This window comes from Sphingomonas hankyongi (assembly GCF_023516575.1).
In the GTDB taxonomy this organism is placed as follows: domain Bacteria; phylum Pseudomonadota; class Alphaproteobacteria; order Sphingomonadales; family Sphingomonadaceae; genus Sphingomicrobium; species Sphingomicrobium hankyongi.
In genome coordinates, this window is sequence record NZ_JAMGBE010000003.1 from 173015 (window position 1) to 228605 (window position 55591).

At 62.0% G+C, this 55591-nt stretch carries 59 protein-coding genes and 2 tRNA genes (2 of these 61 cut by a window edge); 36 read left to right on the forward strand and 25 right to left on the reverse strand.

The genetic code is table 11. The annotated features are described in order from the left end of the window. The 6 genes in view from LZ538_RS09285 to LZ538_RS09310 are tightly spaced (each overlapping or abutting the next) and all read left to right on the forward strand, a layout consistent with a single transcriptional unit that may run on beyond the window. Positions 1–304, forward strand: partial view of a nitrate reductase subunit alpha gene (locus LZ538_RS09285; RefSeq protein WP_283937749.1) — the end only. Its footprint begins 3497 nt before the window's first position; only the last 304 of its 3801 coding nucleotides appear in the window; its start codon lies beyond the left edge, outside the window; the stop codon is at positions 302–304. Beyond that, complete coding sequence (gene narH / locus LZ538_RS09290; RefSeq protein WP_249831743.1) at positions 301–1836, forward strand: nitrate reductase subunit beta; 1536 nt, start codon at positions 301–303, stop codon at positions 1834–1836. Before LZ538_RS09285 ends, narH begins: the two co-directional genes overlap by 4 nt. Then, positions 1833–2531 (forward strand): nitrate reductase molybdenum cofactor assembly chaperone, encoded by a 699-nt coding sequence (gene narJ, locus LZ538_RS09295; protein WP_249831744.1) that lies wholly within the window; start codon positions 1833–1835, stop codon positions 2529–2531. The genes narH and narJ overlap by 4 nt, the downstream gene beginning before the upstream one ends. Then, positions 2528–3322 (forward strand): respiratory nitrate reductase subunit gamma, encoded by a 795-nt coding sequence (gene narI, locus LZ538_RS09300; RefSeq protein WP_249831745.1) that lies wholly within the window; start codon positions 2528–2530, stop codon positions 3320–3322. The genes narJ and narI overlap by 4 nt, the downstream gene beginning before the upstream one ends. Further along, complete coding sequence (locus LZ538_RS09305) at positions 3319–4227, forward strand: peptidylprolyl isomerase (RefSeq protein ID WP_249831746.1); 909 nt, start codon at positions 3319–3321, stop codon at positions 4225–4227. Before narI ends, LZ538_RS09305 begins: the two co-directional genes overlap by 4 nt. Beyond that, positions 4227–4571: a hypothetical protein gene (locus LZ538_RS09310; protein WP_249831747.1), complete on the forward strand. Its 345-nt coding sequence runs from the start codon at positions 4227–4229 to the stop codon at positions 4569–4571. The genes LZ538_RS09305 and LZ538_RS09310 overlap by 1 nt, the downstream gene beginning before the upstream one ends. A 198-nt stretch (positions 4572–4769) precedes the next feature. On the opposite strand, the gene LZ538_RS09315 is transcribed toward LZ538_RS09310, so the two are convergent. Next, positions 4770–5225 carry a hypothetical protein gene (locus LZ538_RS09315; protein ID WP_249831748.1) on the reverse strand — a complete coding sequence of 152 codons (456 nt, stop codon included), beginning with the start codon at positions 5223–5225 and terminating at the stop codon, positions 4770–4772. 116 nt (positions 5226–5341) lie between these two features. Here LZ538_RS09315 and LZ538_RS09320 point away from each other — a divergent pair, with 116 nt between their 5' ends. After that, positions 5342–6091, forward strand: a complete 750-nt coding sequence (locus tag LZ538_RS09320; RefSeq protein ID WP_249831749.1) for a Crp/Fnr family transcriptional regulator — start codon at positions 5342–5344, stop codon at positions 6089–6091. 7 nt (positions 6092–6098) lie between these two features. Here the strand turns inward: LZ538_RS09320 and LZ538_RS09325 are convergent, their stop codons facing one another. Continuing rightward, the gene (locus tag LZ538_RS09325) at positions 6099–7340 is read right to left on the reverse strand and encodes an alginate export family protein (RefSeq protein ID WP_249831750.1); all 1242 of its coding nucleotides are present in this window, start codon (positions 7338–7340) and stop codon (positions 6099–6101) included. 108 nt (positions 7341–7448) lie between these two features. Here LZ538_RS09325 and LZ538_RS09330 point away from each other — a divergent pair, with 108 nt between their 5' ends. Then, on the forward strand, positions 7449–8189 hold the full coding sequence (locus tag LZ538_RS09330; protein WP_249831751.1) for a sulfite exporter TauE/SafE family protein: 741 nt from the start codon (positions 7449–7451) through the stop codon (positions 8187–8189). Further along, on the forward strand, positions 8186–8767 hold the full coding sequence (gene mobA / locus LZ538_RS09335) for a molybdenum cofactor guanylyltransferase (protein ID WP_249831752.1): 582 nt from the start codon (positions 8186–8188) through the stop codon (positions 8765–8767). Before LZ538_RS09330 ends, mobA begins: the two co-directional genes overlap by 4 nt. Here mobA and LZ538_RS09340 read toward each other — a convergent pair. The 7 genes from LZ538_RS09340 to LZ538_RS09370 form a co-directional block, all read right to left on the reverse strand. Beyond that, positions 8764–9951, reverse strand: a complete 1188-nt coding sequence (locus LZ538_RS09340; protein WP_249831753.1) for a molybdopterin molybdotransferase MoeA — start codon at positions 9949–9951, stop codon at positions 8764–8766. The two genes, mobA and LZ538_RS09340, sit on opposite strands and share 4 nt — an antisense overlap. Beyond that, on the reverse strand, positions 9948–10433 hold the full coding sequence (gene moaC / locus LZ538_RS09345) for a cyclic pyranopterin monophosphate synthase MoaC (RefSeq protein ID WP_249831754.1): 486 nt from the start codon (positions 10431–10433) through the stop codon (positions 9948–9950). Before moaC ends, LZ538_RS09340 begins: the two co-directional genes overlap by 4 nt. Beyond that, a complete protein-coding gene (gene moaB, locus LZ538_RS09350) occupies positions 10430–10966 on the reverse strand; it encodes a molybdenum cofactor biosynthesis protein B (RefSeq protein WP_249831755.1) in 537 nt (178 codons plus the stop codon). The genes moaC and moaB overlap by 4 nt, the downstream gene beginning before the upstream one ends. 3 nt (positions 10967–10969) lie before the next feature. Then, complete coding sequence (locus tag LZ538_RS09355) at positions 10970–11428, reverse strand: molybdenum cofactor biosynthesis protein MoaE (RefSeq protein WP_249831756.1); 459 nt, start codon at positions 11426–11428, stop codon at positions 10970–10972. After that, complete coding sequence (locus tag LZ538_RS09360; RefSeq protein ID WP_347402761.1) at positions 11428–11670, reverse strand: MoaD/ThiS family protein; 243 nt, start codon at positions 11668–11670, stop codon at positions 11428–11430. The genes LZ538_RS09355 and LZ538_RS09360 overlap by 1 nt, the downstream gene beginning before the upstream one ends. A gap of 421 nt (positions 11671–12091) precedes the next feature. Continuing rightward, positions 12092–14062, reverse strand: coding sequence for a S9 family peptidase (locus LZ538_RS09365; protein WP_249831758.1), 1971 nt, complete (start codon positions 14060–14062; stop codon positions 12092–12094). Positions 14063–14330: 268 nt separating this feature from the next. Then, positions 14331–15602 carry a SulP family inorganic anion transporter gene (locus LZ538_RS09370; protein ID WP_249831759.1) on the reverse strand — a complete coding sequence of 424 codons (1272 nt, stop codon included), beginning with the start codon at positions 15600–15602 and terminating at the stop codon, positions 14331–14333. A 134-nt stretch (positions 15603–15736) separates the two neighbouring features. Between LZ538_RS09370 and LZ538_RS09375 the strand changes: the two genes are divergently transcribed. Beyond that, entirely contained in the window at positions 15737–16597 is an 861-nt protein-coding gene (locus LZ538_RS09375) for a hypothetical protein (protein ID WP_249831760.1), read from the forward strand. Positions 16598–16674: 77 nt separating this feature from the next. Here LZ538_RS09375 and LZ538_RS13435 read toward each other — a convergent pair whose 3' ends face one another. Together LZ538_RS13435 and LZ538_RS09380 are read right to left on the reverse strand one after the other, a co-directional pair. Further along, positions 16675–16923 (reverse strand): PilZ domain-containing protein, encoded by a 249-nt coding sequence (locus LZ538_RS13435; RefSeq protein WP_430741969.1) that lies wholly within the window; start codon positions 16921–16923, stop codon positions 16675–16677. A gap of 98 nt (positions 16924–17021) precedes the next feature. After that, the gene (locus tag LZ538_RS09380) at positions 17022–17429 is read right to left on the reverse strand and encodes a DUF3597 domain-containing protein (RefSeq protein WP_249831761.1); all 408 of its coding nucleotides are present in this window, start codon (positions 17427–17429) and stop codon (positions 17022–17024) included. Between the two features lie 257 nt (positions 17430–17686). Here LZ538_RS09380 and LZ538_RS09385 point away from each other — a divergent pair, with 257 nt between their 5' ends. Genes LZ538_RS09385 through LZ538_RS09395 form a run of 3 tightly spaced genes read left to right on the forward strand, consistent with a single transcriptional unit; the run spans position 17687 to position 19230 of the window. Beyond that, positions 17687–18205 carry a DUF4142 domain-containing protein gene (locus tag LZ538_RS09385; protein ID WP_249831762.1) on the forward strand — a complete coding sequence of 173 codons (519 nt, stop codon included), beginning with the start codon at positions 17687–17689 and terminating at the stop codon, positions 18203–18205. 3 nt (positions 18206–18208) lie between these two features. Further along, positions 18209–18532, forward strand: a complete 324-nt coding sequence (locus tag LZ538_RS09390; protein WP_249831763.1) for a cupredoxin domain-containing protein — start codon at positions 18209–18211, stop codon at positions 18530–18532. Continuing rightward, the gene (locus LZ538_RS09395; RefSeq protein ID WP_249831764.1) at positions 18529–19230 is read left to right on the forward strand and encodes an RNA polymerase sigma factor; all 702 of its coding nucleotides are present in this window, start codon (positions 18529–18531) and stop codon (positions 19228–19230) included. The genes LZ538_RS09390 and LZ538_RS09395 overlap by 4 nt, the downstream gene beginning before the upstream one ends. A 212-nt stretch (positions 19231–19442) precedes the next feature. Here the strand turns inward: LZ538_RS09395 and LZ538_RS09400 are convergent. From LZ538_RS09400 to LZ538_RS09425, 6 genes are all read right to left on the reverse strand, one after another. Further along, a tRNA-Lys gene (locus LZ538_RS09400) sits at positions 19443–19518 on the reverse strand. Between the two features lie 100 nt (positions 19519–19618). Next, positions 19619–20731 carry a rod shape-determining protein RodA gene (gene rodA / locus LZ538_RS09405; RefSeq protein ID WP_249831765.1) on the reverse strand — a complete coding sequence of 371 codons (1113 nt, stop codon included), beginning with the start codon at positions 20729–20731 and terminating at the stop codon, positions 19619–19621. Further along, positions 20728–22620, reverse strand: coding sequence for a penicillin-binding protein 2 (mrdA, locus tag LZ538_RS09410; RefSeq protein ID WP_249831766.1), 1893 nt, complete (start codon positions 22618–22620; stop codon positions 20728–20730). Before mrdA ends, rodA begins: the two co-directional genes overlap by 4 nt. Next, a complete protein-coding gene (locus tag LZ538_RS09415) occupies positions 22617–23135 on the reverse strand; it encodes a rod shape-determining protein MreD (RefSeq protein ID WP_249831767.1) in 519 nt (172 codons plus the stop codon). The genes mrdA and LZ538_RS09415 overlap by 4 nt, the downstream gene beginning before the upstream one ends. Then, the gene (locus tag LZ538_RS09420) at positions 23135–24010 is read right to left on the reverse strand and encodes a rod shape-determining protein MreC (protein WP_249831768.1); all 876 of its coding nucleotides are present in this window, start codon (positions 24008–24010) and stop codon (positions 23135–23137) included. Before LZ538_RS09420 ends, LZ538_RS09415 begins: the two co-directional genes overlap by 1 nt. 14 nt (positions 24011–24024) lie before the next feature. Further along, on the reverse strand, positions 24025–25068 hold the full coding sequence (locus tag LZ538_RS09425) for a rod shape-determining protein (protein ID WP_249831769.1): 1044 nt from the start codon (positions 25066–25068) through the stop codon (positions 24025–24027). A gap of 127 nt (positions 25069–25195) precedes the next feature. Here LZ538_RS09425 and mutL point away from each other — a divergent pair, with 127 nt between their 5' ends. From mutL to LZ538_RS09445, 4 genes are read left to right on the forward strand one after another with little or no spacing between them, the layout of a single operon-like run. Continuing rightward, a complete protein-coding gene (gene mutL / locus LZ538_RS09430) occupies positions 25196–26959 on the forward strand; it encodes a DNA mismatch repair endonuclease MutL (RefSeq protein ID WP_249831770.1) in 1764 nt (587 codons plus the stop codon). A 10-nt stretch (positions 26960–26969) separates the two neighbouring features. After that, complete coding sequence (gene crcB, locus LZ538_RS09435; protein WP_249831771.1) at positions 26970–27353, forward strand: fluoride efflux transporter CrcB; 384 nt, start codon at positions 26970–26972, stop codon at positions 27351–27353. Continuing rightward, positions 27350–27895 (forward strand): inorganic diphosphatase, encoded by a 546-nt coding sequence (gene ppa / locus LZ538_RS09440; RefSeq protein WP_249831772.1) that lies wholly within the window; start codon positions 27350–27352, stop codon positions 27893–27895. Before crcB ends, ppa begins: the two co-directional genes overlap by 4 nt. A gap of 53 nt (positions 27896–27948) precedes the next feature. Next, positions 27949–28122: a hypothetical protein gene (locus LZ538_RS09445; RefSeq protein ID WP_249831773.1), complete on the forward strand. Its 174-nt coding sequence runs from the start codon at positions 27949–27951 to the stop codon at positions 28120–28122. Here the strand turns inward: LZ538_RS09445 and ilvC are convergent. Then, on the reverse strand, positions 28119–29087 hold the full coding sequence (ilvC, locus tag LZ538_RS09450; RefSeq protein ID WP_249831774.1) for a ketol-acid reductoisomerase: 969 nt from the start codon (positions 29085–29087) through the stop codon (positions 28119–28121). The genes LZ538_RS09445 and ilvC overlap by 4 nt on opposite strands. A 16-nt stretch (positions 29088–29103) precedes the next feature. Next, positions 29104–30036 carry a tRNA (adenosine(37)-N6)-dimethylallyltransferase MiaA gene (miaA, locus tag LZ538_RS09455; protein ID WP_249831775.1) on the reverse strand — a complete coding sequence of 311 codons (933 nt, stop codon included), beginning with the start codon at positions 30034–30036 and terminating at the stop codon, positions 29104–29106. Here miaA and serB point away from each other — a divergent pair. Next, entirely contained in the window at positions 30020–30913 is an 894-nt protein-coding gene (gene serB, locus LZ538_RS09460; protein ID WP_347402762.1) for a phosphoserine phosphatase SerB, read from the forward strand. The two genes, miaA and serB, sit on opposite strands and share 17 nt — an antisense overlap. 4 nt (positions 30914–30917) lie before the next feature. Here serB and LZ538_RS09465 read toward each other — a convergent pair whose 3' ends face one another. After that, positions 30918–31829 (reverse strand): SPOR domain-containing protein, encoded by a 912-nt coding sequence (locus tag LZ538_RS09465; protein ID WP_249831776.1) that lies wholly within the window; start codon positions 31827–31829, stop codon positions 30918–30920. A 136-nt stretch (positions 31830–31965) separates the two neighbouring features. Here LZ538_RS09465 and LZ538_RS09470 point away from each other — a divergent pair, with 136 nt between their 5' ends. From LZ538_RS09470 to LZ538_RS09480, 3 genes are read left to right on the forward strand one after another with little or no spacing between them, the layout of a single operon-like run. Continuing rightward, entirely contained in the window at positions 31966–32688 is a 723-nt protein-coding gene (locus LZ538_RS09470; RefSeq protein ID WP_249831777.1) for a ParA family protein, read from the forward strand. A gap of 11 nt (positions 32689–32699) precedes the next feature. Continuing rightward, positions 32700–33344, forward strand: a complete 645-nt coding sequence (locus tag LZ538_RS09475; protein WP_249831778.1) for a hypothetical protein — start codon at positions 32700–32702, stop codon at positions 33342–33344. Positions 33345–33348: 4 nt separating this feature from the next. Then, positions 33349–34710, forward strand: coding sequence for an SPOR domain-containing protein (locus LZ538_RS09480; protein WP_249831779.1), 1362 nt, complete (start codon positions 33349–33351; stop codon positions 34708–34710). Here the strand turns inward: LZ538_RS09480 and LZ538_RS09485 are convergent. Genes LZ538_RS09485 through LZ538_RS09495 form a run of 3 tightly spaced genes read right to left on the reverse strand, consistent with a single transcriptional unit; the run spans position 34707 to position 37164 of the window. Then, positions 34707–35582: an aspartate carbamoyltransferase catalytic subunit gene (locus LZ538_RS09485; RefSeq protein ID WP_249831780.1), complete on the reverse strand. Its 876-nt coding sequence runs from the start codon at positions 35580–35582 to the stop codon at positions 34707–34709. The two genes, LZ538_RS09480 and LZ538_RS09485, sit on opposite strands and share 4 nt — an antisense overlap. An 11-nt stretch (positions 35583–35593) precedes the next feature. Further along, entirely contained in the window at positions 35594–36064 is a 471-nt protein-coding gene (ruvX, locus tag LZ538_RS09490; RefSeq protein WP_249832199.1) for a Holliday junction resolvase RuvX, read from the reverse strand. Beyond that, positions 36061–37164, reverse strand: coding sequence for a DUF3089 domain-containing protein (locus LZ538_RS09495; protein ID WP_249831781.1), 1104 nt, complete (start codon positions 37162–37164; stop codon positions 36061–36063). Before LZ538_RS09495 ends, ruvX begins: the two co-directional genes overlap by 4 nt. Positions 37165–37316: 152 nt before the next feature. Between LZ538_RS09495 and LZ538_RS09500 the strand changes: the two genes are divergently transcribed. Then, the gene (locus LZ538_RS09500) at positions 37317–37574 is read left to right on the forward strand and encodes a GlsB/YeaQ/YmgE family stress response membrane protein (protein WP_249831782.1); all 258 of its coding nucleotides are present in this window, start codon (positions 37317–37319) and stop codon (positions 37572–37574) included. Here the strand turns inward: LZ538_RS09500 and LZ538_RS09505 are convergent. Continuing rightward, a complete protein-coding gene (locus LZ538_RS09505; RefSeq protein ID WP_249831783.1) occupies positions 37571–38128 on the reverse strand; it encodes a PilZ domain-containing protein in 558 nt (185 codons plus the stop codon). The genes LZ538_RS09500 and LZ538_RS09505 overlap by 4 nt on opposite strands. A 77-nt stretch (positions 38129–38205) precedes the next feature. After that, positions 38206–39141, reverse strand: a complete 936-nt coding sequence (locus tag LZ538_RS13380; protein ID WP_249831784.1) for a putative 2OG-Fe(II) oxygenase — start codon at positions 39139–39141, stop codon at positions 38206–38208. Between the two features lie 80 nt (positions 39142–39221). Between LZ538_RS13380 and gatC the strand changes: the two genes are divergently transcribed. The 14 genes from gatC to recA form a co-directional block, all read left to right on the forward strand. Next, a complete protein-coding gene (gatC, locus tag LZ538_RS09515) occupies positions 39222–39509 on the forward strand; it encodes an Asp-tRNA(Asn)/Glu-tRNA(Gln) amidotransferase subunit GatC (protein WP_249831785.1) in 288 nt (95 codons plus the stop codon). Then, a complete protein-coding gene (gene gatA / locus LZ538_RS09520) occupies positions 39506–40978 on the forward strand; it encodes an Asp-tRNA(Asn)/Glu-tRNA(Gln) amidotransferase subunit GatA (protein WP_249831786.1) in 1473 nt (490 codons plus the stop codon). Before gatC ends, gatA begins: the two co-directional genes overlap by 4 nt. Continuing rightward, positions 40978–42456 carry an Asp-tRNA(Asn)/Glu-tRNA(Gln) amidotransferase subunit GatB gene (gene gatB / locus LZ538_RS09525; protein WP_249831787.1) on the forward strand — a complete coding sequence of 493 codons (1479 nt, stop codon included), beginning with the start codon at positions 40978–40980 and terminating at the stop codon, positions 42454–42456. The genes gatA and gatB overlap by 1 nt, the downstream gene beginning before the upstream one ends. Positions 42457–42484: 28 nt before the next feature. Beyond that, positions 42485–44140, forward strand: a complete 1656-nt coding sequence (locus LZ538_RS09530; protein ID WP_249831788.1) for an alkaline phosphatase family protein — start codon at positions 42485–42487, stop codon at positions 44138–44140. A gap of 109 nt (positions 44141–44249) precedes the next feature. Further along, entirely contained in the window at positions 44250–45047 is a 798-nt protein-coding gene (locus tag LZ538_RS09535) for a hypothetical protein (protein WP_249831789.1), read from the forward strand. Next, the gene (locus LZ538_RS09540; protein WP_249831790.1) at positions 45047–46270 is read left to right on the forward strand and encodes a M48 family metalloprotease; all 1224 of its coding nucleotides are present in this window, start codon (positions 45047–45049) and stop codon (positions 46268–46270) included. The genes LZ538_RS09535 and LZ538_RS09540 overlap by 1 nt, the downstream gene beginning before the upstream one ends. A gap of 11 nt (positions 46271–46281) precedes the next feature. Further along, complete coding sequence (locus LZ538_RS09545) at positions 46282–46917, forward strand: hypothetical protein (protein ID WP_249831791.1); 636 nt, start codon at positions 46282–46284, stop codon at positions 46915–46917. 326 nt (positions 46918–47243) lie between these two features. Beyond that, a tRNA-Leu gene (locus tag LZ538_RS09550) sits at positions 47244–47328 on the forward strand. Positions 47329–47387: 59 nt separating this feature from the next. Beyond that, positions 47388–49034 carry a trigger factor gene (gene tig, locus LZ538_RS09555; RefSeq protein WP_249832200.1) on the forward strand — a complete coding sequence of 549 codons (1647 nt, stop codon included), beginning with the start codon at positions 47388–47390 and terminating at the stop codon, positions 49032–49034. A 100-nt stretch (positions 49035–49134) separates the two neighbouring features. Next, positions 49135–50079 (forward strand): glycosyltransferase family 2 protein, encoded by a 945-nt coding sequence (locus tag LZ538_RS09560; protein ID WP_249831792.1) that lies wholly within the window; start codon positions 49135–49137, stop codon positions 50077–50079. Between the two features lie 134 nt (positions 50080–50213). Then, on the forward strand, positions 50214–53147 hold the full coding sequence (locus tag LZ538_RS09565; protein WP_249831793.1) for a TonB-dependent receptor: 2934 nt from the start codon (positions 50214–50216) through the stop codon (positions 53145–53147). A gap of 127 nt (positions 53148–53274) precedes the next feature. Continuing rightward, positions 53275–53931 carry an ATP-dependent Clp endopeptidase proteolytic subunit ClpP gene (gene clpP, locus LZ538_RS09570; protein ID WP_249831794.1) on the forward strand — a complete coding sequence of 219 codons (657 nt, stop codon included), beginning with the start codon at positions 53275–53277 and terminating at the stop codon, positions 53929–53931. Between the two features lie 135 nt (positions 53932–54066). Continuing rightward, positions 54067–55224 carry a metal-dependent hydrolase family protein gene (locus LZ538_RS09575; RefSeq protein ID WP_347402770.1) on the forward strand — a complete coding sequence of 386 codons (1158 nt, stop codon included), beginning with the start codon at positions 54067–54069 and terminating at the stop codon, positions 55222–55224. A gap of 135 nt (positions 55225–55359) precedes the next feature. After that, positions 55360–55591: the start of a recombinase RecA gene (recA, locus tag LZ538_RS09580; RefSeq protein WP_249831795.1), read on the forward strand. The gene runs 851 nt beyond the window's last position; only the first 232 of its 1083 coding nucleotides appear in the window; it begins with the start codon at positions 55360–55362; its stop codon lies off the right edge, out of view.

Consider the following 55591-nt stretch of genomic DNA (forward strand, 5'->3'; position numbering starts at 1 on the left):
AAAGCTGGTGAACACGGTGGGGTCGGAGATCACCGGCCAGCGCGGCGGAATCCACAACAGCGTCACGCGCATCAACATGAAGCCGACGCACATGATCGGCGGCTACGTCCAGCTCGCCTACGGCTTCAATTACTACGGTACGGTCGGAGCCAACCGCGACGAGTTCGTGATCGTCCGCAAAATGAGCGAGGTGAACTGGTTCGATAAAGCGGCTGACGATTCCGCCAACGTCGAGGGCGGGACCGCCGACTGGGGAACAGGTGCTAGAAGCGACCTTGCCGCCCGAAAGGAGACGGCGCGATGAAGGTCCGTGCGCAGATCGCGATGGTCCTGAATCTCGACAAGTGCATCGGCTGTCACACCTGCTCGATCACCTGCAAGAACGTCTGGACCAACCGCGAAGGCGTTGAATACGCCTGGTTCAACAACGTCGAGACCAAGCCCGGCATCGGCTACCCGAAGGACTGGGAAAACCAGGATCGCTGGAAGGGCGGCTGGGTCCGCAGGAAAAACGGGAAGATCGTTCCTCGCCAGGGCGCCAAGTGGCGCATCCTGTCGAAGATCTTCGCCAACCCGCACCTGCCGGAGATCGACGACTTCTACGAGCCATACACGTTCGAATACGAATGGCTGCAAAGTGCGCCGGAACTGCAGGCGCAGCCGACGGCGCGGCCGCGATCGCTGATCACCGGCGAAAAGCTCAACAAGATCGAGTGGAGCGGCAACTGGGAGGACATGCTCGGCGGCGAGTTCGAGAAGCGCAGCCACGATTACAACTTCGACGGCGTCCAGAAGGAAATCTACGGCCAGTTCGAAAAGACGTTCATGATGTACCTGCCGAGGCTGTGCGAGCACTGCCTCAACCCAGCCTGCCTCGCCTCCTGCCCGTCCGGCGCGATCTACAAGCGGGCCGAGGACGGCATCGTCCTGATCGACCAGGAGAAGTGCCGCGGCTGGCGGATGTGCGTGTCCGGCTGCCCGTACAAGAAGATCTATTACAACTGGGCGACCGGGAAGTCGGAGAAGTGCATTTTCTGTTACCCGCGCATCGAGACGGGTCAGCCGACCGTCTGCTCGGAAACCTGTGTCGGCCGCATCCGCTATCTCGGCGTCGTCCTTTACGATGCGGACCGGATCGATTCCGCGGCTTCGGTCGAGGATCCTAAGGATCTCTATCCGGCGCAGCTCGACGTCTTCCTGGATCCTAACGACGTCACCGTGCAGGAAGCTGCGCGGGCCGAAGGGATCACCGATCAATGGCTCGAGGCGGCGATGCGCTCGCCGGTCTACAAGATGGCCGTCGAATGGAAGATCGCCTTTCCACTCCACCCCGAATACCGGACACTTCCGATGGTCTGGTACGTCCCGCCATTGTCGCCGATCCAGTCGGCGGCGGAGGCCGGCAAGATGTCGGTCCAGGACGGAATGCCGGACGTCCGGTCGCTCCGGATTCCGCTGCGCTACCTCGCCAATCTGCTCACTGCAGGCGACGAGGAACCGATCGCGGCGGCGCTCGAGCGGATGCTGGCTATGCGCGCCTACATGCGCGCGAAGAGCGTCGAAGGTCGTATCGACGAGTCCATCCCGGAACGCGTGGGACTGACCCGCGCCCGCATCGAGGAAATGTACCGGATCATGGCGCTCGCCGCTTATGAGGACCGCTACGTCATCCCGACTGCGCGCCGCGAGCTAGACGAAGACGCCTATGTCCTTCGCGGATCGTCCGGCTTCGGCTTCCGCGAAGGCACGCAGGGCAGGACCAAGGTCAATTTGTTCGGCGGCGGCGCGGACAAGGCCAGGGCAAAGCGCGAACCTCGATTGGACATCCCGTCATGAAGCTGACCCTGAGATCGCTCGCCGCTTTGCTTGGCTATCCTTCGGCAGAGCTGAAGGAGAACGCCGGCGAAATCCGCCATGTGCTTCGATCGGAGGCGGCATTGCCCGCCGCCGAATTGGCCCGGTTGGAGACTCTTCTAGCCGAGGTCGAGACGACGGAATTGCTCGACCTTCAGTCCGCCTACAGCGAGCTGTTCGACCGTTCCCGCTCGCTTTCGTTGCACTTGTTCGAGCATGTCCATGGCGACAGCCGCGAGCGGGGCCAGGCGATGATCGATCTTGGCGAGCAATATATGGAGAGCGGCTTCCTCCTCGAAGCCAGCGAGCTTCCGGACTTCGTGCCGGTGTTCCTCGAATATGCGTCCTGCCTCTCCGCTCGGGACGCTCACGAGATGCTCGGTCAGCCCGCGCATGTCTTCGCCGCCCTCGCCGAGCGCCTCGACAAGAGGGAGGCACCCTACGGCGCCGTCTTCCACGCGCTCGTCGCCCTGTCGAAGGTTCGCGTGGACGCCGACGCCCGCGCGCTGATCGACGAGAACACGCCCGCCGTGGATGCCGCGGATATCGATGCCGAATGGGAGGAGGCGCCCGTCTCGTTCAACCTCGGCGGAGCGCATGAAATGGGCGGCCCGACAGGGGTCGTCGCCAAGATCCGGGCCTCGAACCGCCCGGTGAATCAGGAGGCCGCACGATGACCGACTTCATCAACCAGCTCGCGTTCGGCTGGTATCCGTATCTTGCGGTTACGGTGCTGGTCGTCGGAAGCATCCTGCGTTTCGATTCCAACCAGTACAGCTGGCGATCACAGTCGAGCCAGTTCCTCCGCCGCCGCCAGATGGTGCTCGGCTCCAACCTCTTCCACATGGGTATTCTGGTGCTTCTGATGGGCCATTTCGTCGGCCTGCTGACCCCCATCAACGTCTTCGACGCGCTCGGCGTGAGCCATTCTTTCAAACAGACCACGGCGCTGGTGGTCGGCGGGATCGCCGGTTTCTTCGCCTACATCGGCTGCACCTTGCTGCTCCACCGGCGGCTGTTCGATACGCGGATCCGCAAGAGTTCGTCGGTCGGCGACATCCTCGTCCTGATCTTAATCTGGCTCCAGCTGACGCTCGGCTTGCTCACTACCTGGTGGACGTTGAAGCATCTCGACGGCAGCGAGATGGTGAAGTTCATGAGCTGGGCGAACGGAATGCTTCGGCTCGACCCCGCGGCACCGGAAATCCTCAAGGACGTGGCGCTTGTCTACAAGCTCCACATCATCCTTGGGCTTACGCTGTTCCTGATCACGCCGTTTACGCGCCTGGTGCACATCTGGAGCGCGCCGGTCTGGTTCCTGCTGCGGCCCGGATACCAGATCGTCCGGACCCGGCGCTCAAAGCACACCGCCGCGTCGCCGACCCGCGGACCGGCGGGCGGAGCGCCAAGCTACGGCGGTCCTACCGTGCTTCGGCAGATGGCCGAAAGCGGGCAGGAAGGCGCATGAGCCGCCGCCTCGACGTCATCAATCTCGGTGATCCGGCCCAGCGCCCGGATCCGCGGATGATGAGTTCCTGCGAGACCGGCGGATGCGGTGGCGGCGCGGAACCGCTGATCCCGCCGCCGCCGACGTTCGGGGAAGTCCGCATCAACGGCGTGGAGATTTCGCCGGAGGCCATCGCGGAGGAGATCCAGCACCATCCTGCTCCGGACGCCGAAACTGCATGGATTGAGGCTGCGCGGGCCTTGGCCGTTCGCGAGCTCCTGCTCCAAGAGGCGCGCCGGATGGGACTTTCAGCTGAGCCTTCGGCAGATGAGGCCGGCCGGTCCGAGGTGGCTGAAGACGCGCTCGTCCGGGCGTTGCTCGAGGAGGAAGTCGTGCCATCAAAGCCGACCGACCAGGAGTGCCTCCGTTATTATGAAGCGAACGTCGATCGCTTTCGCACGCCGGACCTTTTCGATGCGGCGCATATTCTTCTCGAGCCGGAGGGCACGGACGAAAAGGCCTGGTCTTCAGCCCTCGATAGCGCTCGCAACATAATCAGCAATATCGGCAATGGCGCAGATGCCTTTGCTGCAGCCGCACGCACCCGCTCAGCCTGTGCTTCGGCACAGCAGGATGGATCGCTTGGACAAATCCGGCGCGGAGAGCTGGTCCCAGAGGTTCAAGCAGGTCTAGAGGCGCTCGCCGAAGGGACGACCGCGCGCGAGCCTATTCGCTCCCGCTTTGGATGGCACATCCTCAGGCTTCATCGGCGGATAGCGGGACAGACCTTGCCATTCGAGGCCGTTTGCGACCGAATTTGCGACATGCTCGAGGCCCGCAGCTGGTCGATCGAGGCCACACGTTATGTCGCCAGTTTGGCCGCCAGCGGCACTGTTGAAGGCGTTCGCATTGAGGCGTCCGACTGATGCCTATGCTCGGCGACCTGATAGCGGCCGCGCGTTCGTCTTCGAACGATTTCCAGGCTTGGCTCGAGGGTTCCGATCCGGATTTTGCAAGGAATGTCGAGCGCGCAGCTGCGAGGCAGCGTACGACGCCGACCGGTTTCGTCCGCGCGGCAATGGCCGATTTCAGCCGCTTCGCGTCCGAGGAGGATTGGGCGACGCTTACGTCGAGCCTCAGGGACACCGACGATCCTGGGACGGTGTGCTTGCTGGCGATGGTGCATTGGCGGCTGACCGTTCGCGGTTGCTCTAAGCATTCTCAAAGGCCAAGCCATGCTGACCTGACAGAGGGACGGTACCATGAGTGAGCAATCCAGGGACGAGCCGCGGGACGCGCCGCTCAATCCGGCGCTGAAAAGTGAGACAGAGACTGTTTATCCAACGGGCGAGTCTTCACGTGCGCCCATTGAGACGACGTCTGCGAAGGAAAATGAGGGAGAGGGGTGGCCCGTCGCGTGGCTGCTCGTGACCCTTGTCGGCGTGGGGCTAGCTGTTTACTTCCTGCTTTAATTCTCGTCGCACGAGGGCAGATCACGAACGAAGCTCGCAGTTTCGAGCCTTAGGCCCAGACGTTCGAGACCCGATCGCGTGCGTGATGCACGTTCCACGCTTTTTCCGGCCACGGTGAAATTGAGCGAGGAGCATCCAAGCTCGACCGCAATTCTCTCAAGCTCACGGCACAGGGCCTCACGCACGCGATCGTCCCCCCGCAAGTCGAAAGCGACAATGACTTCAACATCCAGGCTTTGCTCATGCCGGAGATTGCGGCTGCGGCGATAGGCTGCCGCCCCGTGCACATAATTGTCGGCCGCCCTGATCGCGATCACGCCTCCGCCTTCTCGAAGAAGCTCCCAACCGAATTCCAGCCATCGTTCGAGACTGACACGAGTGGCCGAACGGATAAGCGGATAGACCTGCGCCAGCCGCTCATAATCAACAGACTGAACGGTCAAATCCGGCATCGATCCTCTTGCTGCACTGCTTCGCCAAGATTGAACGCTAAGACGGATCGGCTATTGCATTGTTGAGCCAGATCATTCGTTCGCATGGGCGTAGTGGCCCGCAAGGAATAATAGAGTTGCCCTACATACCGACCGGAAACCTGACGCCCCTTCCCGATGAGCATCCGTGCGCGACGTGCCCGGTACGTCCGATCACAATCTGCCGAGGTCTCGACGCACCGACACTCGCCGGGATGCGCTCTTTGGGAACGATGCAGCGGCTAAAGCCCGAGCAATCTGTGTTTCACGAGGGAGACCCGGCGAAACGGGTATTCATGGTCACTAATGGATCGCTCAAGCTCTACACCTTGCTAGCGGATGGCCGGCGGCAGATCACCGGCTTCATGTTCCCCGGCGATTTTCTCGGCGTCAGTATCGACGAGGAATATGCGTTCACGGTGGAAGCGCTCGAAGACACGGAATTATGGTGGTTCTCGCGGGAAGCCTTCGATCGTTTCATCAGTGAACATCCGCAAGTTGAGCGGGAGCTCTACCGGCTCGCCGCGCACGAGCTTGCTGAAGCGCAGCGGCAGATGGTCCTGCTTGGCCGGAAGGCCGCGGCAGAGAGACTGGCCAGCTTCTTCCTGTCGCTTCTGGAACGCAACGAACGTGCCAGCGGCGTGCAGGAGACGAACTTCGATCTGCCCATGAGCCGCATCGATATCGCAGATTATCTCGGTCTTACGAAGGAGACTGTCAGCCGCATGCTCGCTCATCTGCGGAACCGCGGCCTTATCCGGCTGCAGGCGCAGGACCGCGTCCAAATCCTCGATCGGATTGGCCTTCGTTCAATGGCTGAGGGTGAAAGCGCCGAAGTAGGCGAGTAGCCTCCAATCAAAAAACCCATTCGGCCTGAAACCAAAGCTTGCGGGTGTCGGCGCCGAAACCCTTCGAATCGTAATCGGCGTATTTCAGTAGCAGGCCGATCTTTCCTAATTTGAACCCCGCAGAAGCATCCCATTCGGTCCCATATTCGACATCGCCGACAGCACTGTCGAACTGATGGAACGCAAGATTTGCATTGAGCCCCGGAAGCAGCTTCACGCCGGTGAAGGACTTACCGATAGACACGTAGGCGTCCTTCAATCCTGCCGGTGGAGTCGTCAGGAATAGGTCCGCCCAGCCATTGAACTTGTGCAGTGTCGCCATCGGCGTCTGGAGGGCATGCTCATCGTCGCTTCCAAGCATCTCCCATCCCGCCGTGAGGTTGAACCCGGCCATGGCGCCGGTCCCTTCGAGCGACCAATAGTCAGCTGCATAATCGAAGGGGTTGTTTCCATAGTCCGATTGCCGCGCGTAGCTCCCGCGCAAGGATAGTTTGGCGCGGGGCCCCAGCGGAAACGTCCCGCTCAGAATGCCGCCATAGGTCTGGCTACTATTGGCGAGGAAGAAGGCTTTGTCATAGTGGAGCAAATAGGAAAAAAGCTTGCCCTGCACGGGGCCTAGCTTCGAGCTGACGCCTGCGAAGATGAAATGGCCGTCGAGGGAAGTCCGAGGTCCTGCGTCGGTGCCGAAAATCGTCCGCTGACTTAGCGCGTAGGTCAGATCGATGGCGACCGGGCCGAGCTTCGCTTCGCCGCGAACCGCGTCGAATGTCTGTTCATTCTGGCGCCAGCCCACCGATCCGACCCAGCGCTGGTCGTCGAGGTTAATCCGTTGGCGGCCCACGGTCGCGGTTACTTCGTGCGATTTGTATTGGAGCTGCAGTCGATTGAGTTCGACATTTTGAGGGTCCGCGATGACGGCAAATTCGGGACGCCTCTGCTCGTCGGCCAAAGGGAATGGAAACGCATTATAGTCGCTCAAGCCCGCGACAGTCCCTTCGCCCTCGGCGAGAAGCGCGAACTTATCCAATTTCGCCTCCGCGCCTGCGCGTACGCGCAGAGTGATCGCATCGGCTTCGAGCGAACCCTGGTCGACTGTCTCGTATCGCAATCGAGCATCGAGGATGGGCTTGAGCTGTATCGTGCTTGCGTCCGAGACCTTGCCATTAGTCTCGGCTGCCGCTGATGTCGGAAATGAAGCCAAGGCAAATGCGGCCGCTGCCGCCGCTGCTGTAGGAAGGTGGTTCGCCATCTGAATCCCGCTGCTTTGCAGTTAGCTACGGGCGGACTAATCCAATCCAATCGATACCAAGTGATCTAGCGCAAAGCTGCGCGAACTGGTCCCTCTAGCGAAGGGAATATGGACGGCACGACCCTCATCTGGATTGCGGCGCTAATGGCTCTCGCGGCGGCGCTTTATTCGAGCGTCGGTCATGGCGGAGCATCGGCCTATTTGGCGATCATGGCGCTGTTCTCTGTCGCGCCGGAAACAATGCGGCCGACTGCCCTGACCCTGAACCTGGTGGTCGCCACCTTCGCGGCGGCGCGTTTTGCCCTCAAAGGGCAGACGAACTGGAAGCTGCTTCTTGCGTTCGCTGTGACCGCAGTGCCTGCTGCTTTCCTTGGTGGAAGTATCGAGCTGCCTCCACACCTTTATAGGCCGCTCGTGGGCGTCGTTCTTCTGCTCGCGGCGGTACGACTTTTCTGGCAACCGGAACTGCTCGCGGCACGGCCTGTCCACACCCCGTCTCTGGCAGTGACATTGCCGGTCGGCGCCGCCCTGGGCTTGCTTGCTGGTCTGTCGGGCACGGGCGGCGGGATTTTCCTGAGCCCCCTCATCATCCTCTTTGGGTGGGAAGACGCGCGTAAGACTTCTGGTATTGCCTCTGCGTTCATCGTGCTCAACTCGGCCGCCGGGTTGCTGGGCAATCTTGCCAGCGTGCAACGGCTGCCACTGGAACTGCCAATCTTTCTCGCTTCGGTTTTTGCCGGAGCTCTCTTGGGCAGCTGGCTCGGAGTGTCGCGGCTTCCCCGTCACCGCTTGTTGCAGGCGCTCGCGGTCGTCCTGGTGATTGCCGGGTTGAAGCTCCTGTTCACGTGAACCTTGCGGTCATCATCCTCGCCGGCGGTGAGGGCCGTCGGATCGGTGGCGCAAAGCCGCTAAGGGTTCTGGCCGGCAAGACGCTTATTGACCACGCGGAACACCTTGCTCGTCAATGGTCGGACAAACTGGCAAGCGCCGTCCGCGACCCCTCGCAGGTCGGGGGCTCCAGCTTGCAATGTATTGCCGACCGACCGGGTATCGACGGGCCGCTTGCGGGCCTTGCAGCAGCGCTCGACTTTGCAGTTTCGATCAGGTGCGACGCGGTACTCACAATTCCCGCGGACATGCCATTCCTGCCCCGGGACCTCGACCGGCAGCTGACGCAGCGGCTTGGTGCGGAGCGGGCAGCGATCGCGAGCAGCGGCGGGCGGCTTCATCCCGTGTGCGGCATTTGGAGACTGTCCGCGCGTGACGAGCTGGCAGCCTATGCTGCGGCGGGCCGACGGTCGCTGAAGGGATTTGCGGAAGTCGTTGGCTTCAAGGCGGTGGAATGGTCCGACACACCTCTCGATCCGTTCTTCAACATCAACTCAGCGGAAGACCTAGAAACGGCCGAGCGACTCCTCGAAAGCTAGAAGTCGAGGATCTGGACCATTTCGCCTGCCGCGATTGCCGGCGAATTGGCACTCTGGCGAACAAGTACGTCGGCATCGGCGAGCACCTTTTGCGCGCTCGAGTCCTGGAAAGCGAACACGTCAACCTCCTCGCCGCTCTCCCGTGCCCGGTGGAAGGTCTCACGCTCGCCGCACGCGGGAAGTGGCGAAGTCAGCTTTGCCCTGCGCCATCGCAGCGCCTGTCGCGGATCGCGCCCACCGAGTCCCGCAAGCAATGGCATCATGAGCAGTCGCGCAGTCACGAGAGCAGACGTTGGATTGCCAGGCAGACCCATGACCAGAGTTTTGCCCGATCGTCCCAGCCAGACCGGTTTGCCCGGCTTGATCGACACCTTGGAGAAGATCATCTCGAGGCCGCCAGGTTCGAACATGGTCTTGGCAAAATCCTTCTCGCCCACGGACGCGCCGCCGGTTACAATCACCAGGTCTGTATCGGCCAGTGCGTGCCTCGCCGCCTCCTTCATTTCCTCGAGCTCGTCGCGGAGTCGCAAGCGGCCGGCCAGCTCGGCGCCGCCTTCGATAGCCATTGCTGCCACGCCGAATGAGACGCTCTCAGGGATCGCATCCGGCGTCTTCGAAGCAATACCGGGCTCGGCGAGCTCATCGCCCGTGCTGAGAATGAACACGCGCGGCCGGAAGAAGACTTCGACGGACGCGACATCAGCGCCCGCCGCGGCCACGACCGCGCGGTTATGAAGAAGGCGGCCGGTCGTCAGGAGTTCGTCTCCCTGGTCGAAATCGCCGCCCCGGCGGCGGATATGCCGCGGACCGTCCGGTCGCCTGAGAATCAGCGCGAGGTCGCCATCGCGGGACACGCATTCTTGTATTACGACCCGATCGGCGCCCGGAGGGACGGCGGCTCCGGTGAAGATCCTCACGCATTGGCCAGAGCCGACACTACCGCTCCACCCGGCGCCGGCGAAGGATTCGCCGACAATTCTGAGCCTGGTCTCACCGCAAGAAAGGTCGGCTTCCCGGACGGCATAGCCATCCATTGCCGACACATCGGACCGGGGCGAATCAATGCGGGCAATGACAGGCGCTGCGAGCACGCGCCCCATAGCTGCGCCAAGCGCGACTGGTTCAGTGCCCAACGGCAGCGCGGTCTGGCTAATGAGCTCGAGCGCTTCCTCAAAGCTGTTCATGGGGGGCCGGATCGTTTCCAGTCGCCCGACTTGCCGCCATTTTTCGACACGACTTCAATACCCCCGATGACCATCGATTGGTCGATTGCCTTCAGCATGTCGAACAAAGTCAGGCAGGCGACGGAGACCGCAGTTAGCGCCTCCATTTCGACGCCAGTTACACCATGGGTCCGGACCTCCGATTTGACGCGAAAGCCTGGCAGGGCATCGTCGAGTTCGATCCGGACCTCAGCCTTGGTCAGCGGGAGCGGATGACACAGCGGAATGAGATCCGCCGTTCGCTTAGCAGCCATGACCCCGGCCAGTTCGGCCGTGCCGATGACCGAGCCTTTGGGTGTGGTCCGGGCCCTTACCCTATCGAGGGTCTCGTAGCCGCACGAAAGGCTGCCTTCGGCTTTCGCTGTACGGGCGGTTGGCTCCTTGTCGGACACATCGACCATGCGCGCCCGTCCCTTGTCATCGAGATGCGTGAGGTCGCTCATGCGCAAAGATGCCTGAGGCGGGGAATTTGGCCCGCAAGCGAGCAGGGCCTGTAGCGACTGTCCAGCTCGTTGGAGAGGACGAGATCCCATCCGTCGCGGCAAGCGCCGGTCGAGCCTGGCAGGCAGAAGGCGAAAGTATCTTCGATCTGGCCGGCGAATGCCCGCGATTGAAGCGTGGAAAAACCGACGGTGCCGAAGCTCGCCTGGTGAAACAACACGGAGAAGCCGTCCATTTCGCGCCGAAACAGCGGCTGCACCGCTTCTGGCGTGACGTCGCGGGGCGCAAAGCCGGTCCCGCCAGTCGAGATGATCACGTCGACCGATTCGTCCTCGACCCAAAGGCGGATATGCTTGCGTATCGCGTCCACTTCATCCTTCACGATGACCTTGGCGGCGAGTTCATGACCGGCTGTCATTAAGCGCTCCGCCAATAATGCTCCGGACTTGTCGGACCGCTCATCGCGCGTATCCGAGATGGTCAGCACCGCAATCCTAAGCGGATAGAAAGTCAGCTTTTCGTCAATTCCAGCCAAATCTCACTCCCAACGCCCGCGATCGGCATAATCCGCCTCGGTCGGCTCGATCCAGCGAGAACCGCTCGGGCCTTCTTCGCGCTTCCAGAACACGGCCTCCGTCTTGAGCCGGTCCATCAAATAGTCGGCAGCTTCGAACGCAGCACGCCGATGCGGCGACGACGCAGCAGCGAACACTATCGGTTCTCCCGGCATCAGATCACCGCAGCGATGAACGACGCGCACGTGGCTGACGGCGAAGCGCTCAAGCGCATCGGAGGCAATATCCTCGAGCGATTTGGCCGTCAGACGAGGATGGTGCTCGAGGACAAGGGTCTTCACGGGTTCGCCGCTCTTCGTGGCATCTCGCGCTAGACCAATAAAACTAACAACGGCGCCATCGCCGGCCGCGTCGCGAGTTAGTTCCGCCAGTTCAGCGGCCGGATCGAATGGATCGGGATCAAGGCGCGCCCTGGCTGTCATCACCCTCCCGAGACTGGCGCGAGAAATTCGATCGATTCCCTTGGCGATACAATGTGGGTGTCCGGAACGATCGTATCGCCTACGCAGGCGAGCACCCGCTTATTCGCCAGCGGTTCACGAGCTTGCGGGCATTCCGCGGCGAGCCGGTCGCGCAGCTCCGCCACCGTGCAGGGCGCGTCCATGTGCAGATCCCTCTCGGTTCCGAGCAAGTCTGCTAGTTTGCCGTAGGATCGAACCTTCACATCGTCACCTTAGCCCTTACGACATTGTCCGCTGCGGCGATTTCTGCTTGCGCGCGCTTGGCGTCAATAACTGCGTGGAGAACGAAAGCCCCAGCCAAGGGGACACTCCGGGCTGGAGCTTTCGCACGCGCTGTCCGCCGGAAGTCTTTCGACGGTTGGAGAGAGTCCGGACGATGTGGGATGGGTCAGTGTCGTCCGAACTCCTCGTGCGCTTAGTCAACCGAAACTGGTCGTCGATCGATGATTCAAATCAATTCAGCCGCCGGCGGCGGATCTCGACAAAACAGGAGTGGCACTGTGCGCTTTGGAAGCGTCATGAGGCTCGAATTAGCTTTTCGTCCGGCATTCCTCGTCAGATCCCCGCGTAAGCTTGATGCCTCCCCATCACTGGCTGGGCGCCGCGATGAGGAGGCTCGAAAATTCAGCGGGCGATTACCGGACTCGCCGAGTTCTTGATTGGCTTCAGATAGCGGTCGAACCATTCGATCGTCCGCTTCAGCGCGTCGGTCTGGTGCTCCCGTTTTGTGAATCCGTGACCTTCATCCGGGTAAAAGATGGTTTCAACTACGTTGCCTTGACTCTGTAGCCGGCTTGCAACGATCTCCGCTTGGTTGCGAGGCACTCGCGGGTCATTCGCGCCTTGCAGGGACAGGAGTGGCGCCTTCGCCCGGTTGAGGTACGTCAGCGGCGACGAAGCCTTGTAGACATCCGCGTTGTTCACCGGGTCGCCCAACAATCCCTTCTGATATTGCTGCAGGAAGGGCTCGGATCCTTTCCAAAGCGCGAACCAGTCGTTGATTCCATAGGACTGAACCGCGGCGGCGAACTCTTCAGGAGTACGGCCGATAGCCATCAGGGCCATGAAGCCGCCGTAGGATTCACCTGTGATCCCGACACGATTCGGATCGACATAGCCGCTGTCGACTAGGAAGCGCTTTGCGGCGACGACGTCCTTCAGGTCGCCGCCTCCGAGATCCATTCGATTCGCATTCTGGAATGCGGACCCATATCCCGTCGAACCACGAAAGTTCGGAGCGATCGTGACGTATCCGCGACTGGCGAGTGCCGCCGCGTTGCGGTTAAAGCCGTCTTGCGCCTGCCCTGTGGGTCCTCCGTGCGGAAGCACGACGGCAGGATTGTTGCCGTCGCGCTTGAGATTGGCGGGCATGGTGACGATCGCGCTTACGAGGGTCCCGTCGAAGCTTCGGAACGTCACTACCTCCGATTTGGGAAGCGATGTTGCGTCGACGCTCGCCATGGCCAGATGGGTGATCTTTCTCGGCTCGGCATCGGTCTGGAGGTCGACGACATATAGTTCAGTTGGCGTGTCGGCACCGGCGTGGGTTGCGAGCATATGCCGCGAGTCCGGACTGAACGCCTTGGCACCGATTGTTCCATTGCGCCCCGGCGGAAGCGGCAGCGGACGTTCGGCACCCGACGCCATGTCGACTGCGCTCAGGGACGACCGGCCATCTTCGTTCGTGCGGACGATCATCGTCGTTCCATCAGGAGTGACGTCAGTTGCTGTCTGCTCCCAGGGCGTGCGCTTCAACCACCGCCATTTGCCTGTCGTCGCGTCAAGTAGGGCTGCGCGCGTCTGTCCCGACCCTTCGTTGGTGGACGCTGCGACGATCCGTCCGTCGGCAGAAGCGCCCGCAGCGCTGAACTGGACACCTTGCTTTTGGGCGACCGCAACGGCCCTTCCGCTCGCGACGTCGATTTTCCAAACACTGCTGTCCATCGTCTTCGCGCTCTCGCGAATGGCGATCAGCGACCGACCTGCCTCATTCCACGCTACCACGCCCCATCGAACGCCTTCTTCAGATTCGTGCGTGAGCTGGCGCACGGCCCCGCTTGCGACGTCGAGCAGTGCGATGTCCGAATATGGATCTTCCTCGCGCTTGGAAACGAAGGCGATTGAACGGCCGTTCGGAGAGACCACAGGAGACTGCTCATCGATGTTGTCCGTTTTCGTCAGGTTGCGTGGCTCGCCGCCGGAGGTCGGAACCGCTAAGAGGTCGTGTATCTCATCCCCGCCCTTGTCCTGCATGAAGTAAAGAGTCGCCCCGTCAGGGGAGACTGCGAGACCTTCCTGGACGTCATCGGATTGGGTGAGCTGGACTGGCCAGCTTCCTGACGCATCAATTCGCCAGATGTTGAAACGGCCGGTCAGGTTGGTGCTAATAAATATGCGCCGGCCATCCGCGCTGAACACGGCGTCACGGATTCCACGCGACACGGCGAGGTCGTCCAGCGGCACCGGACGCGCATTGGGATTGATTGGCGAGATTAGCGACCGCGGATCGGTGACTGGTCGATTGGGCGTTACAATTTGCGCTTCCACCGCCGACGTGGTGAGCAACAGGGCAGTGGCCATCGCGAGCTTCTTCATTTGGTGTTCCCCTTGGGATGTGTGGCTGGACGCTCAACCGGCTGGTTGGCGCGAACAGCCACTCAAGAGGTGTGCCAAAACATGGAAACGCACGTTTTCCGCTGTTTCTTCGCCCATGCACAGAGCAGGATAGCGAGGCTCCACGGGTGTTGTCGCCATTTCTTGGGGCAAGCTCTGGCGCAATCCGCTAACTGTCGGGCGAGAGCTAATGTTTCTAAAAGCTGATCCTGCCGATGGCAGCAATGGGTGGAAAACGGACATCAGTCTCTTAGAGCTGAGATCGGTCTGAAGGTGCCCATTCTTCAGGTTCGACATCCTTGCGGATGAGGCGAAGGGCCAAGCCGGCAACTGTTCCCACTGCAATGGCAATGGTCAGGTCAGTAACGACTGTCAGGATCATCGTCAGGAAAAGCAGGGTGCGATCCCCTGTTCGCAATCTAAACCGCTCCCCCCAGCGATGGGGTTCGCTCATGACCCATGAAGTCACGATGAGCAGGCCCGCCAAGGCTGGCATTGCAAGATAGCCGCAGAGCCAGCCTGCCCCGAGCGTGATGAGCAGGATGGCTAGCGCATGGATAATCCCGGCAATGGGTGTCTCGCCACCAGCCCGCACGTTGGTCGCCGTACGGGCGATGGCGCCGGTTGCAGGCAAGCCACCAAACAAGGGGGAGGCAATGTTTGCCGCGCCTTGCGCGAGCAGCTCGGCGTTCGAGCGATGACGTCCGCCAATCATGCGGTCCGCGACGATGGCCGAAAGGAGCGATTCGACGGCGGCCAAGAAGGCGATGACAAAGGCGGAAGGCAGCAAGGCACTGATCCTGGCGATGCTCACAGGCGGTAGCGAAGGTGCCGGCAAGCCGGCGGGTAGCAAGCCGAAGCGCGAGTAAATGGTGTCGACGGGCAAAGCGAACAGAGCGATCGCAGCGGACGCTGCGGCGATGACCAGGAGAGATCCCGGAAACCAAGGGGCGATGCGGCGCAGCAGGGCTATCCCGCCGACAGCGAACAGGCCGACAGCCAATGCTATGGGATTGACCGCATCTCGAGCGGCCCAGAGAGCAGGCAGCGCCTGCACCAAGTCGGCGGATACTTTCGTCGCTGGAAGCCCAAGCAAGTCCTTAAGCTGACTGACCGCGATGATGAGGGCAATGCCGACGGTAAAGCCTTCGATCACCGGCTCCGGCACCAAGGTTATGAAGCGGCCCGCCCGCAACACGCCACCGATGCCGAGGATGACGCCCGCCATGAGAGTTGCGAGAAGAAGACCGTCGAAACCATGTTGATCGATGATCCCGTATACGACGACAATGAACGCGCCCGTCGGGCCGCCGATCTGGACCCGGCTGCCACCCAGCAATGAGATCAGGAAGCCAGCGATAATCGCAGTTACAAGTCCGGCCTTCGGCTCGGCACCGGACGCAATTGCAATCGCGATGCTGAGAGGTAGAGCGACGAGGGCGACTGTGATCCCGGCGAAGGCATCGCCAAGGAACATCCGCCAGGAATAATTGCGGATTGTCGTTAGGAGCTTGGGTTTCACCCCACTGGGCTAACGGCCTCGTTATGACAGTTCAACGATACCGCCTAACGTCTGCTTTGGGTCGAAGGTGGACGTGCCGAGACCTTGTTGCGGCTCAAACCCGATCGGCGCATGATCGCCATGGGGGCAACGAGATGGCCGATCCGGAAGTCGTCCCAATCAGGCCAAATGGCGATCCACGGCATGTCCGCTGGCTCGAGCGAATTTCTGGTGCGGTCCGTGACCGCGACTGGTTGGGTATCGGGATCGAGGTCTCCGTCGTGACGATTGGTGTCCTATTGGCCTTCCAGATCGACCAATGGGGCCAGAATCGTCGCCAATCTCGCGACGAGCGGCAGTTTCTAGAGCGCATGTGGCGAGAGACCGCTGCTGGCATCCGCGAGAACGACTGGGTCATTCAAGTTCATGCGCGCAACCGAAGAGTTGCCTTCGAAGGCCTAAGCCAAGCAGGAGACCATGCCGCGCTGACGCAACTTGCCGCCTCGCCGGCCGCTTGCTTCGGAGCAAGCTTTCCTGGATTAGGCTACAATGACACAAGTTATGAGGAGCTGAGCGCCTCGGGTCGTCTCAATATCGTAAGTGATCCTGACCTGCGCGCGGCATTGAGAGAGGTCGCGGCGGCGCAGGCCGATGCAGTTACGCAGCTGGATTATTCTCGGTCGCAAGGCATCCCGGTCACCGAGAAGCTGGAGCCGTTCCTCAATCTAAGCTTCGATAGTGATGGCAATCGCACTTGCACGGTCGACTGGCCGGCACTGGTCCGAGATCATGATGCCCGCAATGCCGTGGTGCGGAGCGCTCGCCTTCACAGCCTGATGTGGCAGAAACGGGCCTATGCGCGTGATGTCTTGGCCAAAGCTCATAACGCCATTGCGTGCAAGCTCGACAAGCCGGATTGCCAGGCGAAGGTCCCACAGATCATCGGCTACAGACCGATGAATGACGTTCTGCCGCCCGACCTGTCCCGAAAGGCTATGAGCCCCACCGGCAAGTAGACCAAGCTCGCCTTGAACGTCCGGAATGGGTGGAAATCGGATACTAAAAGTGCGCCAGCGAATAGGCCGGTTACCCCCTACTTTCGGAAGCGCAGTCCGGCTTTGCCGGGCAGAGACCAACGTACTGTCGCCGCGATGCTAACGAGCTCCAACCGCAAGCTTACTGCAGCCCCAATCGGCAGATTTTCTTCGCAGGCGATCTGGCAACCATCGTCGGAGACATTTGTGATCTCCGCCATCAGCTGTCGGCCGGCGATGACTAGGGATGCTGCAACCGAGACGGGGTCACGATCAGGACGATCAATCCAGCCCGCCATACGCTCCATGACACACCTCGGCACTTTCACCTTACTGTAATTCCCAACGTGCGCCCGATCCAAGCCTAGGCTTCAGGGCAGCGTCCGCTGCCCCGCTCCTTTGCATCTCAGTCTGTAAGGTTCCCCGGCACCTTGCCGCCGTGCGCAGCCAGCTGGCGCATCACTTCCTTGTGCAACCAGATGTTCATTTCGGCGCTGCCGTCCTTGGCTCCCTGGTAACCGAGCTCGGCAGCAAGCTCCTTCCGATTTTCGAGGCTCGAGTCCATGCCGAGGAGCTTCATCAGGTCAACGATCGAAGTTCGGTAATTGAGATCAGGGTTACCCTTCTCCCGTGCGATCTGGGTAAGAACCTGTTCGACATCGACCTGCTGCGTCACCTGAGTCTGCGGTGAGGTCTGCGGCGCGGCTTGAGCCGTATTTGCCTCAGCCGGCTGCGGAGTTGGCGCAGCCTCCGTTTGGGTGGGGGCGGTCTTGTGACCAAAAATCGCGTCCTTGATCTTACCGAAGATGCTCATTGCTTCTCTCCTTAACTCGATGATCAGAGGCCTTTCAGCGCCCCAGGACGTTCCTGCTGCTCCGATGAGCTCGCCCAATAAATCCGGTCGAGATCAAATGATATGCTTAGTGTCAAAACTCGACGTTAGTTACCGCGGTCCGGAGCCGGTCAAGGACTGAAGCGGGCGACTAAATTCGTTAGGGCCTGGAACGGATCGGGGAACCTCCAGCGAGTATCGTCATCCAATCGAGCGGTAGTTCCCGATTGGAGGCTGAAATGAGCTCAAAATTCTGTCTGACCGCCGTGGCCTCGCTTATGGCAGCGTCGGCCAGCGCCGCGGCCAGCGGTCCAACGGACCCGCAGATCGCACATATCGCCTACACGGCAGGAAACATCGACATTGAAGCAGCCAAGCTTGCCTTAGAGAAGTCGAAGACGAAGGCCGTTCGCGACTTTGCTTCCGAAATGGTCCGGGACCATGAGGCCGTGAATGACAAAGCCTTGGCGCTGGTGAAGAAGCTTCACGTCACTCCGGAACAAAACACAACGAGCATAGAACTTATCAAGCAGGCGGCGGCCACTAAGGCAAAGCTTGCTAAACTCCACGGCCAGGCTTTCGATCGTGCCTACGCGGTCAATGAAGTCGCCTATCATAAAACGGTCAATGGCGCCCTGAAGACAACCCTCATCCCCTCGGCGAGCAATGGCGAGCTGAAATCGCTGCTTGAGACGGGGCTTACGCTGTTCAGCGAGCACCAGAAGCACGCCGAGCATCTCTCGGCGAGCTTCAAGTAAGTGATGCCGCGCTGTGCGACGTTTGTCGCAGGAGTCGCATTGTTCCTGCCGATGTCGGCGCCGTCGGCGGCCGCCTCGCGGACGTATGTCGTAGTGATCGATAAGATGAAGTTCGGAACAGTCCCTCCGAGCCTCAAGGCGGGCGATGCAGTGGTCTGGGAGAACCGGGACATGTTCCGCCACACCGCGACTGCGACCGATGGAAGCTTCGACGTAGATCTGCCGGCGGGCAAGAAGGGGAAGACGGTGCTAGCCAGGACGGGAACCTTCGCTTTCTCCTGCAAATATCACCCTGGAATGCGCGGCGTGCTACGGGTCTCAAAGTGACCGCCCAGCACAAACTTGACTATTCCAGCCTTGTCGACGCGGAACTTGCAGCGCTGTGTGTACGCAGGGATCCCGACGCTGTGCGGTACATCCTTACCGTGAATAATCAGCGGCTCTTTCGAGCCGCTTGGAGCATCCTCAAGGACCGCAGCGAGGCCGAGGAAGTGCTCCAGGTCGCCTACGTGTCGGCTTTTGCGTCGATGGCCCGCTTCGAAGGGCGCTCCTCGCTGACAACGTGGCTTACGAGGATCGTCATCAATGAATCACTTAGCCGGCTGCGTTCGGAGCGCCGTCGGCGAGCGAGTCTTGAGGCGGACGGAGTCTCGGTTCTAAACTCCTATAGGGAAAAGTTGATGAGGGGCTCCGACACTCCGCCGCCGGATGTGGCGATCGCCCGCGAGCAGCTTCGCCTACTGCTCGAGCGCGTCGTCGCGGAGCTCCCAGACATTTTTCGTACAGTGTTCGTCCTTCGCGAGATCGATGGGCTTTCTGTTGAAGATACGGCCGGTGTGCTGCACATTCCCCCCGCAACGGTGAAAACGCGACTGCTGCGCGCGAAAAGGCGTCTGCAGCAAGCTCTCGCCCCAGATGTTCATGAGGCTCTGACGGGTACGTTCCCATTCGCTGGGGCGGACTGCGCCGCACTGACCGAACGCGTGATGGTTCGGCTGGGGTACCCACACGATCGACACGGGTGAACGCCGTCTGCCGAGATCATTCCGACTCTGATAATCGCGACTTTCGCTAATGTCCGCTTTGGGGCGAAAGCGGGCATCCGGCTCCCGAGCCCATTAGCGGACTGCTCATGTCGTTTAGCGGCGTACGCTACCTACAGTGTTACCTTTTGATAGGTCGTCCATCGCTGGGGATCGAACTGACGTACATAAGTAGTTATATTTGCTGGGAAAAATGGTGGACGCACTAGGGCTCGAACCTAGGACCCGCTGATTAAGAGTCAGCTGCTCTACCAACTGAGCTATGCGTCCACTGCCGTGAGGCGGATGCTCCGGCGGCTTGCCTTCACGCCTTGAGCGGCGGCGCCGGTAGCATGGCCGAAGATGGCGCGCAACCGCTCGAATTCAAGCCCTAGGCGGGCCGCGATACGGTCCGCTGCTGTCGCTCGAGCGCCATAAGTAGCCCGATGCAGAGCATAACGGTCATGACCGCGGAGCCCCCGAAGCTTACGAGAGGCAATGGGACACCGACAACAGGCGCCAGACCCATCACCATCATCAGATTGATCGATACGTAAAAGAAGATCGCCGCGGACAGGCCTGCGGCGGCTAGCTGCGAGAAGCGGGTGCGTGCGTTCGCGCTCACTCGCATGCCCCATCGGATAACTGCCCCGAACGCCAGGATCAGGATTACGCCACCGACCAGACCCCATTCTTCGGCCATGGTTGCGAAAACGAAGTCGGTGTGGCCCTCGGGAAGATAATCGAGATGGCTTTGGCTGCCATGGAGGAAGCCCTTGCCCCAGATCCCGCCCGACCCAATCGCGATCTTGGACTGCGCAATGTGATAGCCTGCGCCCAGGGGATCGCTTTCCGGGTCCAGGAAGACGTCGATCCGCTTGCGCTGATAGCCGTGAAGCATGCTGTAGGCGATCGGCGCCGCGATCGCGATCGCACCGGCGGGCGCAAGGAATATCCACATCGGTAAGCCGGCCAAGAACATGACCGTCACACCGCAAAGCACGACCATGATGCACGTGCCGAGGTCGGGTTGCACGAGGATGAGCAGGGCAGGGACGCCGAGAAGGGCGAGCGCCGGCCAGATAGCGCGCCATTTGCGAATCTCCCCCACCGGCACGAGTTCGTAGAAGCGAGCGAGTGCGAGCACGATCGCGGGCTTCATGAACTCGGAAGGCTGGATCCTGATTGGACCGATATCCAGCCAGCGCTGCGCGCCCTTCCCGACAAAGCCGAGAAGCTCAACGCCGATCAGCATCACGAGGATGATCGCGTAGAGAGGGAAGACCACCGCCTTGATGGTCGATTCCTTCACCCACGACATTGCGACGGCAACGCCCAGGAAAAAGAGGAAGATGATGCCCTGCTTCATCGCCCAGGGCTGCAATGATCCGCCCGCTGCCGAGTAGAGCACGATGAGGCCGAACAGTGCGATTCCAGCCACCAGGAAGATCAAGCGCCAAGGCAGCCGCGCCAGCGGCCGCGGAATAATGGCTGAGGTTATCATCCCGGCTTGGTGGCCTGCGATGCAGCCTTGAAGGCCGCTAGCTGGCGAGCGTTGCGCTCGGCCAGCGTGCCGCCCCATTGCTTCTCGAGCGGATCGAGCGCCTCGAACGCTTTCTGCTTGTCGAACAGATAGGTCATCGAGTCCCGGACGATCGGCGCGGCGGCCGAGGCGCCGAAACCGCCATGTTCGATGAGGCAACCAATTGCGTATCGCGGCTTGTCCGCCGGTGCGAATGCGATGAACAGCGCATGGTCCCGCAGCGCCCAAGTGCCCTGGTGGCCGCGCTCGCCCAGGCGGAATACCTGTGCCGTTCCCGTTTTGCCGGCCATCTGAACACCGTCGAGCGGGAGTTTCGACGCGACTGCGGTGCCACGCTCGTTGACGACCGCGGTCATTGCGTCTCGAACGATCGCAAGGTGCGCTGGATCGACATTGAGATCGGGTGGCGGCTTGCGCCGATCGGCCGTCAGCAACCGGGGCTGAAGCAGCTTTCCGGCCGCGAGCCGCGCCGGCATCACCGCCAACTGCATCGGATTGATGAGCACATAGCCCTGGCCGATGGAGGTATTGGCGGAATCGTAGCCTTGCCACTTCCGCTCATATTTCTTCGCGAGCCACTTCGGGCTCGGCATCGTGCCGAAGCGCTGCGTGGGTAACGGCAGGTCGAACTCCTCGCCATATCCCAGATAATTGACCATCTCGGTCGTCTTCTCCGGATCGGTAATGAGGCCGGTGGCCCAGAAATAGGTATTGCAGCTTCGCTCGACTGCCGAGCGCATGTCCATCGATCCATGGACGGCATCGCATCGAAAGTAGCGGTTACCGATCTGATAGCCGCCATTGCATACGACGCGGCGCTTCGGATCGATGCCCTGTTCCAGAAATGCCAATGCCATTGCAGGCTTGATCGTGGACCCCGACGGATAGAGCCCCTGCGCAACCTTGTTCAGAAGCGGGATGTGGTCGTCCTGCGACAGCATCTTCCATTCCGTCCGCCCGATCCCTTCGCTGAAGCTGTTGGGATCGAACGCCGGCATGGACACGAATGCGAGCATGTCGCCGCTCGCCACGTCCATCGCGACAAGGGCACCCGACTGATCTCCCATGCGACGTGCCGCATATTGCTGCAGGCCCTGGTCGATCGTCAGCTGCACGGTTTGGCCGCTTCGGTCGGGCTTGGGGTCCAGTTCCTTGACCAGCTTCCCTCGGGCGGTCACCTCGACACGCTGTCCGCCGGGCGTGCCGCGAAGGTGTTGCTCGAGCGACTTTTCGAGACCCTGCTTGCCGATTTTGAAGCCGGGGATGATCAGCAGCGGGTTCTTCTTTTCGGCCTCATATTCCTTGGCGTTCGCCGTGCCGACATAGCCGAGCAGGTGAGCGACCGCCGGGCCGTCGGGATAATAGCGGGAGTAGCCGCGGTTAGCCTGGACGCCGGGGAGGTCGGGCAGGCGAACGGTGACCGCCGCATATTTGTCGTATGAAACGTTATCGGCGACCGACACCGGCTGGAAACCGCGCGACTCTGAAAGCTCCCGCCGGATTCTCTCGACATCGTCTTCGTTGAGGGCGAGCAGCCGGGCGACTTCCGAAACGACGTCGCGATCCTTCTCTAGCTGCTGCGGAATGATGTCCACGCGGAAGCTGGCCCGGTTGATCGCGATGGGCTTGCCGTTGCGGTCGATGATCCAGCCGCGGCGCGGAGGCACTGGGATCAACTGGACCCGGTTGCTTTCGCTGAGCAGCTGATATTTCTCGTTCTGGGCGATCGAAAGATAACCCATCCGGCCGATAAGAAGTCCACCAACCGCAACTTGTGCGCCGCCTAGGAGCAGCATTCTTCGCGAAAACGTAATCGACTGGTGCGCTGCGGTGATCCGCATGTGCTTCATCTGCCGAGCCTCCAACGGTCGGTCCGGGAAACGATCCAGGCGGCCAGCGGAAACACGAGAATCGCGATGACGAGCGAGGGCAACTGGGTAGTGAATGGAAGGTCAGCGCCGACCACTGCCGCTAGCTGCCACTGCATCCATTCGTCGATCGCTAGGAAAACCGCGGCAAGCACCCATTCGATCCAATAGTCCCGCCACATGGTGCGCCTGTCGATCAGGTCGAGCGCAAGCATCGTCGCACTCCACAGCGCTACCGAGAATCCTATGGGATAGCTTGTGAACAGGTCGTTGACGAGGCCGAGGGGAGCCGCCCACCAAGCGGGCCAGGGATCTGAGCGGAGCAAGCGCCAGCCGATGAAAACCAGATAACCGAAATCAGGGTACCAGCCGCTGTTCGAGACGATTGGCAGTGCAGCCAGCAGTGACGCAGCCACCACCGTCGCCGCCGGAACGTAAGCGGCGAAGGCAGAGGGCCCTCGCCCTATTTGCCGGGAGTCGAGGGCGGCGCGGACCATCAGGGCGCGTCCTGTGCCGGCGCAGTCTCAGCAGCCACAGCCGCTGGTTCGTAGGAGGGCTGGACCAGGGCGAAGCTGGTGTTGGCCGGATCGGCCAGCGGCAAGGCCACCGCGCCATCGTCATCGAGCTTCACTACGCGCGCTATCGGCACGAGCGGCGGATACAACCCGCCGGTTCCTGAAGTGATGATGATATCGCCGCGCTTGAACGGATTACGTCCGACCTCGAGCGGTCGAACGTCTATCGTTCCGTCGCCGCGACCCTGAGAGATTACAGGAATGCCGCCACGAAGGAGGCGCGCGGGAACGATGTTTGCACGATCGGACACGAGGAGGACGCGCGAGGCCAGTATTCCGGCGTCGATGACTCGCCCTACGAGACCGTCGGGCGAACGCACCGGCATGCCGATCTGCACTCCGTCCTTCGCGCCCACGGACAGGATCGCAAAGCGCCGGGGACTATTGAAGGACGAGCCGACGATGCGTCCGACGGCAATGACGTTCTCCGTCCGCTCGCGCAGCTGCAGCGTTGCTTTGAGCTGGCGGTTCTCCTGTACGATGGCCTTGGCCTCGACCATCCGCTGGAGCATCGCCTTGTTCTCGCGTTTCAGCTCTGCGTTCTGACGGGCTGCATCCCAATAATTGCCGGCCCCGCCGACCAGCCCGTTGGCCGTTGCAGTGACCTCATGAAGCGCGCTTGCGATCGGGCCAGTGATGTCCAGCGCAGCTCCCCGGATGCCGTCGAAGGTTTTGGGGGCGACCAGCGACATTGCGAGCAGGACAAGGCCGACAACGATTCCCGCAATGACGGCAAGAAGGCTGAAGAACAGCCCGTACTGGGCCCTGCGTGACCAGCCGGGGCGCGCGGCCGCCACCCCTCAAACCCTCTCTAGGCCGTCTGCAGGACGCCGCGGAACTGCTCTTCTTCCAGAGCGCGACCGGTCCCGAGTGCAACGCAGGTGAGCGGGTCGTCTGCAACCGTCACGGGAAGGCCTGTCTCGTCACGCAGCACTTCGTCGAGCCCCTGAAGCAGGGCTCCGCCGCCGGTGAGTACGATGCCCTGATCGCAGATATCGGCCGCGAGTTCCGGCGCGGTGTTTTCTAGCGCGATGCGCACACCCTCGACGATCGTTCCTACCGGTTCCGATAGAGCCTCGGCGATCTGACCCTGATTGATCGAGATCTCCTTCGGAACCCCGTTGACCAAGTCGCGGCCCTTGATGTGTACAGTCTTGCCGATCCCGTCGACAGGCGGCTTCGCGATGCCGACTTCCTTCTTGATCCGTTCAGCGGTTGCTTCACCGATGAGCAGGTTATGGTTGCGGCGAACATAGGAGCTGATGGCTTCGTCCATCTTGTCGCCCCCCACGCGCACCGACGTCGTGTAGGCGAGCCCACGGAGTGAAAGCACGGCGACCTCGGTCGTGCCACCTCCAATGTCGACAACCATCGAGCCAATCGGAGCGGTTACAGGCATGTCAGCCCCGATCGCGGCTGCCATCGGCTCTTCAATCAGGTACACCGCGCTGGCGCCGGCGTTCGAAGCGGCGTCGCGGATCGCGCGGCGCTCCACGGAGGTCGAGCCGGACGGCACGCAGATAACGATTTCGGGGAAGCGCCAGGCGCGCATCTTGCCGCCGTGCACCTTGTGAATGAAGTGCTTGATCATCTGCTCGGCGACGTCGATGTCGGCGATGACGCCGTCGCGAAGCGGGCGGATAGCTTCGATCTGGTCCGGGGTCTTGCCCATCATCAGCTTGGCGTCTTCGCCAACCGCCTTCACCTTCTTGACCCCGTTGATGGTCTCAATGGCTACGACTGAGGGCTCATTCAGAACGATCCCGCGGCCGCGGACATAGACGAGCGTATTTGCGGTTCCGAGGTCGATCGCCATGTCGTGCGACATCCACTTGAACCAACGATTCCAGAACATTCGTACCCCGTCTCTCTCTTTGCCAGCCGGTAAATTTGAGTTGATCCCCTACCATTGAACGCGCTCTGAATTTTCAGGAAAATCAGCGCTTCGCCGGCAGGCCCGGAATGGGCTAGGAAGACTTAAGATGTCAATAAGAAGGCTGCCGCCGGAGCTCATCAATCGCATCGCCGCCGGCGAGGTCGTGGAACGCCCCGCCAGCGCCCTCAAAGAGCTCGTCGAGAACTCGCTCGACGCAGGTGCGTCGCAGGTCTCCGTAAGGCTGTCGGCCGGTGGGCTGGAACTGATCGAGGTTGCCGACGACGGCTCTGGAATGGCCGCCGGCGACTTGCGCCTTGCTCTTGAGCGGCATGCTACATCCAAGCTGCCCGGCGATGCGATCGACCGTGTTGCGAGTTTCGGTTTTCGCGGTGAGGCGCTGCCCTCCATCGCTAGCGTCTCTCTTTTGACGATTGAGAGTCGAGTGAGCGGGGCCGACGGATGGCGCATCCAGATCGATCACGGCGAGTTCATGGGGGAAGGCCCGGCAGCGCTTCCACCCGGAACTCGCATCCGTGTCGAGCAATTGTTCGAGAAAGTGCCGGCCCGCCGGAAGTTCCTGCGCTCGCCGCGCGCCGAATATGCCGCCTGTCTCGACACGGTGAAGCGGCTGGCGATGGCACGAAGCGATGTGGCCTTCACGTTTGACCATGATGGCAGGAGGATCCTCACCCTTCAGCCTGCGGAGCCGCCCGCTCGCGTCGCCGAGTTGCTGAGCCACGAGCTCAATCGACATGGCGTAGGTATCGACTGCGAGCGTGAAGGGTTGCGCCTGACCGGTGTGATCAGCCTTCCGACCTTCAACCGCGGGGTGGCCGATCAGCAATATCTTTTCGTAAATAACAGGCCCGTGAAGGATCGGCTGCTCGTGGGCGCGCTCAGGGCTGCCTATCGCGACCTCATCGCACGGGACCGCCACCCCATCGCTGCGCTCTTCCTGGATGCCCCGCTCGATGAGGTCGACGTCAACGTCCACCCCGCCAAGACGGAAGTGCGATTCCGCGACCCGGCCTCCGTGCGCGGACTTATTGTCGGCGGACTTAGGCGCGCGCTCGACGGAGAGAGCCAGCGCAGCGCCGCCCGCGAACAGGTAGCCGCTGCCGTCAATTGGACAAGCGGCTCGACCGCGGACGCGACCCCGCAGCGGCGTCTGTGGAACGCGCCGAGATCGGCAATCTTACCGGAATCGGTTCGGGAGCAGGCTGCGGCGTTTGGCGATGTCCTTTTTGCTCCACAGGGGAGGGCAGAGGAAGCAGTCCAGGAAGTTCGGAGCTATCCACTGGGAGTGGCGCGCGGTCAGGTGGCGGCAACCTACATCGTTGCGGAGGCCGAGGATGGCCTTGTGATCGTCGACCAACATGCCGCGCATGAACGATTGGTCCTGGAACGTATGCGCGCCGCCCGAGAGGGAAGCGACATCAGTCGGCAAACAATGCTGATCCCCGAAGTCGTAGAACTCGAAGAACCGGATTGCGATCGGCTTGAGGCTGCTGCGGCCGAGCTGGAAGCGATGGGGCTCGATCTCGAGCGGTTCGGGCCTACCACCATGCTCGTTCGCGCGGTCCCCGCGGCTCTGGGCCATACGAACGCCAGCGCCCTTCTTTCTGACCTCGCTGGGGAGATAGCGGAGCTCGGAGGCGCCCTAAGCCTTCGCGACAAGCTCGATCATGTCGCTGCGACGATCGCATGCCACGGCTCCGTGAGAGCGGGGCGCGTCCTGTCAGTTGCCGAGATGAATGCTCTTCTCCGTGAAATGGAGGTCACCCCACGCTCAGGCCAGTGCAATCACGGGCGGCCGACATGGGTGAAGCTCGGTCACGGAGAGATCGAAAAATTGTTCGGCCGCAAGTAAGCCTGCGGCGATGCTCTACCTCATCGTCTTCCTTGGTGCAGGCATTGGCGGTGCCCTGCGTCATGGCGTCAACGTCGGCGCGGCGCGGCTCTTCGGCTACGGCTTTCCATTTGGCACCCTGATCGTGAATATTGCCGGCTCTTTCTTGATGGGAGTGCTGGCTGGTTATTTCCTCTTGAAGCCCGGCGTTCCCCAAGACGTGCGCCTCTTCCTGACGACAGGTGTTTTGGGAGGATTTACGACATTTTCCGCCTTCTCTCTCGATGCGGCGCTACTGATCGAGCGCAATGCATATGGTCTCGCGGCCGGCTATGTCGCCGGGTCGGTCGCCGCGAGCATCTTCGCATTGTTCGTGGGGCTCGCTCTCTTTAGGAGCGGCGGGCACCTGCCATGAATATCGACTTGATTCCCATCGGCGACGATCCGCCCAACAGCGTCAATGTCGTCATCGAAGTACCTGTCGGCGGCGAGCCGGTGAAATATGAGTTCGACAAGAAGTCGGGCGCCTTGTTTGTCGACCGCATCCTACACACTCCGATGCGCTATCCTGCTAATTACGGTTTCGTGCCCCACACGCTTTCGCCGGATGGCGATCCCATCGATGCGTTGGTGGTGGCGCGCACGCCCTTCATGCCGGGCTGTGTCGTTCGGGCCCGGCCAATCGGCGTCCTGAACCTCGAGGATGAGCATGGCGGCGATGAGAAGCTCATTTGCGTCCCGATCGACACCACTTTTCCTTACTATACGGATGTCGGAGAGCGGCATGACCTGCCCTCGATCGTGCTCCAGCAGATCGAGCATTTCTTCACCCACTATAAGGACCTGGAAGCGGACAAGTGGGTTCGGGTTGGGCGTTGGGGCGATGCGGAAGAGGCCAGGCGGGTGTTGGGCGAAGCAATAGAGCGCGCCAAGGGTGCAATCCCGGTCGCGAGCTAGTTGCGGACAACACAGTAGGGTTTTGTTAAAGGGCCTCCCGAAAGGATCGCGCCATGGCTACGCAGGATCGCATCTATTTCGCCCAGCGTGCCGCGGAGGAGCAGGAGCTGGCGCTCGCGGCCACCGATCCCGACGTCGCGCAGGCGCATCGCGATTTGCAGCGCGCTTATCTGGAAAAGGCGAGTGTCGGCGAAAGGCCGGAAGACCAGCACGACCAGGTGGGTTAGTCGTCGACCTGTCTGAGTTCCCGGAACGTTGCCTCGACGGCTGAGCGCTGCGCATCCGCCCGTGCTTGCTCCAGCCGGCGGTAGCCGCTTTCCTCCTCTTCTCTGAGTTGCGCAGCGAACCGACCGGCACGAACTTCTGTCAGGATCTCTGTCATGCGGGTGCGTACACTTGAGTCCACGATCCGGCGCCCGCCGAGAAAGGCACCCAGTTCCGCCGTATTGGAGATCGCTTCTCGCATCCCCGCGATTCCACGCGCCTCGATCAACTCTGCGATGAGCTTCAACTCGCCGACACATTCCAAATAAGCGACTTCGGGCCTCACTCCACCGGCCACCAGTGTCTCGAAGCCGGCGATCAGGATCTCCGGAACCGCTCCCCACACCACGGCTTGCTCGTTGAAAAGGTCGGCCTCCGCCTCCTCTGCGAAGCTGGATGGAATAAGGCCCGCACGACCGCATCCGATCGCTTGCCCATATGCGAGGGCAATCTCCCGGGCGTGCCCGCTGGCATCGCGCTCGACCGCCCAGAGCGCAATCATTCCTCTGCCGTCCTGGTATAGCGATCGCAGGGCGGTCCCGGGGCCCTTCGGAGCGACCAGGAACAGGTCGAGGTCGGCGCGGGGCTTCACGAATTCGAAGCGGACGGAAAGCCCGTGGCTGAAGCCAACAGCGGCTCCCGTTCGCAGATGGGGTTCGATCGCTCGATACAAGGCGCAGTGGATTTCATCGGGAGCGAGCATCATGGTGACGTCAGCGGAGGCGACTGCATCTTCGACGAGCGCGATGCTCAGTCCGGCAGCCTCTGCTTCGAACGCGCTCCCGGACCCGCCGCGGAGCCCAACAACTACGTCGATCCCGCTGTCTTTCAAGTTTAGGGCCTGTGCTCGGCCCTGATTGCCGTAACCGATGATGGCAACACGCTTCCCCGTCAGAGCGGAGGGGTCGATGTCGGCGTCGCGCAGCATCTCCATGGCTGTTTGACTAGGCGCTTGCGCCAAGCAGTTCCAGCGCGGCCGGCATTGCCGAAGGCTCCACGGGATCATTGAAGCGGGGCCATTCGGCCGGGGGTTGATGCGCGAACCAGGTATATTGCCGCTTGGCGTAACGGCGGGTCGCTTGTTGGCCCGCCGATACCGCTTCTTCCTTCGTAAGGGTCCCTGCGAGATATGCTTCAATCTCGCGCACGCCGATCGCTCTCATGATCGGCACATTGGGGTTGAGGTGTCGAGCAAGCAGCGCCTGGACTTCTTCAACTGCACCATTGCCGAACATGGATTCGAAGCGCTGGTCGCAACGTCGATAGAGCCATTCGCGAGGTGGCAGCAGGACCAGCGGCCGCAGGTCGACGTCGCGGCCAATGCCGCCCGTTCGCTCCGTCTGCCACTCGGCCAGGCTCCGGCCGGTCGACAGGATGACTTCGAGCGCGCGCGCGATGCGTGTGGTGTCGCTCGGGTGAAGCCGCTCGGCCGCCCGAGGATCGCGTTGCCGCAGCTCTTGGTGATTTTCGGTCACGCTTCGCTCGCGAACCGCGGCTCGTGTCTCGGCGTCTATTGGGGGGACCGGCGCGATACCTTCGAGCAGTGTCCGTAAGTAAAGCCCTGTCCCTCCGACGAGTACTGGGAGTCGCCCGGAAGCATGGACGTCTTCAATTTCGGCGCGCGCCAGCTTGGACCACTGCGCTGCCGAGCACCCTTCGGTGCCATCAAGCAGGCCGTACAAGCGGTGTTCTGCATGAGCCGTATCAGCCGGGGAGGGAGCTGCGCTCAGTATGGGAATCCCGGCATATATCTGCGCGCTGTCGGCATTGATGATCACGCCGTCGGTTCGCTCGGCAAGTGCAATCGCAAGTGCCGACTTGCCGCTCGCGGTCGGTCCCGCAATTAAGGCGACAGGAGGCTTGCGTTCAGAACTCATGGCGATTGCGACGCTGATAGCAGCAGGGCGGCTGGATGACAGGTTGATCGATCGCGCACTGGGTCTGCTGCGCGAAGTGGACCCTGGAGCAAGCTTTTCTCACTGGATCGACGAGGGCGACGCCGCCGACCTTTCCTTTGACGGTGACCTGCGGTCGGCGCGCTGGGCGCTGGAGACGATCGAGGCTGTCGACGTCATCGTCCAGCCGGATGAGCCGCGCTGGCGAAAGCTGCTGGTCGCTGACATGGATTCGACGGTCATCGACCAGGAATGCATCGACGAGCTGGCTGACTTCGCTGGTCTCAAGGATCGGGTGGCGCGCATCACGGACTCGGCCATGCGCGGCGATATCGACTTCGGGCGGGCATTGAGGGACCGGGTTCGCCTCCTTGCGGGCATCGATGAGCGCGAGGTGCGGCGTTGTCTCGACGAGCGCGTCGATGTGACCTCCGGCGCGCAAACCCTGGTTCAGACGATGCGGGCGGGCGGCGCGAGTTGCCTCTTGGTCTCGGGTGGATTTCTGTCTTTCGCCGAGCCGGTCGCGAGGACGGTAGGGTTTGACCGCGTCAAGGCGAACCGATTGATATTCGCGGGCGGGAAGCTCAGCGGAGAAGTCGGCGACCCCATCGTCGATGCGACTGCGAAGCGCGACGCGCTGGTAGATGCGCGTGAAGAACTCGGACTCCGCCATTCCGATGTGCTCGCGATCGGGGACGGTGCCAATGACAAGTTGATGATCGAGGAAGCTGGCCTCGGCGTTGCCGTCAAGGCAAAGTCAGCTCTCGTCGAGGTCGCCGATGCCGAGCTTAAGCATCATGGGCTCGATGCGTTGCTATGGGCGCAGGGTATCCGCCGCAGAGAATGGTTCCGGGCCTAGGCGATCATTGGGCGGCGACGGGGAAGCAGGCCTGCGGTCGTAGGCCGTTGCAAGCCGCCTGTGCGGCTGCGCGACTGATGTACGGCCCGACCTGAAGGCGGGTGACGGGCCCCGCGCTGACGTAAAATGGCTTTCGCCCCGCCAATGCACTGTTTCCCGAGACCTTACGGTACAAATCTTCGGCGGATGCACGCTTGGAAAAAGCTCCGAGCTGAATTCGCCAGGCGCCGGTCGCGGGGGACGCAGGAGACTGGACCGCTTTTTTCGCGGTCTCGGCTAGGGGCTTCGCTGATTCCACGGGCTCCCTCGGCGCTTTGCGGGCCGGGACCGGCTTTGCAGGGGCAGGAGGCGGCGCCTCCTTTGCCTTGGCCATCGCTATGGCAAGGCCCTTCTTCCGGACTTCGAGAGGCAGGACGCCGTCCATCTCCTCCAGGGTAGCCTTGGCAGCTCCTAGGCCCTGGGCCGCAGATCGGCTGACATAAGCATAGCCCAGTACGGGGTCGCGGGAGACGCCGTCACCGTTGAATAAGGCGGTCCCGTAGATGAGCAACGCTCTCGGCTCTCCTTGCTCGGCGGCCATTCGAAGCCACCTCAGGCCGCCAGCCTGATTGCCATTCTGGAATAGCAAAAGGCCCAGGGTCGTCTGCGCATCCAGGTGACCCTTGCGGGCGGCACGCTCGAACCAGGTCTGCGCCGCGCCGAGATTGACGGGCACTCCACGCCCGAGCCGATAGGCTTGCCCCAGATTGAACGCGGCGTCGGCGTCGCCTTTCTCTGCGAGGGGCCGCCAAATGGCTACCGCCGCGTCATAATCTGCTTTTTGCCATGCTTCGATCCCAGCTTTCAAAGATTGAGCCGAAGCCGGTGCGATCGCTGCCACAGTGGCGGCAAAAGCCAGCAACCAATTGTAACGCATGCCTAAATATACTCCGCACTCACCCTAACTAAGCCCTCTCGCATCGCAAACAGGGTCTTACCACTGTTAACCAGATTTTAGAGGCTTGAGTGTCACTTCGCTGCCTGAACTGGCGTCAGAAGGCGAGGGGAAAAGCATGCGCGTCTTGGCTTTGGCATCGCAGAAGGGCGGGTCCGGCAAAACGACTCTGTCCGGTCATCTTGCGGTGCAGGCGCAGCTGTCGGGAGCGGGTCCGGTCTGCCTGATCGATATCGACCCGCAGGGCAGCCTTGCCGATTGGTGGAACGAGCGCGAGGCAGACATGCCTGCGTTCGCCCAGACCACCGTTGCACGCTTGGCGTCCGACCTCGAGGTCCTTCGCCAACAAGGCTTCCGGCTTGCCGTTATCGATACGCCGCCGGCCATCACCATGGCGATCCAGAGCGTTATCGCCGTTGCAGAGCTGATCGTAATTCCGACGCGGCCGAGCCCGCACGATCTTCGCGCAGTCGGCGCAACCGTTGATCTCTGCGACCGTGCCGGCAAGCCGCTCATCTTTGTGGTCAATGCAGCAACTCCTAAAGCGAAGATCACCTACGAGGCGGCCGTTGCACTTTCGCAGCACGGAACCGTTGCTCCCGTCACGCTGCATCACCGCACCGACTTCGCGGCCTCGATGATCGATGGCCGAACGGTCATGGAAATCGATCCCTCGGGTCGCTCCGCCAAGGAAGTGACCGAGCTGTGGGACTACATTTCTGACCGGCTCGAGAAGAATTTCCGTCGCACTGTGTTCGCCGCGCCCGGTCAGGCGCCTGGCATCGGTGCTGCCAGTCCGCGTCCCGTCGGTGGTTTCGGCCGCCGAGTTGTCGGCCAGTAAGGAGCGCGAAGGTGGCCAGCGAAGCACCCAAGCCATTCGCCTCCCTCTCATCCGGCCTTCTTGCCCGCAAGGGCGCCGCGCGCCCGGCCATGAAGCCCCAGGGCTTTGGCCAGATGGGCGGTGGCAATCTCGAGGATCTCGGTTGGAACGACATGGGCTTCGAACCGCCGAAGCCGGTGGAGACTTCACGCGATGACTCTCACGACGCCTTCGGCGAAGACATAGTCGAGCATCCGCGGGCGGCCCACCCGACCGGCCTGACGCCGGTGCAGTCGCCTGTTCACACTCAGCAGGCTGAGATTGCGGATCGGCTCCTGCCCGATGAGACCGACGAGGAAACGGACGAGACTGCGGAGCTCTACGAGCCCGAGCCCGAGCCCGAGGTCGAGGTCGAGGACGTGGAGCCCGTTACCGTTCAATCCATTCCGGCCCAGCCTGCGCCGCGCCGCGCGCCAAAGCCGCGTTGTGCACCAGGTAGCAAGTCCAAGGCTGCATTCACTCTCCGTCTCGATCCGGACCGGCACCTCAAGCTGCGCCTCGCATGCGCAGTGGGCGGCCGCTCGGCGCAGCAGTTCGTCACTGATGCGCTCGATCAGCTGCTCGCCGGAATGCCGGAGCTCGAGGCCCTGGCTGAAAAGGCCAAACGCAAGGGGTAATAAGATGTCCAAGCCGTTCCGCTTCGCTTCCGCCGCATCATTCATTGTCCTCGCTGCCATGACTGCTGGATGCGCAACCCCGCAAAAGACTGGCATCCGTGAAGTGAAGCCGGTGGGTCAGATGGGCTATGCAACTCGCGCAATGGCGGCTCTCAGCGCCGACGACGCGGCAACGGCGATCGGATTTGCCGAACAGGCCGTCCAGCAATCGCCTCGCGACGCAGGCTTCCGCGCGCTTCTGGGCAATTGCTATTTCGCGGCCGGGCGTTTTGCCTCCGCCGAAGGCGCTTACAAGGATTCGCTTACGATCTACGAGAACCAGCCGAGGGTTATCCTGAAGCTGGTCCTGGTCCAGATTGCGCTCGGCAAGAACAGCGAAGCGATGTCCTTGCTGGAGACCGCGCGCCCGGATCTCGATGCCGCCGATTACGGACTTGCGCTGGCGCTGGCCGGACGAGTTCCCGAAGCGATTGAGGTCCTCGGACCTGCCGCGCGTGAGACCGGCGCCGACGGACGGGTGCGCCAGAACCTCGCGCTCGCTTATGCCTTTTCCGGTGATTGGATGACTGCTCGCACGATCGCGGCTCAGGACGTTCCAGCCGACAAGCTCGATCAGCGCATCCAGCAGTGGATGCAGCTCGCCAACCCGACGAAAAGCTCGGACCAGGTCGCCGCCCTGACTGGCGTCACGCCGGTTGCGCTGGATCCCGGCCAGCCCGTGCGGCTCGCCCTGAACCCAACTGCGGCCACGACCCAGGTCGCGCAGGCTGAAGCACCTGCTCCAACGCCTGCGCAGGCTGTCGACGTTCAGCCACAGCCGCAATTCGCCGCCGCACAGCCGCCGGCACCGGGGTCGCAAGTGGCTGAAGCCGCGCCGCCTCCACCGCCAGCGCGGTTCTACGAAAGCGAGCCAGCGACGCGGCCGGAGCGTGCACCGGTGACAGTCTCCATGGCTGCCGCAGCGGCCCCCGAGGCCCCTGCGGCCTTCGCGGCGTTCGCGCCGACAGTCATGAAGGCAAAACCCGTTCCGGCCAAGGTCCGCCGCGCCTCCGCGCCGGTCCGGAAGCCGAGCACGGTGCAAAAGGGCCGTTCCAACGCGGTGGTCCAGCTCGGCGCTTATAAGTCGCCGGAATATGTCGCCGCTGCCTGGAACACGCTGACCAAGCGCTATCCTGCCCTTCGCGAATATCTGCCCGTCCGCGCCCGCTTTGACTCGCCGAAGGGGACGTTCTGGCGCCTCTCGATCCAGGGCTTCAATAGCCGGCGGGAGGCGGTTGCACGGTGCGAGCTGCTGCAAAGTCGTGGCGGTAATTGCTTCGTTCGTGAGGTCGCGGGCGACGCGCCGGTACAAATCGCCTCGCGCTAAGCGAGCAAAAGCTCCAGGCAAGCAATTCGAACGGCGACGCCCATCGCCACCTGAAGCGTGATCAGCGAGCGCTGCGGATCGTCAGCGACCACGTCGGCAATCTCCACGCCACGATTGATCGGGCCGGGGTGCATCACGACGGCTTGAGGTGCCGCGCTCGCGAGCCGTTCCGCCGTCAGCCCGTAGTTCTGGAGGAATTCTCCGGGGGCATCGCCGAACTCTTGATCAAGGCGTTCACGCTGAACCCGCAGCATCATGGCGACGTCCGCGTCCTTGATCGCCTGATCGACCGAGAGGCGTGGAATCCCGTCAGGCATCAGCTCAGGCGGTCCAGCGAGCCGGACTTCCGAGCCCAGGCGCGACAGCAGCTTTGCATTCGAGCGCGCGACGCGGCTGTGCTTGATGTCGCCGCAGATCGCTACCTTCAGCCCTTCGATCCGTCCGAAGTGGTGGCGGATGGTTGCAGCATCCAGCAGCGCCTGCGTCGGATGTTCGTTCGTGCCGTCGCCCGCATTGATGACGGGGGCGTCGACCAGTGAGGCGACTGTCGCTGGCGCACCATTTTCCCGATGGCGGATGACGATGGCGTCCGGATTCATCGCATTGAGCGTTCGCGCGGTGTCTTCCAGCGTCTCGCCTTTATTCACCGAGGACTGTTCCACGGGCATCGTGACCGGAGATGCGCCCAGGCGATGCGCTGCCGTCGCGAACGACATCAAGGTTCGGGTCGAATTCTCATAGAATAGATTGAAGACGACCCGGCCTTCCCGGCCGCCGATCGTGTTTCCCGGCCGCTTGTGAACGGCAAGAGCGCGATCGAGGATTCGCTCGATCTGCTGGTCGCTTAGGCTGTCGATGGAGATCAGGTCCACGAGCGTGGGGCCTAACCGCGGTTCGCCAGATTGGCTAGCGCATCTATTGCCCCCTGGAGGATATGGGCGGCGGCGAGCGCGTCGACTTTCTCGGCGCGCTTGGCCCGACTAACGTCGGCATCGATCATCGCCCGCTCGACGGCCTGCGTGGACCAGCGCTCATCCCATAGGAGGATCGGGACATTCAGCGGAGCGAGGTTACGGGCGAATGCGCGGACAGACTGCGTTCGCGGGCTGTCGCTGCCATCCATGTTGAGAGGTAGCCCGACGACTAAGCCGGCGATCTGCTCGCGACTTACCAAGTTCTTCACCTGTTCCATGTCCTTGGTGAATTTCGTTCGACGGATCGTTTCCGCAGGCCCGGCGAAATGCCATCCTGCGTCGCAGATCGCGACGCCGATGGTTTTGGTGCCCACGTCCAGGCCCGCAAGCTTTCCATGGGGTACAGCGGCGGCAAACGCGGCGGCGTTCGGCGTGATCACCGCTGCCACGCGACGCGTCTTCGTTCAGCATCACGCCGGATGGCGCCCCAAAAGAGCGCGTAATCGTAAACGTGATAGTTGTTGCCCGGGAGGACGAACGTCCCCAGCGCCGGGATGTCGCCCTCGATCAACAGCAATCCCTTGTCACACCGCGCGCCGACCCTGCCGGGCGAGATGGCCGCCGACATCAGGTCACCGGTGGGCACGAGCGTCCCCGGGTTGGCCTCGGGCGGAGCTGCCCCATTGGTCGTTCCCGTGAGTGGGTTCACGCACAATATGTCTTCGCGCCTGCGGTCGACGCCCGTCGCGCCTTTGGTCTTTTGCCATTGATCGAGGATCAGGTCCGGGTTCGCCGGATCGCCGAAGCTCATCCACGACAGAATGCAACCGGCCTGATCGGCTGAACTGCAAGCCGGAAAGCCGAGAGTCGGAAGGTCGGCGGTCGTGCTGATCGGCCATCCCACGACATAAGCCGCGACCAGCCGGCCGTTTAGCTGCGTCCCGCGCTCCTTCAGAAGACGCATGAGGTGCAGCGCGCCCTGGCTGTGTGCGGCGAGAATGATCGGCTCGTCGGCCGGCATCTGGCTCAGGAAATAATCGAAGGCATTGCGAACGTCTTGGTACGCAAGGTCGAGAGCTTTTTGGGCATCTTCGCTGCTCAGCAGGAAAGCGCCGTACGCCGCCTGACGGTAACGGGGCGCCCAAACCTCACCCGCTGCGTTGAATGCGCTCGATTGGCTTTGCACGAAAAGGCGGGTTCGGAATCGGGTCTGGCCGCCGGCATCTAGCGGCGCGTTCCATCGATCGCGTTCCAGATAGGTCGTCGGATGAACGTAAAAGATTGATGCGTTGCCGACCGGAGCAGCGGCCATTCCGTCCGGAAGCCAGAGCGAGGGGTTAGCCGCCATGCCCGGCTTGGCGACCCAGCTGGCCTGTTGGCTGTAATTTGGCCCGCTTCCGATGGCCGGCTGCTCAAACCGTCCCTGGGGGGTTGCCTGCTTGAGCAGCACGTTTCCTCCGAACTGAAAAATAGCGAAGCCCGCGGCAACGACGACGAGTGTCAGCACGAAGATGATTACGAGGAAACGGCGCGCGCACATTAACGCGGCCCTATTCGGCGCCTTGCTCGCTAGCAAGCGAGGTCCGTCAGGGCCTCAGATCGTCCACGGGGTTTGTCCGGATAGCTAGGAACCCTCGAAAATCGCCAGAAATGCCTGTCTGCCGAACCGGCCGACCATCGAGGGAGCGGGCTATGGAATATGGCATCATTGGTTGGATCGTAGTGGGTTTGATCGCGGGTATTCTCGCCAAGTGGATCATGCCGGGCGACGATCCGGGGGGAATCATCGTGACCATATTGATCGGCATCGCCGGCGGCCTGCTCGGCGGGTTCATCGCAAGTCAGATGGGCCTTGGCGGCGGCAACATCATGAACATCGTCATCGCCACGGCAGGCGCGATCGTGTTGCTGATCCTCTATCGGGTGGTCAGGGGAGGTCGCCGCGTTTAGCGGCCCGCCTTCTTCAGACTGAGGGCTATCGAGCGGGCGCGACGCACGTCGTCGCCCGTTTCGAAACTTAGTTCCTGAAGTAAGATCCGTTCGCAGATCTCGAGAAGCTCCGCCGCGAGTTGCTCGATCGAGCTTTCTTGACTTCGGACGTGGGCTGCGGGCTCGCCGACCTCCTGGGCGCCTGCGCTCATCCCAGCGCGCCGCAGCGACCGCGTCCGGACATTGTCGGCACGCGGCACCCACGCGCCCACGTCTACGGGCCCATCGAACCGAATGCCGCGTAACTCACCGTTTTCCCACGCAACCTCGCCATCCACCGCGAGGCTGCCCCGCCGAAGCCGTGCCCTTTGACGTTCGCCCGGCAAATCCGGGCCTTCCAACAGCGCGCCCATGGGGGAAATGTTTCGTATGCGAACGGTGAATGACTGTGATGCACTTTGGAGCGTGGCCGCCAGGAAAACATTCGAACGTTCATCGAGACGCGGGTCATCGTGTCGGACTTTTTTCGAATGCACCGAATAAACCTCTGCCTGTGCCAAGGCAGGGTAATCCACGGACGTTCGGTTGAGCCGCAATTACTTGATCCAGATCGGAGCAGTTTGTTTTCCGCGACGGCTCTGCGCTGGGTCGCTCACGCCTCTCGGACAACGTCGAACGCTACTGACGTTCGGATTCCGGTCTTCTCCAGTGGAACAGTCCAATGGGTGTAGAACGAAGGCATCAGAACGAGCAGCCCAGCCTTAGGCCTCACCTCGCGATACCCCCAGTCGTCCTTTGAGCCGCCGACGTTCTTCGGCGGTCCAATGACCAGTTCTCCGCCCCTGCCTTCGATCTTTCGCGGATAGAAAACGCCGGTTGCCCAGCCTTCCCCGTGGATGTGCGGGATGTTGTACCCTTCACCGCGGGAGATCAGGCCCCACGCCTTGATCTGCATCTCATCTGAAACGAGGTGAGCGAACGGATGATCGGAGGACTGCCAGCGCCTCAGATAGTCCCTCGTGTGAGTGGTTATCTCCGCGATCAAAGCTTGAGCGGCGGGGTGCTCGGCCTTCGACAGGCCGCTGAGCATGCGCATGTTGCGGACCGATTGAACGGCCTCCTGCTCCTCGGCGCGGTCTTCCATTTCCAGGAGCATCCGGTCCACATCTCTGGCCAGTGAACGATCGAGCGATACGAGCTCGAATAGCTGACCCGGCGCCATGACGCGTGCGTGCCGCTCCATTTGTCCCGAATTGGCGAGCGCCTGCAGATATTTGTGGATCATCCGCGAGTTGATGAGTCCGCGTTCGAACAAGGCTTCATACTCCCGGGCAGCATCCTCGGGCTTGGCGCCCAGAAAGCTGCCTGCACGCGTCGCAAGGTCTCCGCTATACTTTACGGCAAGCGCCCTCAGACGCTCAGCCTCCTCAAACCGACCGGCCTCGTCCAGCATGCCCGCGTGCAGACCGGCAGGCGCGTCGGGCAGATAGTCGCCGCGCAGACAGCGTTCGTACAACTTGAAGCCATGCTCGACGTCGCCCCGGGCGATGGCGGCGAATGCCGCATTCGGATTGGCTGGCTCTCGCACGGGACACTTCTGGCGCGCGTGCAGGCGACGGGCAAGCGTCCGGCTTGCCGCCCTTCGGCCCCGTCGCTATCCGCCCTGCCATGTCCGTTTCTCCCGAACAGGTGCGTCATATCGCCAAGCTCGCGCGCATCGCCATGAGCAATGCCGAGCTTGAGCGGCTGGTGCCCGAGCTCAATAATATCCTCGGTTGGGTCGAACAGCTGGCCGAAGTCGACACGGGCGGCGTCGAGCCGTTGACCGCAGTGATCGACCAGAAGTTGAGGCTGCGCGCAGATGCCATCACGGATGGCGATTGCCGCGAAGCCATCCTCGCCAACGCACCGGATGCGGAGCACGGCTTCTTCGCGGTGCCCAAGGTAATCGAATGAGTGAGCTGACGTCCAAGACTATCGCGGAACTCCGCGACGGGTTCCGTTCAGGGGATTTCACGGCTCGCGAGATCGCCGAGACCTACAACGCTGCTGTGGCCGCGGCGAAGACGCTCAATGCCTATACGGTGGAGACTCCCGAGGACGCGCTCGCTGCCGCGCAGGCCGCCGACGAAGCGCGAGGTAACGGCGATCCGGGGGCACTCGCCGGCATTCCCCTCGGCATCAAGGACCTTTTCGCGACCCGAGGCGTCGACAGCACCGCGGGCAGCAACATCCTAAAGGGATTCAAGCCGACCTACGAAAGCACCGTCACTGCAAACCTGCGCAAGGCTGGCGCGGGCATGTTGGGCAAGCTCAACATGGACGAGTTTGCGATGGGCTCTTCGAACGAGACGAGCGCCTATGGGCCGGTCCTCAGCCCATGGCGCAGGAAGGGCAGTAACGTGGGCCTTACGCCGGGCGGGAGCTCTGGCGGGTCCGCGGCTGCCGTTGCGGCGGATATCGCGCCTGGCGTCACCGGTACGGACACCGGCGGATCGATCCGCCAGCCGGCGGCCTTCGTCGGGATCTGCGGGATCAAGCCTACTTACGGCCGCTGCTCACGCTGGGGCGTCGTCGCCTTCGCAAGCTCCCTCGACCAGGCAGGGCCAATGGCGAAGACCGTTCGCGACTGCGCGATCCTGCTCGAGGCAATGGCCGGCTTCGATCCTAAGGACTCCACTTCACTCGATCTTCCGGTGCCTCAGTGGGAAGCGAACTTATCCAGTAATCTCAACGGTAAGCGGGTTGGAATTCCCAAGGAATATCGGATCGACGGAGTCCCCGCGGAGATCAACGCCTTGTGGGATCAGGGCATCGAATGGCTGAAGGATGCTGGCGCGACGCCCGTTGAGATCAGCCTTCCCCACACGAAATATGCGTTGCCGACCTACTATATCATCGCCCCAGCTGAAGCTTCGTCGAACCTCGCTCGTTATGACGGGGTCCGCTACGGCATGCGTGCGGCGGTCGAGGGTGGGCTGGACGACATGTATGGCGCCACGCGGGCAGGGGGTTTCGGTGCCGAGGTCAAGCGCCGCATTATGATCGGCACCTATGTCCTCTCGGCCGGCTTCTACGACGCCTATTTTACCAAGGCGCAGAAGGTGCGAGCGCTGATCAAGCAGGACTTCCGCAACGCGTTCCAGCAATGCGACGTGATCCTGACGCCCACGGCTCCGTCGGCGGCATTCGGCATTGGCGAGACCACCGACCCGCTTGCCATGTATTTGAACGATGTGTTCGCCGTGCCCGCGAGCCTCGCCGGGCTTCCTGCGATGAGCGTTCCTGGCGGGCTCGACGGTCAGGGGCTTCCGCTGGGGCTGCACCTGATCGGCAATGAGCTCGACGAGCAGATGGTGTTGAACGCGGGCCTCGCGATCGAGGAGCGCGCCGGGTTCACGGCACGACCGGAGAAGTGGTGGTGATGGCTGACTCAACGGCGCCTTATCGCGTCAAGGGCGATACCGGCGAGTGGGAAGTCGTGGTCGGACTCGAGGTCCACGCACAGATCACCGCGAGCAAGGCCAAGATGTTCAGCGGTGCGGCAACGGCCTTCGGAGCCGAACCTAACACGCAGGTGAGCCTGGTCGACGCGGCGATGCCTGGGATGCTTCCGGTGCCAAACCAGGAGTGCATCCGCCAGGCGGTCCGGACGGGCATGGCACTCGATGCGGTGATCAACCGCTGGAGCCGGTTCGACCGCAAAAACTACTTCTACGCCGACCTTCCGCAGGGATATCAGATCAGCCAGCTCTATCATCCTTTGGTGGGTCCTGGCGAAGTCGAGATCCTGCTCGACGACAAGGACGAAAATAGCGTCAAGCAGATCGGCATTGAGCGCATCCACGTCGAGCAGGACGCGGGCAAGCTGATGCACGACCAGCATCCGACCAAGAGCTATGTCGACCTCAACCGATGCGGGGTCGCGTTGATGGAGATCGTGTCGCGTCCGGACATGCGTTCTCCGGCGGAAGCAGGAGCTTACCTCCGGAAGTTGCGTGCCATCCTGCGCTATGTCGGCAGCTGCGACGGTAATATGGAAGAAGGGTCGATGCGTGCGGACGTCAACGTCAGCGTGCGCAAGCCCGGCGGCGAATTCGGCACGCGCACCGAGACCAAGAACGTCAACTCCGTGCGTTTCGTGATGGCGGTGATCGAGCATGAGGCGAAGCGCCAGGTCGAGTTGATCGAAGAGGGTGGCGAGGTGGCGCAGGAAACGCGGCTTTACGATCCCGACAAGAATGTCACGCGCTCACTTCGATCAAAGGAGGATGCGCACGATTATCGGTACTTCCCCGATCCCGACCTGTTGCCGCTGGAACTGGACGAAGCCTTCCTCGAAGAATGCAGATCGAGCCTTCCCGAGCTGCCCGACGCCAAGCGCAAGCGGTACGAGGGTCTCGGCATCACTCCGTACAACGCCGGCGTGCTGACTGCTGAGGTCGAGACTGCGCGTTGGTTCGACGCGCTTCTCGATGCGGGGGCCGAACCCAGGCAAGGAGCGAATTGGGTCGTTGCGGAGCTTTTCGGCGCGCTGAATCGCCGCAACGAGACATTGGCGACGACCGGCATTTCGCCCGTGGAAGCGGCAGAACTGCTCAAGCTCGTGGCCGATGGGACGATCAGCGGGACGCTCGCTAAGCAGGTATTCGAGATCATGCTCGAGACGGGCGACGCTCCTTCCAGGATCGTCGAGGAGCGCGGCCTCAAGCAGACCAGCGATACTGGCGCGATCGATGCCGAGATCGATAAGATTCTCGCGGCCAATGCGGACAAGGTCGCCGAGTACAAGGGAGGCAAGCCGCAGCTTTTCGGTTTCTTCGTCGGGCAGACGATGAAGGCCATGCAGGGCAAGGCCAATCCGCAGGTGGTGAACGAACGGCTGCGCGCGAAACTGGACTGACACAGTTCGTCCGCATACGCATGGGATGATGCGTAAACTTGTCCTGGCCGCGGCGGCGGCGTTCATCCCGACCGTCGCGTGGGCTCAGTCTGTGGCCCAACCTGTTTCGGCTACAGCGCCAAAGCTGACGATCGTCATTTCCGTCGATCAGCTTTCCGCCGACCTGTGGAACGAATACCGTCCACAATTCGCCGGCGGGTTCGCTCGCCTCGCATCGGGGACTGTCTTTCGCAACGGGTATCAGAGTCACGCGGGCACGGAGACCTGCCCCGGACATGCGACGATCCTCACGGGCGTCCGTTCCGGACGCGCGGGAATTCCGATCAACAACTGGTTCGATTTCACTGTCAGCCGTGCTGACAAGGCCGTCTATTGTGCCGAGGACGAGACAGTGCCCGGCTCATCGTCCGATGCTTACACCGTGTCAGCCAGGCATCTTAAAGTGCCGACGCTCGGCGAGTATCTCAAAGCAGCAATGCCTGGCAGCCGTAGCGTCGCCGTCGCCGGCAAGGACCGCGCCGCTGTAATGATGGGCGGACACAACGTCGATCAGCGCTGGTTCTTCAAGGCGAAGATGTTCCAGACCGACCTTCAAGATGTTGCCGTCCCTGCAAGCGTGGCTCGGGCGAATGCAGCGGTTTCGGCGCAGATCGCCCGTGCGCAGCCCGGACTCGAACCGCCGCCGTTCTGCGCATCCAAGGCAAAAAGCTATGTTCTCGGCGGCCGGCCAGACTCACTGAAGGGTGAACCTCGCACCGTCGGCTTGGGCCGCTTCGATCGCGCAGCCGGCGACGCCAATGCCTTTTCCAATTCGCCCGAATATGATGGCGCCGTGCTTGCTCTCGCCGCTGCTCTCATCGGCGAGATGCAACTGGGGCGCGGCCCTTCGCCGGATCTCCTGTCGATCGGCCTCTCCGCGACGGATTATGTCGGCCACCGCTTCGGGACGGAAGGTCAGGAGATGTGCCTGCAGCTTCTGTCGCTCGATCGCGACCTCGGGGATTTCTTTGGTGTCCTGGACCGCAGCGGCATCGATTATGCCGTGGCTCTGACCGCGGATCATGGGAGCTTCGACATACCGGAGCGCGCGAAGGAGCGCTTGGCCGACGCCGCTTACGTCGACGTCGCCCTAGACGCCTCAGATGTGGGCAAGGCGATAGGAGACAAACTCGGCATCAAGGGCCCGGTTCTTTTTGGCGAATGGGCCGGCGACATCTGGATAAATGGGGCGCTGAGCCCAGCGGATCGCAGGCGGGTGATGGACGAAGCGCTTCGCATCTACCGCGCGCATCCGCAAGTCGAGGCGGTGTTCACCAAGGACGAGATCGCGCGGACGCCTGTCCCGGTCGTGAGCCCTGACAAATGGACCCTCGTTCAGCGCGCAAGGGCATCCTTCGATCCACAACGCTCGGGAGATCTCTGGGTGGTCCTGAAGGAGCATGTGTCGCCATATCCGTCGACTCCTGCGTTGGCATCGACCCACGGCACTCCTTGGGATCACGATCGTCGCGTTCCGATTGTCTTCTGGCGGGCGGGTATGAGCGGAAGTCTCCGCGAAGAGGCTGTCGAGACTGTCGACATCATGCCCACGCTGGCGGCGATGCTGGGACTTCGGATCACGTCCGAAAAAATCGACGGACATTGTCTTCCTGACAGCGGGCTGATTTCTTGTCCCCCGCGCTAAGAGCTTCAAAACACGTCTTTTATTTTCGGCTTTAATCTGGCGTTCAGCAGAGCGGGCGCAGTGAAATCCTGGGGAAGGGCGTGGTATGACGCCCTCTGGAGGTTTTCAGATGCGGAAGTGGGGTGTTGCCCTTGCGCTAGGGCTGAGCGTGCCGATGAGCGCGTGCGTGCAGATGAAGCAATATGCGGATGTGCAGTTCACTCCGCCTCAGGGTGATTACAAGCTGCTAGTGCTTCGTCCGGATGTCGAAGTGAGCTCGCTCACGACCGGCGGTATGCCGGAGCCTCGGGCCGATTGGACCGATCAGGCCCGCACCAATATCATCAACGCGGTTCGGGCCCAGCAGGGCACCAAGGGCGGTAAGGTCAGGATCCTCGACCGGCGGAACCAGCTGGAGGGCGTAGGCGAACAGGAAGTCGCCGAGGTCGAACGTCTCTTCTACGCTGTCGGGCAATCCATCGTCCTTCACAAATATCTGGGCGAATATCTGCCTACCAAGCGCGGCAAGGGGCTCGACTGGACGCTCGGTGAAGACGCGGTTCGGCTCGGTCAGAAGACCGGCTACGATTATGCCCTGTTCATGCATGCGGAAGACGAGGTCGCCTCGACCGGTCGCGTTGCGCTTGGCGTGCTTGGCATTGCCGGGTGCTTCGTTGGCTTCTGCGCTCCGAACATCGGCGGCGCGAGCCAGCTCGATTATGCCGGACTCGTCGACCTGAAGACCGGAGAGGTGGTCTGGTTCAACGTCGTTCTCGCGAAGAGCGAAGTCCCGGGCATCGATTTCGGCGATCTGCGCAGCGAGAAGGGCGCGGAACAGATGGTCGATCGGCTGCTCGGCCGGATGAAGCCGGGCCAGGACGTTGGCAAGGGCCACGTGATGAGCGGTGACCAGGGGGAGACGCACTGATGCGCTCGCGGTGCTCGCAGTTGAGCCGCCGCTCTTTGCTCGTCGGTGGCGGGGTCGCCGCAGCGTCGCTCGCAACCGGTGTTGCCCAGGCGCGCGTTCGACCGGCGGACATGGTTCCGCTCGTCGGCAAGGGTTTCAAGCCGACTGAGCGTGACGAGCAGGGCATCTGGCAGTTGATGGATCGTGCCGAGGAGGAAATCTCCGGATCCAACCTTCTGATCCAGGATCCCAAGCTGACGGGCTATCTGCGCGATCTCATCGGCAAGGTCGGTGGGCCTGCCGCGCGGGACTTTCGCATCTACCTGGCGCACGTTCCCGAATTCAACGCGATGATGTTCCCGACCGGCTTTGCGGTGGTGTTCACGGGCCTGCTGCTACGAATGCGCAATGAGGCTCAGCTGGCGGGCGTGATCGCGCACGAATCGGGTCACTTCCTCCGCCGGCACATGATTCGCAGCTGGCGCGACCAGCGGCGCAAAACGGACCTGCTTGCGATCGGGTCGATGCTTGCGGGCGTCGGCGGCGCGGCAGGCGGTGTCTACCTCGGCAATTATGTGCAGCTAGCGCAGCTCGGCACGATCCTGTCGCTGTTCGCTTACAGTCGCGGAATGGAAGCGGAAGCGGACGCAATGGGCGCCAGGCTTATTGCAGAGGCCGGCTACCAGCCAATGGAAATGGCGAATGTCTGGGCCCAGCTGATCGGGGAAGACCGAGCGAGCGCCCGCTACCGTCGAAAGAGCCGCCGCCACGGCTCGCTGTTCGATACGCACCCGTCAGAGGACTCGCGCCTAGCGGATCTCAGGATCTCTGCAACCGAAGTGACGCAGCCTGGGCGCCGGTACGAGATTGGCCGGGAGCATTACCTCGCGACGATCGGCGACATACGCCCCACGCTCCTCGAGGATCAGGTCAAGCTCAACGATCCCGGGGCGAGCCAGTACATCATCAACACGCTCGCGCAGGATGGTTGGAACGGACTTCTCCGCTTCTACGAAGGCGAGATCTGGCGGCTCAGGAACCGTCCCGGGGACGAAGACCGCGCGGCTCAGAGCTATGCGGCGGCCGTCGTCTACCCGGATGCGCCCGCGGACGCCTTCCGCTGGCACGGGATCGAGCTTTTGAAGGCGGGTCGGACCGCCGAGGCGAAAGCAGCTTTCTCGCGCTACCTGACGATGAAGCCGAACGCTCCCGACGCCGCCTGGGTGCGGCAGATGGCCGGCTGAGGGGAATGACCATGAAGACTTTGGTGAAAGCGAGCCTCGCTGCGGCGGCAACGATCGGCCTGTCTGCCTGTTCGACGCTCGGAGAGGACAGCGGCTACGGTATCAGTAGCTACACGCCTATCCAGGTGAAGCGCGTGTCGGTGGGCGATGGCAAGCTGTCTGTCGCTCCGCCGCGTCCATGGAATCGGCAGCGGGCCCAATATTTCTACGATGTCGCGGCGGTCGAGGACTGGACGCTCAACGGGCCCTATCTCGACGGGATCAGCTTCGTCAGCGGCCTGAAGAACAACAAGACGCTGCTTTACCAACGCCGCAGCGACAATCAGCAGGTCCCGCCGTTCCGCTCGAACATGACTCCGCCGGAAATTGCCTCGATGCTCGAGAGCCTGTTCCGCGTGAAGGGCGGGGCGCTCGAATATCATACGCTCTCGCTCCAGCCGCGGCAGTTCCTCGGCTATCCCGGCTTCCAGTACGACTATGAGCATCTCGACGGCGACGAGCTGTGGCGCAAGGGCCGCGTCGTTGGCGCAGTGATCGACGGCCGGCTTTACATGATCCTCGTGGACGCGGCGCGTTCGCACTATTTCAACGACGTGCTGCCGGACTTCGAAGCGATCGTCGGTTCCGCCAGGCTGCGGCGGGGCTAGCCGACCGGAGAAATAGGGGTCGTCGGCGGATCTGTCCCCGGCGTCGACGGCGACGGCACGTCGACGTCAGGCCCCTGCGGCGGCGTTTCCTGGGGTGCCGGCGTCGGCTGACCTGGCTGCGAGGGTTCGATCGGTTCCGGATTGCTCGGCGTGTCAGGGAAGGGCGGCAATTGCTGCATCGATAATTTCTCCTCGCATGGGCAACGGCTTGCGATTGAAAGAGTTGCAGCCCTGCGGCTTGCCCGGCGGCCGATCCTTGCTATAGGCCCGCTTGCGGTTCTCGCCTGTCCGTTGGATAGGCGTGTGCGCCGCAATTTTGCGGCCGCGCGCGCGTGGCGGAACTGGTAGACGCGCTGGATTTAGGTTCCAGTATCGCAAGATGTGGGGGTTCGAGTCCCTCCGCGCGCACCATCTCCGCGCCTGGCGCGGGAATGGCTGCTTTCAGAATTCTTTGTGGGAAGATTGCAGTGATCAAGACCGTTGAGACCGAAAATCAGGGCCTGAAGCGCGCCTTTATGCTGACCATTCCCGCCGAGGACATCGAGGCGCGGGTCGACAAGGAAGTGAAGCGCCTTGCGCCGCAGGTCCGGATGCCCGGCTTCCGTCCCGGCAAGGTGCCGCCGAACCTCATTCGCAAGATGCATGGCGATCAGATCCAGGCCGAGGCGCTGAATACTGCGGTCCAGGAAGGTGTTCAGCAGCTGCTGCAGGAGCAGAATGTGCGTCCTGCGCTCCAGCCGGAAGTCGCGCTCAAAGACGAGTATAAGCCCGGGCAGGATGCGGAGATCGAGGTCCGCGTTGAAGCACTTCCCGATGTCCCCACCCCACAAATTGGCAATCTGAAGATCGAGCGGTTGACGGTCGAGCCCGACGATAAGGCCGTGGACGAGCAGCTGCAGCAGCTTGCGGCCCAGTCCAAGCGCTGGACCGAGGCTCCGAAGAAGCATGCAGCTGCCATCGGTGACCTTGCCGTGATGGATTTTGTAGGTTCCGTAGATGGGAAGGAATTCCCGGGCGGCACTGGCGAGGACATGCAGATTGAGCTTGGTTCGGGCCGATTGATTCCCGGCTTCGAGGACCAGCTGGTCGGCGCCAAGGCTGGCGACAAGCGTGACGTTAAGGTGACCTTCCCGGAGAATTATCCGGCGGAAGATCTGAAGGGCAAGGCAGCGACCTTCGCTGTGACGGTAAAGACGGTGAAGACCGCCGGCGAGAATGCGATAGACGACGAGTTCGCAAAGACGCTGGGCCTGGAGAGCCTGGACAAGCTGCGCGAGGTCTTGCGTGATCAGCAGACTCAGGAGCTCAACGGCCTGACGCGTACGCATATGAAGCGTCGCCTTCTCGACCAGCTCGCCGAGCGCCACGATTTCCAGGTGCCGGAGTCGATGGTCGAGGCGGAGTATCAGAATATTCTCAACCAGCTTCGGCACGAGGCAAGCCACGAGGCCGATCCGCAGGCGGCACTGGCCGAGATAGAGCAAGATGCAGCCGAGTATCGCGACATTGCCGAGCGTCGCGTGCGGCTTGGCCTCCTCTTGTCGGAAATTGGCGCAGCGAATGGCGTACAGGTCACCGATCAGGAGATGAACCGCCTGGTTGCGCAGGCTGCGTCGCAATATCAGGGCAAGGACCGCGAGGCATTCATCCGCTACATCCAGCAGCAGCCGATGGCCGCGGCACAGCTCCGTGCCCCTCTCTACGAGGATAAGGTCGTAGACTTCCTATTCTCAAAGGCGGAAATCACTGACCGCAAGGCGACGCGCTCGGAGCTTGAAGCCGATCTCGAGAGCGAGGAAGGCCATGTGCATGGGCCGGGCTGCGGACACGACGTGCCCGAGGCAAAGGCAAAGCCCGCCAAGAAGGCCGCCAAAGGCAAGGCGAAAGCTGCTGAACCGGAACAGCCGGCCAAGGGCCCGGTTGAGAAGACCGCCGACAAGCCGAAGGCTGCCAAGCCCCTGAAGGACGCGCCGGAAGGCAAGCCGGCCGCCAAGAAGGCGGAAGCCAAGCCGGCGATGGCCGAAGCGAAACCTGCCGCCAAGAAGGCTACTGCACCAACGAAGGTCGAAGCCAAGGCTAAGACCTCCACCAAGAAGGCGCCTGCCAAGAAGAAGTAGCCGGTAGGTTCGCCCTGAGCTTGTCGAAAGGCTGTTCTTCTTTCTAACAAGGGGGACGGCAGGGCTTCGACAGGCTCAGCCCGAACGGGTTTGGGGGCTGATGATTACTGATATTTCACCGCGCATTGCCGTCCTGCTCCCCTGTTACAATGAGGAAGCGGCGATCGGAGCGACCGTCAGCGGGTTCCTGGCAGCGCTGCCCGGTGCAATCATCTACGTCTACGACAATAACAGTCGCGACCGGACCCGCGACGTTGCGGCGCAGGCTGGTGCGGTCGTCCGCACCGAGCGTCAGCAGGGCAAGGGTCATGTGGTACGGCGGATGTTCGCCGACATCGATGCCGACGTTTACATCATGGCTGACGGCGATCTGACCTATGACCCAAATGCCGCTCCGGCGATGGTCGAGATGCTCCTGGCGGAAGAGCTCGACATGGTGGTCGGAACCCGAAAGCACGAGGAAAAGACCGCCTATCGCGGCGGTCATGTGCTCGGAAACAAGCTCTTTACCGGTCTTCTGTCAGGCCTTTTCGGGCGTAGCTTCAGCGACATATTCTCCGGATATCGGGTCTTCTCGCGGCGCTTCGTGAAAAGCTTTCCGGTGCTGTCCTCCGGCTTCGAAATCGAGACGGAGATGAGCGTCCATGCGCTAGAATTGCGGATGCCGGTCGGCGAAGTCGAAACCGTCTACGCGGCCCGCCCGGAAGGATCTGAGTCCAAGCTTTCGACCTTCGGGGACGGGTGGCGAATCCTGAAAACGATCGCGACCTTGTATCGGGTCGAGCGGCCGGTGCTCTTCTACGGCAGCATCGGAGCCTTGCTCCTGGCGGCTGCAATCGTTCTCGCGATCCCTTTGGTGGTCACTTACCTAAACACCGGCCTGGTGCCGCGCTTTCCGACTGCCATCCTCGTCACCGGAATGACCGTCATTGCAGTACTGTGCTTTTTTGCGGGCTTGATCCTGGACACGGTAACGCGCGGGCGTCGCGAAATCCGGCGGCTGGCATATTTGGCTTTGCCCGCCCCCCGCGGGAGCCAAGTGTAGACGAATTGCATCACTCGCCGGAAATGTGTCACCTCAGTGACACTTCCGGCTTCCGGCAGCAATCTCCCTAATTTAAAGCTGTTGACGGGGTCCAATCGGGGCAGGGCCGCGAACGGTTCTTTAAGGGGGAATTCATGTCATTACTTACGGTCGCGCTGCGCTCCAGCGCAGCATTGACGGCACTTGTCGCAGCCGCGGCGCAGGCGCAGCCGGAAAGCACGCTTCCCCCGCCCGACGTTCAGAACGCGCAGGCATCGACGTCGAACGAGCGGACGGCGCAAGGCGAGATCGTCATTACCGGTTCGCGCATCCGTCGCGACCCGCTGTCGCAGGATTCGCCGGTCACTTTCGTCGACCAGTCCGACATCCAGAAGACGGGTCTCAACTCGGTGAACGAAGTGCTGCAGCGTCTTCCGAGCGCAGCGGGCGGTCTCAATGGAAAGGTCAATCTTTCGGGCAACGCGGGCAACCCGCCGAACGGGCAGGGCGTAGGCGCGGGCGCTGCCGACGTCGATCTCCGCTATCTCGGATCTCAGCGCACCCTCGTGCTGGTTGACGGCCTTCGCTTCGTGCCTGGCGCTTCTGCCAGCGGCGTCCCGGGTGCGGTAGACGTCAACTCCATCCCGGAATCGATGATCGAGCGGGTGGAGGTGCTCCTCGACGGCGCATCGGCCATTTACGGTTCCGACGCGATTGCGGGCGTGGTGAACATCATCACGAAGAAGGGCCAGCGCGGTTTCAATGCCTCCGCGCAGCTCGGCAAGTACCTCGATGAAGGCGACGGGTTCAGCCAGAATTATCAGCTGAGCTGGGGCAACGGCATCGGCGGCCCGACGCAGGTCGTGGTCGGCGCAAACTTCGTGAAGCAGGATCCAATTCTCGCTGCCGATCGGGCCATTTCCGCCTTTCCGGCGCCTTATCAGACTTCCTGTCTTCAGGGCGGCTGCAGCAGTTACACGCCGCTTGCACGTTTGATCCTGTTGAGGGATCCGACACAATCGTTCCTGACCTCGAGCGATGTTGCGTCGATCACCCTCAAAGCGCCTGTGATCGGCCGTGTTCCGATCTACTCGCCTGACTTCCTCACTAACCCGAACACGGACTATAAGCCGTTCACGGCAGCTGACCGGTTCAACTTCGCGCCGTACAATTACATTCTGACGCCGCTGAAAAGGTATGGTGGATTCGCGAACGTCCGGCAGGAACTGACGGCAGACATCAACGCCTCGGCCAAGTTCTCCTACAACCACCGCGAGTCCAAGAACCAGGCGGCGCCGCTGCCGCTCGGCATCGGTTTCGACGCGGCCAACCAGAACCTCCTCGACACCATCAATGTGGATGTGACGAACCCCTTCAATCCATTTGGGGTGACGCTCAATTCTGACCCGATCGCAGGCAATTACAGCGTTTTCTTCCGTCGGTTGGTGGAAAATGGTCCGCGCCGGTTCGAGCAGAAAGTGGACACCTATTACGGGTCGGGCACCGTTGACGGTAAGTTCGGCCTGGCGGGCCACGATTGGTTCTGGGATGTCAACGTCCTCTATGGGCACAACAAGGCCAAGCAGACGATGCTCGGCAATATCAACGCGGCTCACCTGAAGACAGCACTCGGTCCGGTTGCCGTGTGTAACGCGACGCCGGGCTGCCTGCCGTTCAACTTCTTCGGCGGCGTAGGGTCGGTTACCCAGGGGATGCTCGACTGGATCAACTTCGAGCAGAACGACAGCAGCGAGCAGACTTTGTGGGGTGTGACTGCCAACGTGTCGGGCACCATCGCCGAGTTGCCGGGCGGACCTCTTGGCGTCGCGTTCGGCGTCGAGCACCGCAACCAGAAGGGCCGCTTCGACCCGGATCCCGTGGTTGCCGCCGGCGAGGGCTCCGATATCCCGGCCGAGCCGACGCACGGCGAATATAATATCGACGAAGCGTACCTCGAGTTGAATGCGCCGCTTCTGGCTGATCGCTACCTGATCAACTTACTGGAGCTTAACGGCGCCGTCCGTTTCTCCGACTATTCGATCTCGGGCTCGACGACGACCTTCAAGGGAGGCATCAACTACAAGCCTGTGCCGGAAGTGCGGTTGCGCGGCTCCTATTCACAGGGTTTCCGCGCGCCGACCATCGGTGAGTTGTTCGGCGGCAGGTCGCGTTTCGATCAGTCGCTGACCGATCCGTGCAACGCCAGCGCGAACCCGACGGGCCAGATCCTTGCGAACTGCCAGACGATCTTCGCCGCGCTGCCGTTGGCGGATCTGGCAACCTATGAGCAAGACAACCCGCAAAGGCCTGTGTTTACGGTAGGCAACCCCGAGTTGGAGCCAGAGAAATCCAACGGCTGGAATGTCGGCGTGGTCGTCAGTCCGGCGGCTGTCCCGCGTTTCTCGATCGAAGCCAATTATTACCACATCAAGATCAAGAACGCGATTTTCTCGCCGTTCGCGCAGACGCTCGATCGCTGCGTTGCAACTCTCGACCCGCTGGCGTGCAGCCTAGTCAATCGCACCGTCACGGGGCAGATCGCGAGCATCAACGGAACGCTGCAGAACATCAACGCGATCGAGACCAGCGGGCTTGATCTGAACCTCGCTTACCGGACTGCGCCCGCGAGCTGGGGCACGGTTGGGTTCACGTTGAACAACAGTTTCCTGTTCAACTACAACATCATCGTGCCGACTGAGGACGGTTCGGACGTGATCAGCCGTGAAGGGACGGAGCAAGGCAGCCCAGATCAGGCCTTCCCGGCGCACAAGGCGATCGCGATCGTCGACTGGAACGGAATGGACTTCGGTGCGACCCTTACCGGCCGCTATATTTCAGGCGTGAAGGAATTCCCGAACGGTGCGAATGCACCGAGCGCGAAAATGAATGCCCGTTTCTACACCGACATCCAGGGCCGCTGGACGCCGAAATTCGGCCCGCTCAGCGAACTTGGCTTCGCGCTCGGCATCAACAATCTGTTCAATCTGGATCCGCCGGGGTGCATCACCTGCAGCCTTAATAACTTCGACCCGACCACTTATGATGTTCCGGGCCGTTACTATTATGCTCGCGTCGCAGTGAAATACTGAACGCCAGCACTTAAAAGGGAGGGGCGGTTCGGTCATACCGGGCCGCCCTTTCCTTTTTTCTGCCGCCTTGAACCTTCGCGAAATCGCGCCGATGTAGGTGGCTCAATCAACAAAGGACCTTCTCCCCGTGATCGACCATCAGGACATCGTTTCGCAGCTCGTCCCAATCGTTATCGAGCAGTCCAACCGGGGCGAGCGCAGCTTCGACATTTATTCACGGCTGCTTCGCGAGCGGATCGTCTTCATCACGGGGGCAATCGAGGACCACATGGCCTCGCTGGTGACCGCTCAGCTCCTGTTCCTTGAGTCCGAGAATCCGAAGAAGGACATCTTCATGTACATCAATAGCCCGGGCGGCGTGGTCACTGCCGGGCTCGCGATCCACGATACCATGCAATACATCCGGCCCAAGATCAGCACCGTGTGCATCGGGCAGGCGGCGTCGATGGGCAGTTTCCTTCTCGCCGCGGGTGAGCCTGGAATGCGCGTTGCGCTGACCAACAGCCGGATCATGGTCCACCAGCCCTCGGGCGGCGCCCAAGGCATGGCCGCCGACATCGAGATCCAGGCCCGCGAGATCCTCCGCATGCGGCAGCGGCTGAATGAGCTTTATTCAAAGTACACTGGTCAGTCGCTCGAAGAGATCGAGAAGGCGATGGATCGCGACAAGTTCCTGGAGGCTGACGAAGCGAAAGCCTTTGGGATCATCGACGAGGTCTTCGACAAGCGGCCCGACGCTGGCGACGACAGCGGCACCGGAGCCGGGGAAGTCACGCCGGCCTAAGCAGCGGGGGAGGGGGCGATCGTAACTTTCCTGAAGACGCTGCTCGCAGGCGCAGCTTTTTCGGTTTCGGCAGCTGCAGCAGCTGACTCCGTTGACGTGCGCGCGGGCAGGTTGATTGATCCTGTATCGGCGACGGTGTTGTCTGACCGGCGCATCCATATCGTCGATGGAAAGATAGCCTCGGTGACTGCATGGCAAAGCGCCGACGGGCCCGCTGCCGTCGACTGGTCGAGCTACACCGTGCTGCCGGGGCTGATCGACCTCCACACCCATATCGCCGACGGCTCGGTCGGCAGCAGCGATCCGACCGACCCGCTCAAGCACAGGGAAGCTGCCACCATATTGAAAGCGGTGCCGGCGGCGAAGGCCATGCTTCGCGCCGGATTCACGACAGTGCGCGACGTCGGGGTCTATCGCGGTCTCACTGACGTTTCCCTTCGCGACGCCATCAACGCCGGCGAAGTCGAAGGACCGCGGATGTTCGTCGCGGGCGCCTACATCACCATTCCAGGCGGCGGCGGGTCAGTGGCCGGGCCCAAAGTGCCAACGCCCGCCGAATTCAGACTGGGCGAGGTGCGCAATGCGGCCGAGGCGCAAAAGCGGACGCGCTACCTGCTTGAACATGGCGCCGACTTCATCAAGCTGATCGCCACCGGCGCTGTACTGACGTTGGGGGGCGTGCCCGGAGCGATCGAGCTGACTCCGGCGGAGATGAAGGCCGCCTGCGATGAAGCCAAGGCGCACGGCTCCTACTGCATCGCCCATGCGCACGGGGCGGAAGGGATCAAGGCGGCCATCCGCGCTGGCGTCCGCACGATCGAGCATGCCAGTTTCCTCGATGCCGAGGGGATAGAACTCGCCAAGAGGCATGGCGTGTGGCTCGACATGGACATCTACAATGGCGATTGGATCGAGGAGGTTGGCACCAGGGAGGGCTGGCCCGCCGAGTATCTGCGCAAGAATCGCGAGACGACGGACGTGCAGCGCCGCGGGTTCACAGCAGCGGTGAAGGCTGGCGCAAAGATGACTTTCGGCACCGACGCGGCGGTATATCCCTATGGGCTCGGCGGGCACCAGTTCGCTTACATGGTGCGCTATGGGATGACGCCAATGCAGGCGATCCAGTCCGCCACGACTGAAGCGGCCAAGGCTCTGGGAAAAGAGGGGCAGGTGGGAACGCTTGCGGCAGGCGCCTATGGCGATCTAGTCGCTGTCAAAGGCGAACCTCTGACCGACATCCGCACGCTTGAGCATGTTCAGGCCGTCATGAAAGAAGGGCGTCTGGTCCGCTAGCTCAGACGAACGGCCGGCTATGTCGACGAAGCATGATGTTCTCCTATTGTTCTACAGGAACGAATAGGATACGTAGTTGCTTCAACCGGCGGATCATCACCGTCATCGATTGATGCTTGAACGGAGACAGGGGACATGGCAGCGCAGCTTAAAGTCATCGGCAGCGGATTGGATAGCTCAGGCATGGATCGTCAGAAGGCGCTCGAGGCGGCGCTCGCCCAGATCGATCGTGCGTTCGGCAAGGGCTCTGCGATGAAGCTGGGCAGCCGCGAGAAAATCGAGATCGAAACCACCTCGACCGGCAGCCTGGGCCTCGACATCGCACTCGGCGTTGGCGGCCTGCCGCGTGGGCGGATCGTCGAAATCT

Bases quoted from the DNA above. Each gene is read 5' to 3' on its own strand.
- narH (WP_249831743.1), top strand. From the start codon at position 301: ATGAAGGTCCGTGCGCAGATCGCGATGGTCCTGAATCTCGACAAGTGC.
- narJ (WP_249831744.1), top strand. From the start codon at position 1,833: ATGAAGCTGACCCTGAGATCGCTCGCCGCTTTGCTTGGCTATCCTTCG.
- narI (WP_249831745.1), top strand. From the start codon at position 2,528: ATGACCGACTTCATCAACCAGCTCGCGTTCGGCTGGTATCCGTATCTT.
- LZ538_RS09305 (WP_249831746.1), top strand. From the start codon at position 3,319: ATGAGCCGCCGCCTCGACGTCATCAATCTCGGTGATCCGGCCCAGCGC.
- LZ538_RS09310 (WP_249831747.1), top strand. From the start codon at position 4,227: ATGCCTATGCTCGGCGACCTGATAGCGGCCGCGCGTTCGTCTTCGAAC.
- LZ538_RS09315 (WP_249831748.1), bottom strand. From the start codon at position 5,225: ATGCCGGATTTGACCGTTCAGTCTGTTGATTATGAGCGGCTGGCGCAG.
- LZ538_RS09325 (WP_249831750.1), bottom strand. From the start codon at position 7,340: ATGGCGAACCACCTTCCTACAGCAGCGGCGGCAGCGGCCGCATTTGCC.
- LZ538_RS09330 (WP_249831751.1), top strand. From the start codon at position 7,449: ATGGACGGCACGACCCTCATCTGGATTGCGGCGCTAATGGCTCTCGCG.
- LZ538_RS09340 (WP_249831753.1), bottom strand. From the start codon at position 9,951: ATGAACAGCTTTGAGGAAGCGCTCGAGCTCATTAGCCAGACCGCGCTG.
- moaC (WP_249831754.1), bottom strand. From the start codon at position 10,433: ATGAGCGACCTCACGCATCTCGATGACAAGGGACGGGCGCGCATGGTC.
- LZ538_RS09355 (WP_249831756.1), bottom strand. From the start codon at position 11,428: ATGACAGCCAGGGCGCGCCTTGATCCCGATCCATTCGATCCGGCCGCT.
- LZ538_RS09365 (WP_249831758.1), bottom strand. From the start codon at position 14,062: ATGAAGAAGCTCGCGATGGCCACTGCCCTGTTGCTCACCACGTCGGCG.
- LZ538_RS09375 (WP_249831760.1), top strand. From the start codon at position 15,737: ATGGCCGATCCGGAAGTCGTCCCAATCAGGCCAAATGGCGATCCACGG.
- LZ538_RS13435 (WP_430741969.1), bottom strand. From the start codon at position 16,923: ATGGAGCGTATGGCGGGCTGGATTGATCGTCCTGATCGTGACCCCGTC.
- LZ538_RS09380 (WP_249831761.1), bottom strand. From the start codon at position 17,429: ATGAGCATCTTCGGTAAGATCAAGGACGCGATTTTTGGTCACAAGACC.
- LZ538_RS09385 (WP_249831762.1), top strand. From the start codon at position 17,687: ATGAGCTCAAAATTCTGTCTGACCGCCGTGGCCTCGCTTATGGCAGCG.
- LZ538_RS09390 (WP_249831763.1), top strand. From the start codon at position 18,209: ATGCCGCGCTGTGCGACGTTTGTCGCAGGAGTCGCATTGTTCCTGCCG.
- rodA (WP_249831765.1), bottom strand. From the start codon at position 20,731: ATGATAACCTCAGCCATTATTCCGCGGCCGCTGGCGCGGCTGCCTTGG.
- mrdA (WP_249831766.1), bottom strand. From the start codon at position 22,620: ATGAAGCACATGCGGATCACCGCAGCGCACCAGTCGATTACGTTTTCG.
- LZ538_RS09415 (WP_249831767.1), bottom strand. From the start codon at position 23,135: ATGGTCCGCGCCGCCCTCGACTCCCGGCAAATAGGGCGAGGGCCCTCT.
- LZ538_RS09425 (WP_249831769.1), bottom strand. From the start codon at position 25,068: ATGTTCTGGAATCGTTGGTTCAAGTGGATGTCGCACGACATGGCGATC.
- mutL (WP_249831770.1), top strand. From the start codon at position 25,196: ATGTCAATAAGAAGGCTGCCGCCGGAGCTCATCAATCGCATCGCCGCC.
- crcB (WP_249831771.1), top strand. From the start codon at position 26,970: ATGCTCTACCTCATCGTCTTCCTTGGTGCAGGCATTGGCGGTGCCCTG.
- ppa (WP_249831772.1), top strand. From the start codon at position 27,350: ATGAATATCGACTTGATTCCCATCGGCGACGATCCGCCCAACAGCGTC.
- LZ538_RS09445 (WP_249831773.1), top strand. From the start codon at position 27,949: ATGGCTACGCAGGATCGCATCTATTTCGCCCAGCGTGCCGCGGAGGAG.
- ilvC (WP_249831774.1), bottom strand. From the start codon at position 29,087: ATGCTGCGCGACGCCGACATCGACCCCTCCGCTCTGACGGGGAAGCGT.
- miaA (WP_249831775.1), bottom strand. From the start codon at position 30,036: ATGAGTTCTGAACGCAAGCCTCCTGTCGCCTTAATTGCGGGACCGACC.
- LZ538_RS09465 (WP_249831776.1), bottom strand. From the start codon at position 31,829: ATGCGTTACAATTGGTTGCTGGCTTTTGCCGCCACTGTGGCAGCGATC.
- LZ538_RS09470 (WP_249831777.1), top strand. From the start codon at position 31,966: ATGCGCGTCTTGGCTTTGGCATCGCAGAAGGGCGGGTCCGGCAAAACG.
- LZ538_RS09480 (WP_249831779.1), top strand. From the start codon at position 33,349: ATGTCCAAGCCGTTCCGCTTCGCTTCCGCCGCATCATTCATTGTCCTC.
- LZ538_RS09495 (WP_249831781.1), bottom strand. From the start codon at position 37,164: ATGTGCGCGCGCCGTTTCCTCGTAATCATCTTCGTGCTGACACTCGTC.
- LZ538_RS09500 (WP_249831782.1), top strand. From the start codon at position 37,317: ATGGAATATGGCATCATTGGTTGGATCGTAGTGGGTTTGATCGCGGGT.
- gatC (WP_249831785.1), top strand. From the start codon at position 39,222: ATGTCCGTTTCTCCCGAACAGGTGCGTCATATCGCCAAGCTCGCGCGC.
- gatA (WP_249831786.1), top strand. From the start codon at position 39,506: ATGAGTGAGCTGACGTCCAAGACTATCGCGGAACTCCGCGACGGGTTC.
- gatB (WP_249831787.1), top strand. From the start codon at position 40,978: ATGGCTGACTCAACGGCGCCTTATCGCGTCAAGGGCGATACCGGCGAG.
- LZ538_RS09530 (WP_249831788.1), top strand. From the start codon at position 42,485: ATGCGTAAACTTGTCCTGGCCGCGGCGGCGGCGTTCATCCCGACCGTC.
- LZ538_RS09535 (WP_249831789.1), top strand. From the start codon at position 44,250: ATGCGGAAGTGGGGTGTTGCCCTTGCGCTAGGGCTGAGCGTGCCGATG.
- LZ538_RS09540 (WP_249831790.1), top strand. From the start codon at position 45,047: ATGCGCTCGCGGTGCTCGCAGTTGAGCCGCCGCTCTTTGCTCGTCGGT.
- LZ538_RS09545 (WP_249831791.1), top strand. From the start codon at position 46,282: ATGAAGACTTTGGTGAAAGCGAGCCTCGCTGCGGCGGCAACGATCGGC.
- LZ538_RS09560 (WP_249831792.1), top strand. From the start codon at position 49,135: ATGATTACTGATATTTCACCGCGCATTGCCGTCCTGCTCCCCTGTTAC.
- LZ538_RS09565 (WP_249831793.1), top strand. From the start codon at position 50,214: ATGTCATTACTTACGGTCGCGCTGCGCTCCAGCGCAGCATTGACGGCA.